This is a genomic window from Lysinibacillus sp. fkY74-1, assembly GCF_053165895.1.
Genome location: NZ_CP170173.1, coordinates 461370 through 519040, shown reverse-complemented (window position 1 = coordinate 519040; position 57671 = coordinate 461370). Strand labels below are relative to the sequence as shown.

General features: G+C 38.6%; 53 protein-coding genes and 1 riboswitch (1 of these 54 only partly in view). Of the genes, 12 read left to right on the top strand and 41 right to left on the bottom strand.

Going from position 1 to position 57671, the window contains the following annotated elements; genetic code table 11:
- The 7 genes from ACE1MS_RS02455 to ACE1MS_RS02425 all read right to left on the bottom strand — a co-directional run.
- On the bottom strand, window positions 1–771 hold the beginning of the coding sequence (locus ACE1MS_RS02455; protein ID WP_447402676.1) for a helix-turn-helix domain-containing protein. It extends 1128 nt beyond the left edge of the window; only the first 771 of its 1899 coding nucleotides appear in the window; it begins with the start codon at window positions 769–771; its stop codon lies off the left edge, out of view.
- Window positions 772–907: 136 nt separating this feature from the next.
- A complete protein-coding gene (rho, locus tag ACE1MS_RS02450) occupies window positions 908–2191 on the bottom strand; it encodes a transcription termination factor Rho (RefSeq protein WP_012292741.1) in 1284 nt (427 codons plus the stop codon).
- Between the two features lie 226 nt (window positions 2192–2417).
- Window positions 2418–3374 carry a class II fructose-bisphosphatase gene (gene glpX / locus ACE1MS_RS02445; RefSeq protein ID WP_008179010.1) on the bottom strand — a complete coding sequence of 319 codons (957 nt, stop codon included), beginning with the start codon at window positions 3372–3374 and terminating at the stop codon, window positions 2418–2420.
- Between the two features lie 94 nt (window positions 3375–3468).
- Entirely contained in the window at window positions 3469–4755 is a 1287-nt protein-coding gene (locus ACE1MS_RS02440; protein ID WP_036123013.1) for a UDP-N-acetylglucosamine 1-carboxyvinyltransferase, read from the bottom strand.
- Between the two features lie 63 nt (window positions 4756–4818).
- Window positions 4819–5469 carry a fructose-6-phosphate aldolase gene (gene fsa, locus ACE1MS_RS02435; RefSeq protein ID WP_447402675.1) on the bottom strand — a complete coding sequence of 217 codons (651 nt, stop codon included), beginning with the start codon at window positions 5467–5469 and terminating at the stop codon, window positions 4819–4821.
- A 150-nt stretch (window positions 5470–5619) separates the two neighbouring features.
- Window positions 5620–6474, bottom strand: coding sequence for a class II fructose-bisphosphate aldolase (locus tag ACE1MS_RS02430; RefSeq protein WP_012292737.1), 855 nt, complete (start codon window positions 6472–6474; stop codon window positions 5620–5622).
- A 718-nt stretch (window positions 6475–7192) separates the two neighbouring features.
- Entirely contained in the window at window positions 7193–7552 is a 360-nt protein-coding gene (locus ACE1MS_RS02425; RefSeq protein WP_012292736.1) for a response regulator, read from the bottom strand.
- A 155-nt stretch (window positions 7553–7707) separates the two neighbouring features.
- On the opposite strand from ACE1MS_RS02425, the gene ACE1MS_RS02420 reads away from it, so the two are divergent.
- Window positions 7708–8238, top strand: a complete 531-nt coding sequence (locus ACE1MS_RS02420) for a DUF2529 family protein (RefSeq protein WP_200990842.1) — start codon at window positions 7708–7710, stop codon at window positions 8236–8238.
- 50 nt (window positions 8239–8288) lie between these two features.
- On the opposite strand, the gene ACE1MS_RS02415 is transcribed toward ACE1MS_RS02420, so the two are convergent.
- The 22 genes from ACE1MS_RS02415 to speB all read right to left on the bottom strand — a co-directional run bounded on the left by ACE1MS_RS02415 (window position 8289) and on the right by speB (window position 34865).
- Window positions 8289–9881 (bottom strand): CTP synthase, encoded by a 1593-nt coding sequence (locus tag ACE1MS_RS02415; RefSeq protein WP_012292734.1) that lies wholly within the window; start codon window positions 9879–9881, stop codon window positions 8289–8291.
- Window positions 9882–10323: 442 nt separating this feature from the next.
- Entirely contained in the window at window positions 10324–10869 is a 546-nt protein-coding gene (gene rpoE, locus ACE1MS_RS02410) for a DNA-directed RNA polymerase subunit delta (protein ID WP_031418485.1), read from the bottom strand.
- Between the two features lie 152 nt (window positions 10870–11021).
- Window positions 11022–11180, bottom strand: a complete 159-nt coding sequence (locus ACE1MS_RS02405) for a hypothetical protein (protein ID WP_012292732.1) — start codon at window positions 11178–11180, stop codon at window positions 11022–11024.
- Window positions 11181–11326: 146 nt separating this feature from the next.
- Window positions 11327–14575 carry a fused isobutyryl-CoA mutase/GTPase IcmF gene (icmF, locus tag ACE1MS_RS02400; protein WP_447402674.1) on the bottom strand — a complete coding sequence of 1083 codons (3249 nt, stop codon included), beginning with the start codon at window positions 14573–14575 and terminating at the stop codon, window positions 11327–11329.
- Window positions 14576–14667: 92 nt separating this feature from the next.
- Entirely contained in the window at window positions 14668–15300 is a 633-nt protein-coding gene (locus ACE1MS_RS02395; protein ID WP_012292730.1) for a TetR/AcrR family transcriptional regulator, read from the bottom strand.
- Between the two features lie 3 nt (window positions 15301–15303).
- Window positions 15304–16440: an acyl-CoA dehydrogenase gene (locus tag ACE1MS_RS02390; protein WP_012292729.1), complete on the bottom strand. Its 1137-nt coding sequence runs from the start codon at window positions 16438–16440 to the stop codon at window positions 15304–15306.
- A gap of 154 nt (window positions 16441–16594) precedes the next feature.
- Window positions 16595–17731: an acyl-CoA dehydrogenase gene (locus tag ACE1MS_RS02385; protein ID WP_447402673.1), complete on the bottom strand. Its 1137-nt coding sequence runs from the start codon at window positions 17729–17731 to the stop codon at window positions 16595–16597.
- Window positions 17732–17790: 59 nt separating this feature from the next.
- Window positions 17791–18642, bottom strand: coding sequence for a 3-hydroxybutyryl-CoA dehydrogenase (locus tag ACE1MS_RS02380; RefSeq protein ID WP_012292727.1), 852 nt, complete (start codon window positions 18640–18642; stop codon window positions 17791–17793).
- Window positions 18642–19847 carry an acetyl-CoA C-acetyltransferase gene (locus ACE1MS_RS02375; RefSeq protein WP_031418481.1) on the bottom strand — a complete coding sequence of 402 codons (1206 nt, stop codon included), beginning with the start codon at window positions 19845–19847 and terminating at the stop codon, window positions 18642–18644. Before ACE1MS_RS02375 ends, ACE1MS_RS02380 begins: the two co-directional genes overlap by 1 nt.
- Before the next feature lie 197 nt (window positions 19848–20044).
- A complete protein-coding gene (locus ACE1MS_RS02370) occupies window positions 20045–22264 on the bottom strand; it encodes a heterodisulfide reductase-related iron-sulfur binding cluster (RefSeq protein WP_031418479.1) in 2220 nt (739 codons plus the stop codon).
- A 236-nt stretch (window positions 22265–22500) separates the two neighbouring features.
- Window positions 22501–23064 (bottom strand): cob(I)yrinic acid a,c-diamide adenosyltransferase, encoded by a 564-nt coding sequence (locus tag ACE1MS_RS02365; RefSeq protein WP_031418478.1) that lies wholly within the window; start codon window positions 23062–23064, stop codon window positions 22501–22503.
- Window positions 23065–23076: 12 nt separating this feature from the next.
- Window positions 23077–24537 (bottom strand): adenosylcobinamide amidohydrolase, encoded by a 1461-nt coding sequence (locus tag ACE1MS_RS02360; RefSeq protein ID WP_012292722.1) that lies wholly within the window; start codon window positions 24535–24537, stop codon window positions 23077–23079.
- Window positions 24534–25535: a FecCD family ABC transporter permease gene (locus ACE1MS_RS02355; RefSeq protein ID WP_031418476.1), complete on the bottom strand. Its 1002-nt coding sequence runs from the start codon at window positions 25533–25535 to the stop codon at window positions 24534–24536. The genes ACE1MS_RS02360 and ACE1MS_RS02355 overlap by 4 nt, the downstream gene beginning before the upstream one ends.
- Window positions 25532–26503, bottom strand: a complete 972-nt coding sequence (locus tag ACE1MS_RS02350; protein WP_031418474.1) for an ABC transporter substrate-binding protein — start codon at window positions 26501–26503, stop codon at window positions 25532–25534. The genes ACE1MS_RS02355 and ACE1MS_RS02350 overlap by 4 nt, the downstream gene beginning before the upstream one ends.
- A 144-nt stretch (window positions 26504–26647) precedes the next feature.
- Window positions 26648–26830: riboswitch (cobalamin riboswitch) on the bottom strand.
- Window positions 26831–26890: 60 nt separating this feature from the next.
- The gene (locus ACE1MS_RS02345) at window positions 26891–28558 is read right to left on the bottom strand and encodes an acyl-CoA dehydrogenase family protein (RefSeq protein WP_012292719.1); all 1668 of its coding nucleotides are present in this window, start codon (window positions 28556–28558) and stop codon (window positions 26891–26893) included.
- Between the two features lies 1 nt (window position 28559).
- A complete protein-coding gene (locus ACE1MS_RS02340; protein WP_289449498.1) occupies window positions 28560–30062 on the bottom strand; it encodes a class I adenylate-forming enzyme family protein in 1503 nt (500 codons plus the stop codon).
- Window positions 30055–30444, bottom strand: coding sequence for a MerR family transcriptional regulator (locus ACE1MS_RS02335; protein ID WP_031418470.1), 390 nt, complete (start codon window positions 30442–30444; stop codon window positions 30055–30057). The genes ACE1MS_RS02340 and ACE1MS_RS02335 overlap by 8 nt, the downstream gene beginning before the upstream one ends.
- 219 nt (window positions 30445–30663) lie before the next feature.
- Window positions 30664–32331: an arginine--tRNA ligase gene (argS, locus tag ACE1MS_RS02330; protein WP_031418468.1), complete on the bottom strand. Its 1668-nt coding sequence runs from the start codon at window positions 32329–32331 to the stop codon at window positions 30664–30666.
- Entirely contained in the window at window positions 32331–32762 is a 432-nt protein-coding gene (locus ACE1MS_RS02325; RefSeq protein WP_012292715.1) for a DUF1934 domain-containing protein, read from the bottom strand. Before ACE1MS_RS02325 ends, argS begins: the two co-directional genes overlap by 1 nt.
- Window positions 32763–32916: 154 nt before the next feature.
- Complete coding sequence (yidC, locus tag ACE1MS_RS02320) at window positions 32917–33549, bottom strand: membrane protein insertase YidC (protein WP_012292714.1); 633 nt, start codon at window positions 33547–33549, stop codon at window positions 32917–32919.
- A 24-nt stretch (window positions 33550–33573) separates the two neighbouring features.
- A complete protein-coding gene (locus ACE1MS_RS02315; protein WP_031418464.1) occupies window positions 33574–33849 on the bottom strand; it encodes a hypothetical protein in 276 nt (91 codons plus the stop codon).
- 143 nt (window positions 33850–33992) lie between these two features.
- On the bottom strand, window positions 33993–34865 hold the full coding sequence (gene speB, locus ACE1MS_RS02310) for an agmatinase (RefSeq protein WP_012292712.1): 873 nt from the start codon (window positions 34863–34865) through the stop codon (window positions 33993–33995).
- Window positions 34866–35184: 319 nt separating this feature from the next.
- Between speB and ACE1MS_RS02305 the strand changes: the two genes are divergently transcribed.
- Window positions 35185–37239 carry a transglycosylase domain-containing protein gene (locus ACE1MS_RS02305; protein ID WP_036218165.1) on the top strand — a complete coding sequence of 685 codons (2055 nt, stop codon included), beginning with the start codon at window positions 35185–35187 and terminating at the stop codon, window positions 37237–37239.
- A 356-nt stretch (window positions 37240–37595) separates the two neighbouring features.
- On the opposite strand, the gene ACE1MS_RS02300 is transcribed toward ACE1MS_RS02305, so the two are convergent.
- Window positions 37596–38114, bottom strand: coding sequence for a YwhD family protein (locus tag ACE1MS_RS02300; protein WP_012292710.1), 519 nt, complete (start codon window positions 38112–38114; stop codon window positions 37596–37598).
- Window positions 38115–38259: 145 nt separating this feature from the next.
- Between ACE1MS_RS02300 and ACE1MS_RS02295 the strand changes: the two genes are divergently transcribed.
- Together ACE1MS_RS02295 and ACE1MS_RS02290 are read left to right on the top strand one after the other, a co-directional pair.
- A complete protein-coding gene (locus ACE1MS_RS02295) occupies window positions 38260–38445 on the top strand; it encodes a 2-hydroxymuconate tautomerase (protein ID WP_012292709.1) in 186 nt (61 codons plus the stop codon).
- A gap of 87 nt (window positions 38446–38532) precedes the next feature.
- Window positions 38533–39195, top strand: coding sequence for a class A sortase (locus ACE1MS_RS02290; RefSeq protein WP_171821083.1), 663 nt, complete (start codon window positions 38533–38535; stop codon window positions 39193–39195).
- 43 nt (window positions 39196–39238) lie between these two features.
- Here ACE1MS_RS02290 and ACE1MS_RS02285 read toward each other — a convergent pair whose 3' ends face one another.
- The 3 genes from ACE1MS_RS02285 to ACE1MS_RS02275 all read right to left on the bottom strand — a co-directional run bounded on the left by ACE1MS_RS02285 (window position 39239) and on the right by ACE1MS_RS02275 (window position 46471).
- Window positions 39239–44404, bottom strand: a complete 5166-nt coding sequence (locus ACE1MS_RS02285; protein WP_447402672.1) for a collagen binding domain-containing protein — start codon at window positions 44402–44404, stop codon at window positions 39239–39241.
- A 373-nt stretch (window positions 44405–44777) separates the two neighbouring features.
- On the bottom strand, window positions 44778–46085 hold the full coding sequence (locus tag ACE1MS_RS02280) for an HD domain-containing protein (RefSeq protein ID WP_012292706.1): 1308 nt from the start codon (window positions 46083–46085) through the stop codon (window positions 44778–44780).
- 158 nt (window positions 46086–46243) lie between these two features.
- Entirely contained in the window at window positions 46244–46471 is a 228-nt protein-coding gene (locus ACE1MS_RS02275) for a DUF1450 domain-containing protein (RefSeq protein ID WP_008179127.1), read from the bottom strand.
- Window positions 46472–46708: 237 nt separating this feature from the next.
- Between ACE1MS_RS02275 and ACE1MS_RS02270 the strand changes: the two genes are divergently transcribed.
- Window positions 46709–47359 (top strand): RsfA family transcriptional regulator, encoded by a 651-nt coding sequence (locus ACE1MS_RS02270; RefSeq protein WP_025115432.1) that lies wholly within the window; start codon window positions 46709–46711, stop codon window positions 47357–47359.
- Between the two features lie 34 nt (window positions 47360–47393).
- Here the strand turns inward: ACE1MS_RS02270 and ACE1MS_RS02265 are convergent, their stop codons facing one another.
- Window positions 47394–48230 carry a lipoate--protein ligase family protein gene (locus tag ACE1MS_RS02265; RefSeq protein WP_012292704.1) on the bottom strand — a complete coding sequence of 279 codons (837 nt, stop codon included), beginning with the start codon at window positions 48228–48230 and terminating at the stop codon, window positions 47394–47396.
- A gap of 155 nt (window positions 48231–48385) precedes the next feature.
- On the opposite strand from ACE1MS_RS02265, the gene hemQ reads away from it, so the two are divergent.
- On the top strand, window positions 48386–49135 hold the full coding sequence (gene hemQ, locus ACE1MS_RS02260; protein ID WP_031418454.1) for a hydrogen peroxide-dependent heme synthase: 750 nt from the start codon (window positions 48386–48388) through the stop codon (window positions 49133–49135).
- A gap of 385 nt (window positions 49136–49520) precedes the next feature.
- On the opposite strand, the gene ACE1MS_RS02255 is transcribed toward hemQ, so the two are convergent.
- Window positions 49521–49691 (bottom strand): hypothetical protein, encoded by a 171-nt coding sequence (locus ACE1MS_RS02255; protein WP_012292701.1) that lies wholly within the window; start codon window positions 49689–49691, stop codon window positions 49521–49523.
- Window positions 49692–49939: 248 nt separating this feature from the next.
- Between ACE1MS_RS02255 and ACE1MS_RS02250 the strand changes: the two genes are divergently transcribed.
- Both ACE1MS_RS02250 and gerQ read left to right on the top strand, forming a co-directional pair.
- Window positions 49940–50365 carry a cell wall hydrolase gene (locus ACE1MS_RS02250; RefSeq protein WP_012292700.1) on the top strand — a complete coding sequence of 142 codons (426 nt, stop codon included), beginning with the start codon at window positions 49940–49942 and terminating at the stop codon, window positions 50363–50365.
- A gap of 22 nt (window positions 50366–50387) precedes the next feature.
- The gene (gene gerQ, locus ACE1MS_RS02245) at window positions 50388–50723 is read left to right on the top strand and encodes a spore coat protein GerQ (RefSeq protein ID WP_008176019.1); all 336 of its coding nucleotides are present in this window, start codon (window positions 50388–50390) and stop codon (window positions 50721–50723) included.
- A 75-nt stretch (window positions 50724–50798) separates the two neighbouring features.
- Here the strand turns inward: gerQ and ACE1MS_RS02240 are convergent, their stop codons facing one another.
- The 5 genes from ACE1MS_RS02240 to ACE1MS_RS02220 form a co-directional block, all read right to left on the bottom strand.
- The gene (locus tag ACE1MS_RS02240) at window positions 50799–51971 is read right to left on the bottom strand and encodes a M20 family metallopeptidase (protein ID WP_031418450.1); all 1173 of its coding nucleotides are present in this window, start codon (window positions 51969–51971) and stop codon (window positions 50799–50801) included.
- 155 nt (window positions 51972–52126) lie between these two features.
- Window positions 52127–52507: a DUF423 domain-containing protein gene (locus ACE1MS_RS02235; RefSeq protein WP_012292698.1), complete on the bottom strand. Its 381-nt coding sequence runs from the start codon at window positions 52505–52507 to the stop codon at window positions 52127–52129.
- A gap of 27 nt (window positions 52508–52534) precedes the next feature.
- The gene (locus ACE1MS_RS02230) at window positions 52535–52804 is read right to left on the bottom strand and encodes a YwdI family protein (RefSeq protein ID WP_012292697.1); all 270 of its coding nucleotides are present in this window, start codon (window positions 52802–52804) and stop codon (window positions 52535–52537) included.
- Window positions 52804–52980 (bottom strand): uracil-DNA glycosylase, encoded by a 177-nt coding sequence (locus ACE1MS_RS02225; protein ID WP_447402671.1) that lies wholly within the window; start codon window positions 52978–52980, stop codon window positions 52804–52806. The genes ACE1MS_RS02230 and ACE1MS_RS02225 overlap by 1 nt, the downstream gene beginning before the upstream one ends.
- Window positions 52981–53055: 75 nt before the next feature.
- Window positions 53056–53733, bottom strand: a complete 678-nt coding sequence (locus ACE1MS_RS02220) for a uracil-DNA glycosylase (RefSeq protein WP_031418449.1) — start codon at window positions 53731–53733, stop codon at window positions 53056–53058.
- Between the two features lie 174 nt (window positions 53734–53907).
- Between ACE1MS_RS02220 and thiD the strand changes: the two genes are divergently transcribed.
- From thiD to bshB2, 4 genes are all read left to right on the top strand, one after another.
- Window positions 53908–54738 (top strand): bifunctional hydroxymethylpyrimidine kinase/phosphomethylpyrimidine kinase, encoded by an 831-nt coding sequence (gene thiD / locus ACE1MS_RS02215; RefSeq protein WP_012292694.1) that lies wholly within the window; start codon window positions 53908–53910, stop codon window positions 54736–54738.
- Window positions 54739–55004: 266 nt separating this feature from the next.
- Window positions 55005–55286: a hypothetical protein gene (locus ACE1MS_RS02210; protein ID WP_031418447.1), complete on the top strand. Its 282-nt coding sequence runs from the start codon at window positions 55005–55007 to the stop codon at window positions 55284–55286.
- A 536-nt stretch (window positions 55287–55822) separates the two neighbouring features.
- The gene (locus ACE1MS_RS02205) at window positions 55823–56173 is read left to right on the top strand and encodes a YojF family protein (protein ID WP_336636588.1); all 351 of its coding nucleotides are present in this window, start codon (window positions 55823–55825) and stop codon (window positions 56171–56173) included.
- Between the two features lie 13 nt (window positions 56174–56186).
- A complete protein-coding gene (gene bshB2, locus ACE1MS_RS02200; RefSeq protein ID WP_012292692.1) occupies window positions 56187–56876 on the top strand; it encodes a bacillithiol biosynthesis deacetylase BshB2 in 690 nt (229 codons plus the stop codon).
- Window positions 56877–56923: 47 nt separating this feature from the next.
- Here bshB2 and ACE1MS_RS02195 read toward each other — a convergent pair whose 3' ends face one another.
- Complete coding sequence (locus ACE1MS_RS02195) at window positions 56924–57667, bottom strand: TerC family protein (protein WP_012292691.1); 744 nt, start codon at window positions 57665–57667, stop codon at window positions 56924–56926.
- Window positions 57668–57671 lie beyond the last annotated feature (4 nt).

The following is a 57671-nucleotide window of genomic DNA, read 5'->3' as shown; positions in this document are numbered from 1 at the left end:
AAAGGCACGACTAAAATAGTATTCATCTTCATAGCCAAGTGAAATAGCAATTTCCTTTATACCAAATTGATTTTCTAACAAATATTGTTTTGCCTGCTCAATTCTCAATTGCTGTAAATAAATTTGTGGTCCTACCCCATAGCGTGCTTTAAAAATTCGTAATAAATGCCGTGTACTAATATGGAGCGTATCTGCCAGTGATTGTATAGATAATGGTTGGTGAAGATGCTGATGAATATACAGCCGTGCTACTTCTGCCTTATCCATTTCATGTGGGTTGCCCTGCCCATCTGCTAATTCCTGAAACATACGATAAACAAATTCATACAAAGAAGCTTTGACTGAAAAATGATCTTGAATAGAGCCAGATATCCATCTGCTATACATATCTTGAAGAATGTTATGAATGGCTATTGGATTAGCAGGCACACAAGAGAAATTTATTTGAAAAGGTTGATATTGCATCTGTAAATGCTGCATAAAGGCATCTTTATAGATGACATCTCCTTCATAACGTATGAGGAAGTAGCTAACACTATGCTGTGCATTAATCTGCAAACACTGAGATTTACCAATGTGAAAAATACTGAAACGCTGTACATAATAAGGCTGCTCATCAATGACAATTTGCGCCTCGCCTGCTGTAATGATAAGAAACGAACTATTAGTTAATACCTTTGAAACTTGAACTTTTGATTTATTTATGTAGTTAATATGCTTCATTTGAACATAGGCATTTTGCCAAAGCAGCATATAAGCATCATAATTCATCCGAATCTCCTTCAAAAAGATATTTATTAATTTCATTATATTGATAATGATTATCAATTTCAATAAACATTTTTTCATTCAAACATATACAAAAAAAATCACCATTGACAATTATTTGTCAATGGTGATGGCAGTTCTATAATAAACCTTTACCTTTTGTTGCTTTTTTCATATCTTCGTTCAGTTTTTCAAAAAATTCTTCATTAGATTTTGTTGTACGAAGTTTTTTCAAGAAGCGTTCCGCAAAATCAGGCGCGTCTGAAAATGTTTTACGAATTGCCCATAGTTTTTCAAGTTGTTCAGGCTCAAGCAATAACTCTTCCTTACGTGTACCTGAACGGCGAATATCAAGCGCAGGGAAAATTCGGCGCTCTGCCAACTGGCGATCTAGATGAAGCTCTAAATTACCTGTCCCCTTAAATTCCTCGTAAATAACCTCATCCATACGTGAACCAGTATCTACTAAAGCAGTCGCTAATATCGTTAAGCTACCGCCTTCTTCAATATTTCGAGCCGATCCGAAGAAACGCTTAGGTCTATGGAAGGCAGCAGGGTCAATCCCCCCTGAAAGCGTGCGTCCACTTGGAGGAATAACTAGGTTAAATGCACGTGCCAAACGTGTGATAGAATCCATTAAAATAATGACATCACGTTTATGTTCCACTAAACGGCGTGCACGTTCTAAAACGATTTCTGCTACTTTGACATGATTCTCTGGAACTTCATCAAACGTTGAGCTAACAACATCTGCATTTACAGATCGCTCAATATCCGTTACTTCTTCAGGACGTTCATCTATCAGTAAGACAATTAACTCTGCTTCTGGATGATTTGTCGTAATAGCGTTTGCAATTTCTTTTAATAAAGATGTTTTCCCCGCTTTCGGCGGAGCTACGATTAATCCACGCTGACCAAAACCTACAGGCGCCACTAAATCCATAATACGTGTTGATAAATTACGCTGAGTTGTTTCCAGTTTAATTTGTCTGTTTGGATATAACGGTGTTAAAGCAGGGAAATGCACACGTTCCTTTGCAACTTCAGGATCCTCGCCATTGACGGCATCTACTTGTAATAAGCCGTAATAACGTTCATTTTCTTTAGGTGGTCGCACCTTCCCAGATACCTTGTCCCCATTACGAAGATCAAAGCGACGTATTTGAGATGCAGAAATATAAATATCTTCTTTACTTGGAGAGTAGTTTATTGGTCGAAGGAAGCCAAAGCCCTCTTGCGAAACAATTTCAAGTACGCCTTCCATAAAGAAATAGCCTTCTTGCTCTGAACGCGTTTTCAAAATAGCAAATATTAATTCTTTTTTCGTTAGCTTGCTATAATATGAAATTTTATATTGGCGTGCAAGAGCGTAAAGCTCTTTTAACGTCATGTTTTCTAATTGAGCGATTGTCAATGCAGACATATGCACAACTCCAGTCTTTTTCAAAATATAATACAATTATTGGGGTTATCATCGAAGATTTTTTACGAACGAATAGCTCTGTTCATAGTATACGGTTACCTCTATAGGTCAATAACAAATCCACCATATAATATAACATTGCCTTACAAACTACGGGATGGTTTATTTTAAGAAGAAGGTACCTAGCACAATAAATGTACTAGGTATATTTTAGAAGATAATATCATTAATATCTAGGTTTTTTCTCAAGTGCGTGACGACCTTCTACAAAGCGAACCGTACCAGACTTAGCACGCATAACTACCGAGTGCGTTAATGCGTAAGCACCTTTATATTGAACACCCTTTAAAAGCTCACAATCTGTCACAGCTGTTGCAGCAAAAATAGCGTCGTCACCTTTTACTAGATCGTCTAAATAAAGAACTTTATCCACATCTACACCCATTTTATGGCAGCGTTCTAATTGCTCCTCATCTTCGGGTACTAATTTTGCTTGGAAGTCTCCACCCAGGCATTTTAAGGCTACAGCCGAAATAACACCCTCTGGTGCGCCGCCTGTTCCAAACATAATATCAATACCTGTTTCATCAAAGGCAGTATTAATTGCTGCACCAACATCGCCATCTTGAATAAACTTAATACGTGCACCAGCCTCGCGAATTTCATCAACAATTGCTTGGTGACGTGGTCGATCTAATAGAGTAGCAACGACATCTGAAATATCTTTATTTTTTGCTTTTGCTACTTGTAATAAGTTATAAGTGACAGAAGCATTGATATCTACTTTACCAGCCGCTTCTGGCCCTACAGCAATTTTCTCCATGTACATATCTGGTGCATTTAACAGATTACCTTTATCTGCAATTGCAAGGACTGTCATGGCACCATTCGTACCTTTTGCTACAATATTTGTACCTTCTAATGGATCCACAGCAATATCTACTTTTGGACCACCACTTCGTAAGCCAAGTTCTTCACCAATATAAAGCATTGGTGCTTCATCCATTTCACCTTCACCAATTACTACTGTAGCATGCATTGGAATTGTATCGAACATTTTGCGCATCGCTGTTGTTGCTGCATCATCTGCCTCAATTTTTAAACCGCGTCCCATCCATTTCCCGGATGCAATTGCTGCTGCTTCTGTTACTCGTACTACTTCCATCGATAAACTACGTTCCATTGTTGCTTTGCCTCCCGTTATCGGCCGTTTTTCATACCGAAACATTCAAATTACCTCTATTGTAACATAATTGAGTGAAAACTTTTAGCTCTCATTATTCCTTTGTCTCAGCTACGCGTGCCAGGATTGTTTCACGTCGAATATCAGCGCCTAAATCACGTAATTTCTCAATAAGTGAGCTATAGCCACGTTCGATATGATAGATATCTTGCACTTCCGTTTCGCCTTCAGCTAATAGACCAGCTAAAACTAAAGCTGCACCTGCGCGTAGATCTGTAGCTGTTACTGTTGAGCCGTGTAGTCTACTTGGCCCTTTAATAATGGCCGTATTGCCTTCTACACGAGCATCAGCATTCATACGACGAAGCTCATCAATATGTTTAAATCGAGCTGTATAAATAGTATCTGTTACTTTTGAGGAACCGAATGCCTGTGACATTAACACAGCAAGTGGTTGCTGAATATCGGTTGGGAAACCAGGATACACCAATGTTTTTACATCAACAGCTTGCAAAGTGGAGAGGTCTGTTTTTGGTACATAAATACTTTCTTCACCAATTTCAATCTTCACACCCATTTCACGAAGCTTCGCTATAATTGCTTCTAAATGCAGTGGAATTACATTATCAATTGTAATACCATCACCTACGGCTGCAGCCATTATCATAAATGTCGCCGCTTCAATGCGATCTGGTATAATCGTATGCTCTGTACCATGTAGTTCTTCTACCCCTTCAATACGGATGACACTTGTACCTGCCCCTTTAATATTGGCCCCCATATTTGTTAGTAGTGTTGCTACATCAATAATTTCAGGTTCCTTCGCTGCATTTTCTATAACGGTACGACCCTTCGCAAGGACAGCAGCTAACATGATGTTAATCGTTGCACCGACACTTGCGACATCTAAATAAATTTTAGCCCCAATCAACTCATCTGCACGTAAATAAATTGCGCCATGTTCATTCGTAATTTTAGCGCCTAATGCTTCAAAGCCCTTTATATGTTGATCAATTGGTCGAGGACCCAAGAAACAGCCACCAGGTAAACCAATGACAGCTTTCTTGAAACGCCCTAGCATGGCCCCCATTAAATAATAAGAGGCACGTAACTTTTTAACATTGCCGTTTGGTAATGGTAATGCAATCATGTCTGTTGGATCGATTGTCATCTTCCCATCCTCAAACGATACTTCCCCACCAATTTCCTCTAATAAAGCCTTTAACGTCCATGCATCTGAAATTTCTGGTATCCCTCCAATAGTCACTGGAGAGTTCGCCAAAATTGATGCAGGAATTAAGGCGACTGCACTATTTTTTGCACCACTAACTTTAATTGTACCTTGTAGACGATTTTCGCCAGTAATTTTATAAACATCCATTTTGCGTTCTCCCTCATGATTGGAAAGTAGTATTTTTTGCAATTGGCTCACTGTATATTCTTATTATTCGCCTTTTCTCTTATTCCAATCCGCTAAAAATCCTTCAATTCCTTTTTCCGTTAATGGATGGTGGAAAAGTTGTTTTAAAACTTTAAATGGAGTTGTTGAAATATGCGCGCCAGCTAAAGCTGCAGCCGTAACGTGCTGAGGGTGACGAACAGAGGCAGCAATAATTTGTGTATCAATATTATGAATTGTAAACATGTCAGCAATTGTTTCAATTAGCTCTACACCATTTTGACCAATGTCATCTAAACGGCCGATAAATGGTGATACATATGTAGCACCTGCACGCGCAGCCATTAATGCTTGGTTTGCACTAAAAATTAATGTTACGTTTGTTTTAATTCCTTTGTTTGCAAAGAAACGACAAGCTTCTAATCCCGCTGGAGTCATTGGTAGTTTCACTGTAATGTTAGGAGCAATAGCAGCTAATTCCAAGCCCTCTTTAATCATTCCTTCTGCATCCAATGCAATAACTTCTCCGCTTACCGAGCCATCGACAATCTCAGCAATTTCACGAAGACGATCATGGAAAGAAACATTTTCTTCTTTAGCCACTAATGATGGGTTTGTTGTAACTCCTGATAAAATCCCCCATGCATGTGCCTCTTTAATCTCTTCAAAATTTGCTGTATCAATAAAAAATTTCATATTATTTCCTCCTGATCATTTTTCTTATATTATTAAATATTTTTCCAAAATTTCTTTATTTCAAAAACAAGAGAAGGTCGATTGAAAGCATCAACACTTCTCTTATTATGTGTATTTATCTATGCTTTTGTAACATATTAAATGCAAAAATTATGCTTTTTGTGCACTACCAAATTCGCGAATTTTACCAATAACCGTTGCTTTAATTGCTTCTCTTGCAGGACCAAGGAATTTACGAGGATCGTAAACAACTTTGTCATTGTCAAGAATCTCACGGATTGCTTTTGTTGCTTCAATTTGATTTTCAGTATTAACGTTAATTTTTGCTGTACCTAATGAAATAGAACGTTGGATATCTTTTGTTGGAATACCTGTACCACCATGTAATACTAACGGAAGATCTGCCAATTTAGAGATTTCTTCCATTTCCTTGAAGCCTAGATTTGGTTCTCCTTTGTAAGGACCATGTACTGAGCCAAGTGCTGGCGCTAAGCAGTCGATGTCTGTAAGCTCAACCATTTTACGGCATTCTTCAGGGTTAGCATAAATAATACCGCCGATTACGCCATCTTCATCTCCACCAACTGTTCCTAATTCCGCTTCTACAGAAACGCCTTTAGCATGTGCATATTCTACTACTTCTGAAGTAATTTTCACATTTTCCTCAAATGGATGGTGTGAAGCATCAATCATCACAGAAGTAAAGCCTGCATCAATTGCCTCTTTACATTTTGCAAAGCTAGAACCATGGTCAAGATGAATGGCTACTGGAACTGTAGTACCGTAGGATTCCATTAAACCCTTTACCATGTGAACAACAGAAATAAATCCGCCCATGTATTTCCCTGCACCTTCAGATACACCAAGAATCACTGGAGATTTTTCTTCTTCAGCTGCTTGTAAAATTGCTTGTGTCCACTCAAGGTTGTTAATGTTGAATTGACCAACAGCATAACCCTCTGCTTTTGCTTTAATTAACATCTCTTTCATAGATACTAATGCCATACTAAAAATCCTCCTCTTAGGACTATTCTTTCTACATAAATATGCTCCTCAATCATAGCAAAAATAATAGCCCCTGAAAAGCAGGGGCTATTATTTTCTACACGAAAGCGCAGTGCAACGTAGCGGCAGTGTCGACAAAGTGCAGTGCAACGTAACGACGGCGCTAGCCCCTGAAAAGCAGGGGCTATTATTTTCTACACGAAAGCGCAGTGCAACGTAGCGGCAGTGTCGACAAAGTGCAGTGCAACGTAACGACGGCGCTTGAACCTGAAAAGCAGGGGCTATTATTTTCTACACGAAAGCGCAGTGCAACGTAGCGGCAGTGTCGACAAAGTGCAGTGCAACGTAACGACGGCGCTTGAACCTGAAAAGCAGGGGCTATTATTTTCTACATTAAAGCGTAGTGCAACGTAGCGGCAGTGTCGACAAAGTGCAGTGCAACGTAACGACGGCGCTTGAACCTGAAAAGCAGGGGCTATTATTTTCTACACGAAAGCGTAGTATCACGAAGCAACAGTGTGCGACAATGTGTAGGTAACTAAACCACAGCGCTTGAACCTGAAAAGCAGGGCTATTATTTTCTACATGAAAGCGCAGTCCAACAAAGCGGCAGTGTACACCAATGTGTAGGCAACTAAACCACAGCGCTTGAACCTGAAAAAATCTCCCTCTTTTTTTAAGCATAAAGAAAACAGGCCGTGTACTCACTGCCTGTTCTTTATGCTTGTAACGCTTTGTTGACTTCATCACGTACTTCAAAAATATCAAAAGGCTTCGTAAAGTAACGAATCGCTCCTAGATTTAAAGCTTCTTGTACAACATCTAGCTCGCCATACGCTGTCATCATAAATACAGGAAGCTTTGGGAACTTTTCTTTTAAACGTCTTAAAATTTCGATACCATCCATTCCGGGTATCTTCATATCTAGTAATACGCAATCCATGTCTTGTTCATCTGCATACTTTAATGCCTCTAAGCCATTGGCTGCTAAATATGTAACATATCCTTCCTTTTTCAGCACTTCATTTAAAAGCAAACGAATTCCCTGCTGATCATCGACAATTAGTAATCGTTTCACATTTCATTCCGCCCTTTTTATATTTTATTCTTACACAAAAATATTCTTTATTATGTATAATTCTACTTTTTCAGCTTAATACCTTCTAGTATTATAAATTATCTGCTTTTGCTTTCTACCTTTTTCACCCCTATAATATGGGTAGAGGTGGGATCATGTCAAAAATTCTAACAACACAAGTAAGTGGATTATTACAAAGAATTACACAAAATGAAGAGGATGCTATCGAGGAGACTGCAAGGCTATTGGCACAAGCTGCAATTGGCGAAGGTAATGTCTATTTCGCTTGCTTTGGAGAAATGCAGACAGTGGAATTAAATGCTCTGCAAGCAGTGGAACCATTTAGTAAGTTAGCTCCTTGGACTTCTGATACAAACTTAACAGAAGCTGATCGAGTTTGCATTTTTACTCGTAGTGCACACGATGAAGAAGCACTAGCTTTAGCTCAGAAATTAAATACACAATTTATTCCCTTCGCTGCTGTTGCAAGTGAACCAGCCAGTGCAGAAAACCCTCTTATGGAATTAGCCTATACGTATGTTTCTACTCGTATAAAGGGTGGTTTATTGCCAAATGATTTAGGTCAACGGATAGTTGTACCACATGCACTTGCAGGGCTTTTTGTTTATGAGGCTGTCAAAATGGCCTATGATGATATGCTTGGTTTTGATGAGGAAGAATTGTAATAATTCAATTAAAAAGAGTTGTCTCATATTCCGAGACAACTCTTTTTTGTTTATTTAAATGTTGCGCCGATAAAGTCACGGAACAGAGGTTGTGGACGATTTGGTCGTGACACTAACTCTGGGTGGAATTGACATGCTACAAAGAAATTATTCTCTGGTAGCTCAATAATTTCAACTAGCTTACCATCAGGGCTTGTACCTGAGAAGACAAGACCAGCTGCTTCCATTGCTTCACGATATTCATTGTTAAATTCATAACGATGACGATGACGCTCATAAACAAGCTCTTTGCCATATGCTTCACTTGCCTTAGATCCGTCTTTTAATTTACATGGGTATAATCCTAAACGTAATGTTCCGCCAATGTCTACACTATCATTTTGATCTGGTAAGAAGTCGATAATTGGGTACTCTGTGTTTGCATCAAGCTCTGTAGAATGAGCACCTTTTAGGCCTAGTACATTACGTGCATATTCAATTGTTGCAAGCTGCATACCTAAGCAGATACCTAAGAAAGGTACATTATTTTCACGCGCAAATTGCGTTGCTAAAATTTTCCCTTCTACACCACGATCACCGAAGCCACCTGGTACTAAAATCGCATCAGCATCTTTTAATAGTGCAGCTACATTATCAGCATTGACATGCTCTGCATTAATCCAGTCAATTTCAATATCAGAATTATAAACATAGCCTGCATGCTTCAATGCTTCTACCACTGAAATATAAGCATCCTGTAGTTCTACATATTTCCCGACTAACGCTACTTTTCTTTTGTTTGGTAAGTTTTTCACTTTGTCTACCAGCTCACGCCATTCTTCCATATCAGCTTCTGGAGCTGTAATACCAAAATGGTCAAGAACGATATCATCAATATCTTGGGCATGTAGGTTTAATGGTACTTCATATAAATGCTCCGCATCACGTGATTCAATAATTTCATGTGGTTGAACATCACAGAATAAAGCTAATTTCTCTTTCATATCTTGTGGAACCTCTTGTTCAGTACGCACAACGATAATATTTGGTTGAATACCTAAAGAACGTAACTCTTTTACGGAATGCTGAGTTGGCTTTGTTTTTAGTTCACCAGCTGCTTTAATATAAGGAATCAATGTACAGTGGATATACATTACATTGTTATGACCTAAATTAGTTTTCATTTGACGGATAGCTTCAAGGAAAGGTAAGGATTCAATATCGCCTACTGTTCCACCTACTTCTGTAATAACAACGTCTGCATTTGTCTCGCGACCAGCACGTTGGATACGATCTTTAATTTCATTTGTAATGTGAGGAATAACTTGTACAGTACCACCGTTGTAATCACCACGACGTTCCTTCTGTAATACAGATTGATACACACGACCTGAAGTTACTGTAGAATGCTTTCCTAGGTTAATATCAATAAAACGTTCATAATGTCCTAAATCTAAGTCAGCCTCAGCACCATCATCTGTTACAAAAACCTCACCATGTTGATAAGGACTCATTGTACCTGGATCAATATTAATATATGGGTCAAATTTTTGAATCGTAACTTCTAAACCGCGGTTTTTTAATAAACGGCCTAGAGATGCTGCAACAATCCCTTTTCCAAGTGATGATACAACCCCACCTGTTACAAAAATATACTTCGTCATGAAAAAATTCCTCCTTTAGAATTGCTAGATAAGTTGTTTTGTTAGGGATTAGAACATCTGACAGTCAAACACCCTAAAAAAAGAAAAGCCGAGAATGTCTACAAATTTGTAGTCGATTCGAAGCTGTCATCGTTTCTATCTCTTTTCCACTTTCCTTTAAACCTTAAAACTTTAACATTTATTCAGTCACCGTTTACTATACATCATGAATACTTTAAAACATTTATATTCATATCCGCGCAAAAAGTATGGGAGAGCTAGTCTGAATAAAGTTAAAAACAAAAAAAACGCTCCTCCTGCAAGGTCTGCAGGGGGAGCGTATTATATACACGGTCTTTCTCCTTTTTTTAAGGAGCCCAAGTAAAAGATTAAACGTAACCGTGATAGAAGTCAAGAATTTTTACATCAAGCATAAAAGTAAGAAAATTCTAAGAGTGAGGTTTTAGATTTCTTCCTCTTCTTCTTCGAACTCCTCTTCTTCTTCATCAATAAACTCTTCATCGATTTCTTCAATATCTTCTAAATCTTCGTCTTCATCAAAATCAATATCTTCTTTATCTTCATCTTCTTCGTCTATCTCTTCTTCATCCACGAATTCTTCATAGTCCTCGTCGAAGTCGATATCTTCTTCATCCAAATCGATATCTTCTTCTAGATCATCATCTTCATCCGCAGAAGCTTTAGATTTTTTCTTTTGAGTTTTAACAGACGGTGCTGTTTCTTCCTCAATCTGCTCTACTTTAAACCATTCACGTAAGCCCCAGCCTGTTTCTTGGTTATATAAGAAGCGGCCATCTACATTAAGATCTGTGTAAAATTGTAGTAGGCGGGATTTAATTTCTTCATCACTGTAGCCTACAAGCTCTTGAATTATTTTTAACAAATCATTAAAAGTTACTGAGGCACGTTTTTCATTTAAAATTACATACGCTAAGTTAATTAACGACTCTTCTGTTAATTGTTCCTTTGTCATTTCACGAAAATTCAATTCGTGCACTTCCTTTCCCTCATCACAATGGACGTTTTAAAATTACATGGTGCTTTATTTTCCAAGCGCAGCAAAATGGCCACGCAAAAGGTACTTTCCATACAATAAGCATAATACCCATTATATACAAAGTTTTAGCCCCTTTGCTAGCTTCAATTACTGTTTTTTATATTACGCATTTTTTTAATGCCAAGATAAAACAAATAGACAGATAATAGTAGTAAAGGAATAGCGCCAATTTGCTTATTATACAGGAAAATGGCTCCCAATACTAAAGCTAATACAATTATGTAGTGAATAGCTGATTTCATCCTCTACCGCGCCTCCCCTTTTTTTTACATTTCTATTATAGCGAAAAAAAAAAGAAGTGCCTAATCCTAAGACTAGACACTAAAAAACTAGAGAAGCTTATACATTAAAAAAGTATTTGTAAACGTGTAAAATTGTTTATCTCTGTCTACATATTACGACGATATTGTCCACCAACTTCATATAAAGCTTTCGTAATTTGTCCCAAGCTAGCTACTTTGACAGTTTCCATTAATTCCGCGAAGATATTTCCATTATGAACAGCTACCTCTTGTAATCGTTTAATGGCCGCCTCGCTTTTAGCTTCATTGGCCTTCCAGAAAGCTTGTAAATTGTGAATTTGTGTTTCCTTCTCTTCCGTCGATGCACGAGCAATTTCCATATTATCAATATCAGCATCAGAAGCTGGGTTTGGGTTCAAGTAAGTATTAACCCCGATAATCGGTAACTCCCCTGAATGTTTTAACATTTCATAATGCATGGACTCCTCTTGGATTTTCCCTCGCTGATATTGCGTCTCCATGGCTCCTAACACGCCACCACGATCATTGATGCGATCAAATTCTTCGAGGACAGCCTCCTCTACAAGATCTGTCAGCTCTTCCACAATAAATGCACCTTGAAGTGGATTTTCGTTTTTCGCTAAACCATGCTCTTTCGTAATAATCATTTGAATAGCCATTGCACGACGTACAGATTCCTCAGTAGGTGTTGTAATCGCCTCATCATAGGCATTTGTATGCAGGGAGTTACAGTTATCCTGTAAGGCCATCAAAGCCTGTAATGTTGTACGAATATCATTAAAATCAATCTCCTGCGCATGTAGACTACGACCTGAAGTTTGAATGTGATATTTTAGCTTTTGGGCACGCTCATTTGCACCATATTTATCACGCATCACAATCGCCCAAATACGACGAGCTACACGTCCGATAACTGTATATTCCGGATCAAGTCCATTGGAGAAGAAGAACGATAAGTTAGGCGCGAAGTCATTAATATTCATGCCTCGGCTTAAATAATATTCTACATACGTGAAACCATTCGCTAAAGTAAAGGCTAATTGAGAAATAGGATTTGCTCCCGCCTCCGCAATATGATAACCAGAAATCGAAACGGAGTAGTAGTTGCGAACCTTATGGTCAATAAAGTATTGCTGAATATCCCCCATCATACGTAAGGCAAATTCTGTAGAAAAAATACATGTATTTTGACCTTGATCTTCTTTCAGGATGTCTGCTTGCACTGTTCCACGAACGACCTGTAGTGTTTTTTCACGTGTCTCTGTAAATTCTTCAACTGTCAAAGTACGCCCTAACTCTTGCTCACGTAATTTTATTTGCTGATCAATCGCTGTATTCATGAACATAGCCAAAATGATAGGTGCTGGACCATTGATTGTCATAGATACAGATGTAGATGGTGCACATAAATCAAAGCCTGCATACAGTTTTTTCATATCCTCTAACGTACAGATTGATACACCCGATTCTCCAACTTTACCATAAATATCTGGTCGATAATCCGGGTCCTCCCCGTACAATGTTACGGAATCAAATGCTGTAGATAAACGTTTCGCGTCATCGTCCTTCGATAAATAGTGGAAGCGTTTATTTGTACGCTCTGGTGTCCCTTCACCAGCAAATTGGCGCTTCGGATCTTCTCCCTCGCGTTTGAATTGGAAAACACCGGCCGTATAAGGAAATTCACCAGGCACATTTTCTTTATAAACCCAGCGCAAAATTTCACCGTAGTCTTCAAATTTTGGTAATACAACCTTTGGAATTTTCGTACCTGAAAGACTTGTTGTCTTCAATATTGTGCGAATCTCTTTATCACGAACTTTCGTCACAAATTCATCCCCAGCATACGCATCCTTTAAAGCTTGCCAATTGTCTAATATACGCTTGGATTCAGCCGTTAATTCGTCTCGGACACCTTCTGCTAAAGAATTAAGCGATGTGATAAGTGCATCATCCGGTGCTTTTTCCTTAACAGCAGCCATAGCCCCCTCTAATTGGAATAGACGACGAGCAAATGCTACCTGCTGCTCTGTTTTTTTATGATAGCCACGCACTGTATCAGTAAGCTCTCGTAAATAATAACGACGATCATTTGGAATAATTACATCTTGCTTTTGTGTTTTAGCAAATTGCTCATAGCTCGTTTCCCAATCGCTACCCACTTTTTGGTTAATGATTTGCACTAGCGCGGCAAATAATGCATTTGTTCCTTTATCATTAAATTGGCTAGCAATTGTACCGTAAACTGGCATATTATCAAGTGATTCATCCCAAAGTTCTCGCGAACGCTGATATTGTTTTTGTACTTGGCGTAGTGCGTCCTCTGAACCTTTACGCTCGAATTTATTAATAGCAATAACATCTGCAAAATCAATCATATCAATCTTCTCAAGCTGTGTTGGTGCACCGAACTCACTAGTCATCACATACATCGATAAATCGGTATATTTTGTAATCTCGGCATCACCCTGACCAATACCACTTGTTTCAACGATAATTAAATCATAACCTGCTACACGTACTACATCTATTACGTCCCCAATGGATGCGGTTAATTCCGTACGAGAGCCTCGTGTGGCTAAGCTACGCATATAGACACGGTTATTAAAGATGGCATTCATACGAATACGATCTCCAAGTAATGCCCCACCCGTTTTTTGCTTTGTTGGATCGACGGACAAAATTGCCACACGTTTTTCCGGGAATTCTTTTAAGAAGCGGCGGATTAGTTCATCCGTTAATGAAGATTTACCTGCTCCCCCTGTTCCGGTGATTCCCATAACAGGTGTTCCTTTTGAACGCTTCCGTGCTTCCTCCAGCATTTTTTTCGTGTCTTCATCGTCATTTGACTCGGCAGCTGTAATTAAATTAGCTAAAATTTCTGGAGTCTCTGTTGTTAAAGACTCTAATTTTTCTAAATAGCTACCAGTTGCAGTAGGAAAATCTGTTCCTTTAATTTGCTCATTAATCATTCCTTGAAGCCCTAAAACACGGCCATCCTCTGGCGAGAAAATTCCTGCAATGCCGTAAGAATGAAGCTCTTTTATTTCACGCGGTAGAATTACTCCACCCCCACCGCCATATATTTTTATATGTGGTGCCCCTTTTTCACGCAGTAAATCATACATATATTTAAAGTATTCCATATGCCCGCCTTGATAAGAAGAAATAGCAATACCTTGCGCATCCTCTTGTATCGCAGCATTTACGACTTCTTCAACTGATCGGTTATGACCTAAATGGATTACTTCTACACCGCTCGATTGCAAAATGCGTCGCATAATATTGACCGAAGCATCATGTCCATCAAAAAGACTCGATGCTGTCACAAAACGTACGTGATTTTTTGGACGATATACTTCTACCTTTGTCATATGAAATCCCCACTCTCTCCCCTTAATGAATAAAAAAAGCCGGCAATTGCAATGTCGCTTTATGCAATTACCGACAACCCCCTAACGAAATATTAAAACCCCTTTATGCCTGAAATGAACAATGTGATTTGCATGTCGATAAACTCATCAATTGAATGTTGGCGATGTAATGCCCATTTGCGGAATGCCCAACTTTGTCCAGACACCACTAAATTATTGGCTGCTAAATGAATCTGCTTGTCTGTCATTGATATGTCACCAGACTGTACACAGCGCTTTAGCAATCTTTCAAAAGTAGCAACCATTTCAAACTCTTTACTAAAGACATAACGTTGCGCTTCTTTTGATAATGATTTTGTTTCTTGATACATGATTGTGAGCTCATCAACCATGCTATCGATTTGAAGGAAGTATTCTCGGATCATTTCCTTCAGCTCTTCGATTGTTCCTGCTTTAATCTCGTAACTTGAAAGTCGTTCCATTGCATGATGATAGATACTATCACATACAAGGTAAAGAACATCCTCTTTTGTTCGAATGTACTCATATAAGGTACCGATACTAAAGCCTGCAGCTTTTGCGATTTCTCTCGTTGTGGCCCGATGGAAGCCTTTTTCTTTGAATAACTTAATAGCTCCCTGAATCATTTGCTCACGACGAATGGCGATTAAATTTTCATCTTTTACAGTTGACTGTACTTGGGGCCTTTTATCTTTTTCGGTCATCAATTATTTAGTTAACATACGCGAGATAACTAGTCGTTGAATCTCTTGCGTACCTTCATAAATTTGTGTGATTTTTGCATCACGCATAAAGCGTTCTACTGGATAATCTTTTGTATAACCATAACCACCAAATACTTGAACCGCCTCCGTCGTTACACTCATCGCCGTATCGCCAGCCATTAATTTCGCCATTGCAGATGCCTTACCATATGGTAGGTTATTAGATTCTAACCAAGCCGCTTGGTATGTAAGAAGTCGAGATGCCTCAATTTGAGTTGCCATATCCGCTAGCTTAAAGGACACACCTTGATTTGCCGTGATTGGTTTACCAAATTGGACACGTTCTTTTGCATAGTCAACTGCTGCATCAAGTGCTCCTTGTGCAATTCCTACAGCTTGAGCCGCAATTCCATTACGTCCACCATCCAGTGTCGTCATCGCAATCTTAAAGCCTTCCCCTTCAGCTCCTAGTAAATTTTCTTTCGGCACACGACAGTTGTCGAAAATAATTTCTGTCGTAGGAGATGAACGAATCCCTAATTTCTTCTCCTTCTTACCTACCGAAAAGCCTTCAAAACCAGCTTCAACAATAAATGCTGATGTACCGTTTTTGGCTTCAGGATCTGTTACTGCAAATACAATATATGTATCTGCTACTCCACCATTGGTAATGAAGATTTTTGAGCCGTTTAAAATATAATCATCACCATCACGCTTTGCGTAAGTTTTCATACCACCCGCATCAGAACCTGATCCTGGTTCTGTTAAACCGTAGGCACCAATATGCTTTCCTTCAGCCATTGGACGAAGATACTTTTGTTTCTGTTCTTCTGTACCGAACTTATAAAGCGGCCAGCCTGCCAGTGATGTATGGGCAGATAATGTTACGCCTGTTGATGCACACACGCGCGATAATTCTTCAACAGCAATGACATACGCAAGGTAATCAAATCCAGCTCCGCCATATTCCTCTGGCCACGGAATACCTGTTAATCCAAGCTCCGCCATTTTATCGAAAATGGCGCGGTCAAATTGTTCATTTTCATCACGTTCTGCTGCTGTTGGAGCCACTTCATTAATAGCGAAATCTCGAATCATTTCACGTAATTGCTCATGCTCTTCTGTTAACTGAAAGTTCATTGTCCATTTCCCCTTTTTATTAGACTCTGCTCTGAATAATGTTAAATTGGATTTAGCATTTTATTAAGCGGTTCTCTTTCTATATCGAACGATTCCCATCCTCTTTGGCACATTTGATTCATTTGTATTAGCTACAATTACCTTATACCAGGCTCTATTTCAGTAAATGTTTACTAATGACTAGTCTTTGAATTTCACTTGTTCCTTCATATATTTCAGTTACCTTGGCATCGCGGAAATATCGCTCTACTGGGTAATCTTCTGTATAACCATAGCCACCGAATACTTGAACAGCCTCTATCGCCGTTTGGACAGCTGTTCGTGATGCAAATAGTTTCGCCATTGAAGCTTCTGCACCACACGGTAAACCTTTTGCACGTAAATCTGCAGCACGGTAGACTAGTAGTTTGGATGATTCAACAGCTGTTGCCATGTCGGCAAGTTTAAAGCTAACGCCTTGTTGAGCAACAATTGGTTTACCAAATTGAACACGTTCTTTAGCATAAGCAGAAGCTGCCTCAAGTGCCGCTTCAGCTATCCCTAAAGCCTGTGCCGCAATACCAATGCGGCCCACATCTAAATTAGCCATCGCTATTTTGAAGCCTTCTCCCTCTTCCCCTAAGAGGTTGTCGGCAGGGATTCGGCAATTATCAAAGGTTAGTTGAACTGTACGAGAGCCATGCAAGCCCATTTTATGTTCGTCTTTTCCAATAATTAAGCCTGGTGTTCCCTTTTCCACAATAAAAGCAGAAATGCCTCTTGTTTTTTCTGCAGGATTCGTTGATGCGAATACAATATACACATCAGCCTCCCCACCATTAGTAATAAATACTTTGGAGCCATTAATGACATATTCATCACCATCACGTACTGCTTTTGATTGAAGAGAGCCTGCATCCGAACCAGCACCTGGTTCTGTTAAACAAAAAGCACCTAAATATTCCCCTGCTGCAAGTTTAGGTACATAGCGTTTCTTTTGCTCCTCATTCCCAAAGTAAATGATTGGATTTGTTCCAACTGAGGTATGCACCGATAAAATAACGCCCATTACAGCGCTTACCTTTGATAATTCATGAATCGCAATAATATACGACGTAAAATCCATGCCAGAGCCTCCAAGCTCTTCTGGCGTTGTGATACCCATTAAACCAAGCTCACCCATTTGCTGAAGTAACTCACGTGGAAACTCCCCAGCTTCCATTCGCTCTACCCATGGTTGAATTTTTTCTTGAGCAAAATTACGAACCATATCGCGAATCATAATTTGCTCATCTGTAAATTGCAAATGCATCTATTATGTCACCCCTCTAAGTTGTCCTGTAGCAATTCGATAACCCCATCCCCATAGGATTATTCGTAAATATAAAAGCCTCTTCCAGATTTCTTTCCTAGCCAACCAGCTGCTACATATTTACGAAGCAGTGGACAAGGTCGATATTTACTATCTCCTAGGCCCTCATGTAAAATCTCCATAATGGAGAGACAAGTATCTAAACCAATGAAATCCGCCAATGTTAGCGGTCCCATTGGATGGTTCATTCCAAGCTTCATGACATCGTCAATCGCTTCTTTCGATGCTACCCCTTCGTATAAAGCATAAATAGCTTCATTAATCATCGGAAGTAAAATTCGGTTTGAAATGAATCCTGGAAAGTCATTCACTTCAACTGGCGTCTTCGATAACTTGACTGTCATCTCTTCCACCGCTTTGTATACTTCATCGGTTGTGGCTAAACCACGGATAATTTCTACAAGCTTCATGACAGGTACAGGATTCATAAAGTGCATGCCAATAACTTGCTCTGGTCGATTTGTTACAGCGGCAATTTCTGTAATAGGTAGTGAAGAAGTATTGGTAGCTAATATAGCATGTGCCTGCGCAATACGATCGAGTTGTTTAAAAATAGATTGCTTCACTTCCATATTTTCTACAGCTGCCTCAATGACAATATCTACATCACTAGCATCCTGTAAATCTAGTGACATCGTAATGCGACCCAGAATTGCCGTCTTTTCATCCTCTGTTTTACGACCCTTTTCAACATCACGTGATAGGTTTTTAACAATAACGCCTAGTCCACGCTCGTAAAACTCTTGTTTAATATCGTTCAATTTCACGTCAAAGCCTGCTTGTGCACAAACCTGTGCAATGCCAGAGCCCATTTGCCCTGCACCAATGACCATTACTTTTTGAATTCCCATCAGTTCAGTCCCCCTGTTTTCGGTACTTCAATCATGATTGCATCGCCTTGTCCACCACCTGAACAAATAGCCGCAATGCCGATACCACCGCCCCGACGCTTCAATTCCTGTGCAAGCGTTAAAATGATACGTGCTCCAGAAGCCCCGATTGGATGTCCTAAAGCAACGGCACCACCATTAACATTCACCTTTTCTGCATCTAGATCCGCTAACTGCTTACTCACTAAAGCTACTGCTGCAAAGGCTTCATTGATTTCAAACAAATCAATATCCGCTAATGACTTATTCGTCTTTTTCAATAGCTTATTAATGACCAGACCTGGTGTTTGAGGGAAATTTTCTGGCTCAATCGCTAGCTCTTCATGACCTATAATTATTGCCAATGGTTCTCTACCTTCGCGTATGGCACGTTCCTCGTTCATCATGACGAGTGCACATGCTCCGTCATTTACACCAGGTGCATTACCTGCAGTAATGGTACCATCCTTATCAAAGGCTGGTTTAAGCTTTGCCAGTATTTCTAAAGAAGTACCTGGTCTTGGTGCCTCATCTTTAATCACAACAAGTGGCTCACCTTTTCGTTGAGGAATTTCAACAGGAACGATCTCTTCTGCAAAATATCCTTTGTCCATCGCTGCTAGTGCACGTTCATGGCTTCGAACTGACCAAGCGTCCTGTTCCTCACGACTTAGAGAGAATTCTTTTGCTGTCGAGTTACCATAGCTGCCCATATGTGGTCTTGCTGGGTCGAAAGCACATGTTAGCCCATCATAAAGCATCCCATCGACCATCGTTGAATCACCCATTCGTAAGCCCGTTCGACCATTTAACAGATAATACGGTGCATTAGACATGGACTCCATTCCACCAGCTACAATCACTTCTTCGTCCCCTAAGCGAATCAGTTGATCTGCTAATGTCACTGCACGCATCCCAGACGCACAGACTTTATTAATAGTTTCTGTTTTTACCCCTATTGGTAAATTTGCTTTTATTGCCGCTTGTCGAGAAGGAATTTGCCCCTGTCCCCCTTGTAAAACCGAGCCTAAAATTACCTCATCGACTTCATCAAGTCTCACATTGGATTTCTCTAATGCACCCTTAATTGCAGTGGCTCCTAAATCACTTGCATGTACTGCTGATAAAGAACCACCAAATTTACCAAATGCCGTTCTTGCTCCTGCTAATATTACTGCTCTATTCAAGTAAAACACCCCTTTTGTTTTACGTTCTCGATGAAGTAGTGAAGCATTTTATTGACTGAACGCTCGCTCGACTTCTATCGATGAAAAATGGGAGTTTTTATTTCAACTCCCATTTCCATTTAATCTTATTCTACAAAACAATTTTTTATTGTGCAATTTATATTTTTCAGATAACTAAAATATTTCTACAATAGCAATCATTTTTCTGCGCTTATTTCAGTATTTTCATTTTGATTTGTATTTTCAACTGTCATCACAACTTCTTCCATTGTGTCTTCTACTTCCTCAGTAGTGTTGTCGGCAGTCTTTACTTTTTCCCCAAACACTGAACGCTCCAATAACTCTGCTACGTCGAATGTGCCAATCGAGTCTTCCACTTCTTTAGCCTTTGTACCATCCTCCAGCATTGTTAAGCAGTAAGGACAGCCAGATGAAATAACTGATGCATTGGTTGCTAAAGCCTGTTCTGTACGGGCTACGTTAATACGATTGCCGACATGCTCCTCCATCCACATAAGACCTCCACCTGCACCACAGCACATCGCTGTTTCTCGATTACGTTCCATTTCGACTAACTTCACTCCAGGAATGCCACGCAAAATTTCTCGTGGTGCATCATAGACATCATTGTAACGACCTAAATAACATGAATCATGGAAAACAATTGTTTCATGCACCTCGTGATTTAATGCTAGACGATTCTCTTCAATCAGCTGATTTAATAATTCAGTATGATGATATACTTCGCCTTTCCAACCAAAATCTTGGTATTCATTTTTAAAGATATTGTATGCATGAGGGTCGATTGTAACAATTTTTTTCACGTCATTTTTAACAAACTCATCGATATTGGCGGTAGCTAACTCTTGGAATAGGAATTCATTTCCTAAACGACGAGGCGTATCACCAGAGTTCTTCTCTTTATTTCCTAAAATTGCGAACTTCACACCAGCTTCGTTTAATAGACGACAGAATGCTAATGCAATTTTTTGAGAGCGGTTATCAAATGCTCCCATTGACCCAACCCATAATAGGTATTCCATTTCCTCGCCAGACTTTTTCAATTCTTTTACTGTAGGGATATGGATAGTTGGATCTAGATCACGCCAATTTTCTTTTTCTTTACGGTTTAGTCCCCAAGGATTTCCCTGTCTCTCGATATTCGTCATCGCACGTTGCGCATCAGGATTTACTTTTCCCTCTGTCATTGTTAAATAACGACGTAAATCAATAATTTTATCGACATGCTCGTTCATTACTGGACATTGATCTTCACAGTTACGACAAGTCGTACAAGCCCAAATCTCTTCCTCTGTAATCACATCACCAATTAAAGCTGGGCTGTAGATATCTTCAATCACTGCACCTTCAGCACCAGCTGCCATCGCAAGCTGATTTCCCTTTGTATTGGCAAAGAATTGATAAGGCACCCAAGGCTTTTGCTTAGTTACAACAGCACCTGTAAATGTTAAATGATCTCGTAATTTCACGATTAAATCCATAGGAGACAGCATTTTTCCTGTCCCTGTTGCTGGACACATGTTTGTACAACGTCCACATTCTACACAAGAATACAAATCTAGCATTTGTTTTTGTGTGAAGTCCTGTATGCGTCCCACCCCAATAGAAGGCATATCCTCTTCACTTTCAGCATTTTCTAATGCTTCGAAATCAATGGGTGCTAAAGTTCCTGTTCGATCTAAACGATTCATATAAACATTTAGCGGACTTACAATTAAATGGAAATGCTTAGACTGTGGTACATACACAAGGAATGTTAAAAGAATTAATAAATGTGCCCACCACATGACATAAAATACACCAGCGGCTACTGACGCAGGTAGGAAACCAAAAATAGCAGCAATACTAGAAGCGACTGGCTCCGTATAAGTTAATCCCTCTCCATGCCAAATTAGTCCCATACCATTCGCAATTAACGTCGATACCATTAAGCCACCAATGAAAATTAATACAAGACCGTTTTTCCAGCCACGTTTTAAACGTACTAGCTTTTCAACATAGCGGCGGTAAAATGCCCAGACAACCGCTACCAAAATCATTAAAACCACAAGTTCTTGGAAGAATGTAAAGACTCCATAGAAAATACCTAGTGGTAAATGTGAGCCTGGTGCTAATCCTTTCCAAATTAAATCAATTGCCCCTAGCTGTACCATTAAAAATCCATAGAAGAACATAACATGGATTAAACCACTCTTTGGATCTTTTAATAGCTTATTTTGGCCAAATACGTTGACCATAATATAGCGAAGACGCTCTTTTACACTTTCATCAAACTCAACCTTTTTCCCCAACTGCACATACTTATAGCGTGTTTTCAACAGATAGAAGAACAATCCTACTGCATAAAGTACAACCACGACTGTTAAGACAATGTTAGCAATTAATAATGGACTCATGGTTGATCCCCCCTTGTTTGTCGTAATTTTTCTCTCTTTGTGATAAATTTGCTAGCTCATACGAAAATGTTCATCATTTCGATATTATATTCCTATTCTAATAAATGAGTGAGCATTCAGTCAACATAAAACGGAAATATTTCTGATAATTTTATATTCTTACATTTTACAAGAAAAAAAGCCACCCTGAATTTTTTCAAAGTAGCATTTTTTTACTTTCTGTAGAAAACTATATTTTAGTTTTTAAAGACGTTACCACTGCGAATATATTCAACATCCGCAACCTGTAATCGAGCATTTACAACACGTGCAGCCGCAAATAAATAATCTGATAATCGATTTAAATATTTTTGTACAACTTTGGGCACATCTTCAACTTCTTTCATAAGTGTTACCATTTCACGCTCTGCTCGACGAGCAACCGTACGTGCAATGTGTAAAGTCGCAGCTGCTGGGGCCCCTCCTGGTAAAATAAAACGTTGTAATGGTGGCGCTTCATCTGATAGTGCATCAATACGAGCCTCTAGCACTTCAATTGGTTGCTCTGTAAGCTTATAATGTCGTTCTTTCATCACGTTTGCCAGATCACCACCAGCATCGAACAGCTCATGTTGAATGGTTTCTAGGTCTGTTAAAATATCTTTGAAAAGTGCTTGGTCTAATTCACTTACTGCTTTACCAATAAAAGAATTTAATTCATCAATCGCCCCATACGTTTCAACACGCAAACTGTCTTTATCAACGCGTCCTCCGATAAGACTTGTTTTACCCGTATCCCCTGTTTTTGTGTAAAGCTTCATTTCGCTCATCTCCTAAAATTCATTTTTATAATTTCTGATAGCCTGAACTGTAGTTTCAAAAACACCCTTTGCAATCATTTTACCAACCTCCGTAATGGGGCCACCATATAACATTTCTTTTCCTTTTTGAGTTGCAGCAATTAAAAGACTATCTGTAGCAGTACCAGTAGCAATAGTTCCACTACGCTCATCACGAATATTTTCTGATTGCAGAGCCTTCGTTTTCGCCTCCGTAGCTGTCATCATAGCTTGAAAAAATGCTTCCTCTGATAAACAGCCATTTATAATTACCCATGTGTTAATAGTACCAATATATGGCTGATCTTGCCTTTCATGCACACGGGATACATCTACTGCATTGCCTACACCAGCAGTAACAGCTACTATTACACTGCCAAATGGTGCAGCCCATTCATTGATCGCCACAAGGGCTGTTGGCACTGCCGTCAGCATGACAACTGTATTCGTGGGTGAAAAATGACCTTTTTGCAAAAATTCATTAACTTCTCTTTTTACATCACTGATCACATAGTCACCAGGTACAGAGCGGTTTAACAAGCAATTATGCCATCCTATACCGGGGTTATGGACAGCAGATGATACCGTTTTTAAAGGAATCTCTGATTGAAGTTGTATAAATTGTTCCGTTATTTTAAAATGTTCTTTTTTTATTACAGCTCGCTGTTGATGGTCGCTTGCAGCAGGCATCATTGTAATTTGTGGTTTAGGAATTTCTGGATGGGCATAAGTAGCTACTCGTGCTTGGTAAATTTCTTCTATTTGTGAAGCAATTAATACTTCATGTGGTGCCCCAAAAGCTCTCATTTGTCCACTCTCCATGAGCAATAATTCATCACAATAGAGAGAGGCTAAATTCATATCGTGTAATACCATCACTACTGTTAATCCACACTCGACTGCTTCCTTCCGAACCATATCTAAAATTTGACGTTGATGGGCAATGTCTAAATGATTTGTCGGCTCATCTAGCAGTAAAATTTCCGCAGTTTGAGCAAGGGCCTGTGCAACAAAAACTCTTTGCTGTTCGCCTCCCGATAAAAATTCCATAGGTGTATGCTCATAACGTTTTATACCTGTTTGCAGCATTGCATGTTGAACCGCTTGTTCATCTTGCTCAGACCAACTTGAAAAAAAGCCCGTTTGATGTGGATAACGTCCAAGCGAAATAGTCTCTCTTACACTGTTTGAGAAAGCATTCGCATGAAGCTGTGGTAAAACAGCCATTTTTTTTGCTAAAGCACGGGCATTGTAGGACAGAATGTTTTGTCCATCAATAGAAATTGTGCCCTCAACAGCTGGTAGAATACCACTCATTACCTTTAATAATGTGGATTTCCCACTACCATTTGGCCCTAATATGCCAAGAATTTTTCCTTTCTCAACCGTAAAGCTTATATCCTTGACGATTGGTACGTCTTCATAACCACCTGATAGATGTTCAACAAAAATCACGCCCGCACCCCCTTGCTTCTCCGTTGTTTATAAAAAATATAGGAAAAAACAGGCGCTCCAATAAATGCAGTAATGACACCAATGGGCAGTTCCCTTGGCAGGATGATTGTTCTTGCGACTAAATCACAAATTATAAGTAATGTTGCACCATTAAAAAATGATAATGGCAGTAAATGACGGTGATCAGAACCCCAAATCATTCTTGTCATATGTGGTACAACCAACCCTACAAAGCCAATTGTGCCTGAAACAGCTACCGCTGCTCCAGTCAGCATAGAACCACCTACTAAAATCAAATACTTACTACGTTTTACATTGACACCTAAATGCTTCGCTCTTTCTTCCCCATATAATAAAACATTAAGCTCACGTCTCTGCGTCCACAGCATAAGGGAACCCACAATAACGAATGGGATAATCATTTGAACATACGGCCAACCACGCATAGATACAGAACCCAGTAGCCAGCCGATTACTTGGCGTAGCTCCTCTCCCGATAAGGCAATCATTAACGAGATTAACGACCCTAAAAATGAACTAAAGATAACGCCCGTTAAAATAAGGGTTTCCATCTTTAGCGAACGGTCTACTATTCTAGCAAAGCTCATAACTACAACCATTGTAATGATTGCGCCTATCATGCTAAAGGTAGGTAAGGCATACAAGCCTACAACAGGTATCGAAATATTAAAAAAAATTGTCATGACTGCACCGACAGAAGCACCGGATGAAATACCTAATGTATATGGATCTGCTAGCGGATTTTTTAGCAAGCCCTGGAAAGCTGCTCCCGCAATAGCGAGAGCAGCCCCTACTAGCCCTGCTAAAAGCACACGAGGCAAGCGAATTTTCCAAAAGATATTGGCAGCCGTTTCATCAACTGACTGATTCCACAGCACTTCTATCGGAATATGAACAGAGCCTATAGCTACGCCACACCAAATGCTAATGATAAAAAGCGTACATGTTAATACATAGGCTGTTACTACTTTTTTCACTTAAATACCTCAGGGTAGATGGCTTTTGCTAACTCCTCAAGACCATCCGCTAAACGCGGTCCTTGACGGCTTGTTGTGCTTTCATCTACTTGCACAATGGCATTATTTTTCACTGCATTTATTGTATCGAAACCAGCACGCTTTGGTATTTTTGTTAAAATATCAGGTACATAGCTATATGTCACCACGATGACATCTGGATTTTTTGTGATAATTTGTTCTGCACTAATTTCATACCAATTATCACCATCTGCTGCTACATTTTTTGCATGAATCATCTCCAGCATTGCGTTCATAAATGTGCCTTGACCAGCTGTATAAATATTAGGTTCATCAGAGGCCTCTACAAAAACATTCTTAGGTTCAACGTCTTTCACTTTCTCCTGTACTGCTTCTACTTTCGCCTTCATGTCAGCAATGATGTTTTCAGCCTCTGGTAATTTCCCTGTGGCACGACCAAGCTGTTCAATCGTTGTATAGGTTTCATTAAAATTCTGGGCATTTTTTACAACAAATACTTTCACGCCCGCCGATTCAAGCTGTGCAATGGCTGATTCTGAAAGAGACATGCTAGATTCATGTGCAAAAACGATGTCTGGCTTTAAGGCAATAATTTGTTCAATATTGTATTCCATGCCACCAACCTTATCCTTTTCAGCTACCTCTGGTGGATAATCGTCATTGTCTGTAACCCCGACTATTTCATCCTTTAAACCTAGGCCAAATAATATCTCTGTATTACTTGGAATAAGTGACACTATTTTCTCAGGAGGGGCCTCTAGAGTCATCTCCTTTCCAATAGCATCCGTTATAGTTATTGGAAATGTTGCTTCTTCCACCTTAGATGTTTCTTGTTGTGTTTGCTCCTCTGTAGCTGCGGACTTATCATTTTTCGCCTCTTGTCCACAAGCTGCTAGCAACCCTATCGTTAAAAATGCCGATACTCCTATTTTCCAAAATTTCTTCATGTGAATCCTCCTTCGTAGATTTGTGCGTTCATGTGTTAGAAGTGTTCTTCCATCAAAATAAGACCCCTCATCTTCGAATGATGAGGGGTCAAAATCGCACCAAAAAACTGATACAAAATCCACCATCCTATCCTCGTAGGCTGTCATGTCTATGCTATAAAGGCAGGTCTCCTGGCTTGTGCTCATTACGTTTTTTCAAGCCTTCCCGAAATTTTTAGTGGCATTATTTGAAAAAACTCACACTTACAGTGGCGGGACCGCATCGGAATTACACCGATTTCCCTTTTCACTTTACATAAGTAAAGAACCTTTATAATATTCAGTTGAATTATATTATACATGAAATTAAAAGAAGTCGCCTCTATATCAAGGCGACTCCAAAGGCTGTTAGACAATTTCATCAAAATACTGTACGGTTTTCATCGAAGCACCAATCGGTCGTAATGACCAAGTTTGCTCTAAATAAACATCCGCAAGTTTTTCATATTTCCCACCAAATTTTTGTGCCCATTCAACTGCGATGACACTTTCATATAAATGAGCCATTTTTTGGGCAACATCCTTTGCTTCAAACGTTTTTGTAGCTTCATCGAGAGCACTAAAAATTTGTAATGTTGCCGATAGTTTAGTTAATTGCTCTTGAACGATTTTCACTAATGAATGGTCTGTTAATACTTCTAATCGCTCGCTCATCTCTTGAACAAACAATTCATGTGCTCTGTATTTATCCACTAAGCGAATAAGCTCCAACGCTAGTATATTAGCCGTACCCTCCCATACAGTCAACACTTGCGCATCCCTTAGTAAGCGTGGTGTTACAAAGTCTTCAATATAGCCATTCCCGCCATGTAGCTCAATTGCTTCACTTGCATAATGAACTGCCTGCTCTGCCGTTTCCTTTTTCATAATGGCAATATATAAACGATTCATTATGATGTCTTGTTCTGTCCCCTGACCACTTGTCACTTTGTCGTATAATTGAATAAGATCAAAAATCGTGGCTACTTCAACATGCAGCTTAGCAGCATATTTACCCAATGTATCCTGAATCATAGGGTACTGTGTTAAAGGTTTACCAAAGGCATATCGATTTGACACATAATGCTTCGCCTCCAAGAAGCCACGGCGCATAATACCAATGGATGCCACTGCATTACAAATTCTTGATAAATTAAGCGCCTCCAACATATAATAAATCCCTTTATTTGGATCACCAACTACATAGGCGAGTGCTCCATCAAACTCTACCTCACCAGATGGAACGGCTTTCACACCTAATTTATCTTTTAGTCGTCGAATACGAAGATGGTTAACCGATCCATCTTCATTTCGCCATGGAACTGCAAATAGAGTTAATCCTTTAGAGCCTGCTTGTGCACCATCTATTCGTGCCAACACCATTGCAACCCCACACATTCCAGCATTAGACGCGAAATACTTTTCACCATAGAGGCGGTACTCATTCCCTACAAGTTTTGCTTCTACTACATTTGCACCAACATCTGAGCCTCCTTGACGTTCTGTTAAAAATGTCGCCCCCTCATATAGCTCTAAATCGCCTGTTGCACAAACATGTGGTAAGAAACGCTGCTTAACTTCTTCCTCTGCATAATGGTCTAATAAATAGGCAGTGGCCATCGTTAATGTCACAGGGCAATAAAAACCGGGCTCTGCATGTGACAGTAAATAACCTTGCGCAAAGCTATAGACATAATTCCCCTTGTGACCTAGTTGGGGAATATCCTTATGCACATAACCAACAATACCCGTATTATATGTCTCTTCAATTGTTTTTTTGTAGCCGTCATTGACCCACACCTCTGAGACCTCTTCACCATAGGCATTATACCTTTGAAGGCGAGGCTCCCCTTGTCGATCGGTATGTTTCGCCCTCACGTCTATAGCATCAGCACATAGCTCACCAAAGTCCGTCAATTCTCGATGCGCATAAGATGAAAATTCTTTATCCAACATCATTTCCAACACTTTCTGAAGCGTTTCATCACCTGTAAAGAAATTGCTTGTACGTGCTATTTCCTGTTGTAAAACTTTCATGCTATCTCACCTCTTGTCCTTTCAAAGATTGCTTTAAAATTTTGCCTGAGGCATTCCGTGGTAGCGCTTCCACTTTTTCAAAAATACGTGGTAATTTATACTTAGCAAGCCGCCCCTCTAAAAAATCTTTTAGAGCATCTTCATCAATATCCTGTTTAGCCGAATAAACAGCCTTCACTGTCTCACCCCATTGTGGATGTGGAACACCAATTACTGCCGCTTCAAATATCCCCTCAAAGCTTAAAAGGCAATCTTCTATTTCTTTCGGGTAAATATTGACTCCACCAGAAATAATCACATCTTTCTTTCGATCAACAATCCAAATAAAACCGTCTTCATCCATACGAGCGAGATCCCCTGTTTTTAACCAGCCGCCTATAAATGCCGCATTGGTTGCCACTTCATCTCTGTAGTAACCGAGCATATTACCCTCACCAAATAAAACGATTTCCCCTACTTCTCCTGCTGGTACATCTTCGCCATGGTCGTTAACAATACGTATCTCTGTACCTAAAGGTGCACGTTGACCAATACTCCCAGCCTTTTCTTCATGCTCCTTACCAAAAAGCAATGATCCACTTGGCCCCGCCTCTGTTAATCCATAAACACATGTTAAATTAGTTGTGCGGAATGACTGTTGAATAAAACGAACTTCGTTTTCGGATAACGGTGCTCCTCCATATACCCACCATTTCATAGAGGACAAATCAGCTGATTGCAATCTTGGCATCTGTGCTGTTAATAAATAAGCAACAGGTGCTCCAAAAAAATGGGTCGTTTTTTCCTGTTCAATGGAATCCATCAATAAGTCTGGCGTGAAAGTTGGTGTTAATACATTTGTAGAACCTACAAGTACACCTGCCATTAAGAATAAATGTAATGGTGCGGAATGGGTTAATGGCATCATCAGCAATATACGGCTTTCAGGCTTGACCTCCATTTCAACTGCAATCATTTGCGCAACCGTTAAAATATTTCGATAGCTAAACAATACGCCCTTCGGTTTCCCAGTTGTACCTGATGTGTACAAAATAGTCGAAGCATCATCCTCGTTTAACTGACATTCAATCGTATGAGCACTGGCACTTTGAATCATTGTTTCATACTGAAGCCAGCCCGCTACTTGCTGCCCTGTTTTAATTTTCAACGGGATTACGGCAATATGCTGGACTGCCGCAAAAATAGCTTCATGAGCAATAATTGCTTTTGCCTCAGCATGCTGTGCCACATACTCTACTTCTTGTAATGTAAACTTAGCATTGACCGGAACGACAATAGCACCCATTCGCTGAATAGCAAAATAGCTCACGACAAACTCTACAACGTTAGGCATAAAAATCAGAACTTTATCTCCCTGCCTTACACCCTGTTCTAATAAAGCATGACTAAAACGGGTCACTTGCTCATCTAAATCATGATAGGTCACTCTTCTACCATGACAAATAACAGCTTCCCTTTTTGGATACTTACGGGCATTACGTGCTAATAAATCGGAACTATTCATCGTGCATCTCTCCCCTTAAAGTCGTTAATTTTTCATTAAACATGCCATGCATTTGTTGTAATTCATTTCTCATTTGCGTAAGCTCAGCTATTTTACTATCAATCTCTTGAATTTTTTGCTCTCCGTATTCAACGGTTCGCTCCAATTGCTGAATCCCAGAGCGATCAAAGTCAAAAAGTAACACCATCTCCTTGATTTCCTCCAGTGAAAAGCCGTAACGCTTTCCTCTTAAAATAAGCTTGAGCTTCGCTAATTCTTTTTTCGAAAAGGTTCGTTGATTCGTAGATGAACGTTGAGGACAAAGAAGACCAAGCTCCTCATAATAACGAATTGTGCGTGTGGACACATCGAACTCCTGAGCCACCTCCTGAATCGTCTTCATAATCGTCTCCCCCCTCCTATATGGCATCAGTATACCATTGACGTTAACGTTAACTTCAACAAAATTTTCGCAATTAACAGAAAAATATAGTTCGAAGCAGAAATTTCAGGGTTAGCCGAAACTTTTGTATATCTATCTGCCATTTTTTAATGGTGTTAACCACTTTTATCCATTAAAAAAGCCCCTAACATTTTACCTGTTAGGAGCCAAAATTGATTATTACATTTTTTCTGGTGCTGATACGCCGATTAAACGAAGTGCATTGGCAATTGTTGTACGAACAGCCGTAATTAATGCTAAGCGAGCTTCTGTTAGCTCTTTGTTTGAAGCATCTAATACTTTTTCTGCATTATAGAAGCTATGGAAAGCAGCAGCCGTTTCTTGAATATAGTTTGCGATACGATGTGGTGTACGGTGTTTCGCCGCGTCAGCAACCACTTGTGGGAAATCGCCTATCTTTTTCAGTAAATCAATTTCTTTCTCAGCTGTTAACAGGGTAAGGTTTTCACTTGTAGCAGCAAAACCTTGTTCATTGGCTGAACGTAAGATTGATGAAATACGTGCATGTGCATATTGTGCATAATACACTGGATTTTCATTGGATTGCGATACAGCAAGGTCAAGGTCAAAGTCCATATGAGAATCGCCTGCTGTTTTTACGAAGAAGTAACGAACAGCATCTAAACCAACCTCTTCCACAAGCTCACGCATTGTTACTGCATTTCCTGTACGTTTAGACATTTTGAATTTCTCACCATTTTTATAAAGCTGAACCATCTGAATTACTTCTACTTCCAATGTATCGCGATCATAGCCCAGTGCTTGAATGGCAGCTTTCATACGTGGAATATAGCCGTGATGATCAGCTCCCCAAATATTGATTAATTTATCAAAGCCACGGACAATTTTATCTTCATGATAAGCAATATCTGGCGTTAAATATGTGAATGAACCATCGTTTTTAATTAATACACGGTCTTTATCATCACCAAAAGTTGTTGAGCGGAACCAAGTGGCACCATCCTCTTCAAACACATGACCATTTGCTTTTAATTTATCTAATGCCACTTCAATTTTCCCGTTTTCATAAAGAGACGTTTCAGAATACCAGACATCAAAGTTCACACGGAAGTTTGCTAGGTCTGTTTTTAATTTGTCTAATTCTAACGCTAAACCATGCTGACGGAAGAATGCAAAACGTTCTTCATCTGATTTTGCTAGGATTGCATCACCATGCTCCTTTGCTAGCTTGCCAGCAATTTCTATAATGTCTGGGCCATGATAACCGTCTTCTGGCATTTCAGCATCCAATCCTAGTGCCTGCTTATAACGAGCTTCTAATGAGTAAGCCAGATTATTAATTTGGTTCCCTGCATCATTAATATAGTACTCGCGAGAGACACTGTAGCCAGCCATATCTAATACATTACATAATGAATCTCCAACAGAGGCACCCCGTGCATGTCCTAAATGAAGATCTCCTGTAGGGTTAGCCGAAACAAACTCTATTTGAATCTTCTCCCCTGCGCCGGCATTTGAACGACCATAGTCATTACCTTGCTCAAGCACTTGTGTAACTACCCCTGTCAGGAAATCTTTACGGACTGTAATATTCATAAAACCAGGACCGGCAATATCAATTTTTTCAATATCTGTTCCCGCAGTATCTAGGTTTTCTAAAATAGCTTCTGCAATAGCACGAGGTGGCTTCTTCGCTAGCTTTGTTAACTGCATAGCAATGTTTGTTGCATAATCACCATTTGCTTTATCCTTTGGTGTTTCCAGGTGAATCATTAATTCTGTGTCGGCCTCCACTAAGCCAGCCTTTTTAACGGCTTGAGCCAACGCTGCTTTTATAGCCTGTTGTACTTGTTCTACTGCGTTCATCATTGTACCTCCGTAAATGTAATATCTAATGTATAATTGCCAACGGATTGCCCACCCATTAGTAAATCGTACTGTACATGGAAATCTCCGCTTTCTGCCCTGTTCGTAAACGACATTTTCTTCGTATCGATAACGAGTGGCATGGAGCCAAACTCACCTTCATAATGCCCTTTTTGTTGTTCAATTATGTTCAGTGGTAACCGCATACTGACCGCTCCAGCACGCATAATAAGTGCCTTCTCATGGCCTAACTTCATAGTCGTGCGGATGGTTTTATCCTCCTGCACTTCATCATATTTCAAATACAAGCTTCCTGCTTTTTCAAGTAGCTGCCCTTTGAGCCACATTTCATAACTTTCGGATTCTCCATCACTTGGACGAATCGTAGAAATGAGCTTAATGTTTACTTGCGATCTTACTTCGTTCGCCATAACGGACGCTCCCTTTTTAATCTTTTACTATAACCTTTTTATTATAGGATGAATACCAATGTTTTTTCAAGATAGAAGTCAATCAGGGCGAAACTACTAAGGATATTCATGCAATAAAAAATCCTCCCTTCTAAAGAGAGAGGATTTTCGCAATTTATCTATACCATTTTTTTATAATCAATTGCTGAATCATTAATAATAAAGCACTCACAGTCCAATATATAGGAATAATCGCTGGATTAAACAAACTAAAAATTAGAATCATGATAGGATTGATGAACACCAGCACCTTCACATTCATTGGTTGGTTTTTATCTAACGAGAGCCAACTTTGCATGAAATAGATGACACAAGCAATTATTGAAATCCCGATATCCACTGTGCCCAAATTCATCCAAAGAAAATTTTCACTGGCAATCACTGTATCTAGCTTAATCGCATAGTACAGTGAAAATAACACAGGCAATTGAATGATGATTGGTAAACAACCTAATAATGAGCTTTTCAATGAATCTGAAGTTAATTCTTGTATTTTTTGTTGAACCGTTATTTTTTCTGACTCATCATTACTATTCTTCAATTTAGCAGTAAGTACATCTAATTCAGGTTTAATAACTGTCATTAATTCCTTTGAATGCTTTTGGTGCTTGGCCGATTTAATAAAAAGCGGCATAAGTATGACTCTCACCGCAATCGTGATGCTAATGACACCAATTGCATAGCTTCCTGTAAAAGAATGAATGAAATGAATGAAATAAATGATTGGTTGCGTTAAAAAAGTAAACAATGATTCTCCTCCTAGTTTTAAAGTTTAAATAAAACTAGGAGACATACTTTCTTCCTCATTGTTTTCTGACGTTCTTATACATAGAACGAACCACGTTAGCAAAGGTGGAGTCCAAGTATTAGTGATGTCATAATCTACTTCAATCTCTTCATCTTGTATTTCTTGAACCATTAATTTATTGGCGAAATATAGCTGTAAATTAACACAGAAAACGGTTAAAACGAACGAAGCTAATAGCCAAAAATATTCCATTGTGCTCATAAAGATAAATAAATCATTCATGAGAAGAGACCAAATCACAATACTCCTCCTTCCCTTTTTATATATAAAAATTATATTCGTATTGTGAATATTGAGTCAAATAATACCTTTTTCTTATTAAATCGACTAATTAAAAAGTGGGGCTAGCCATAGCTACCCCCATCTAATTGTGTTTATTTAAATTATTTTACCCAGCCTAAAATCATTTCACGCAATAACTTAGAAGCTGTGTTAGCTGTCATTTCAGATGTATCATAAATTGGTGCTACTTCCACTAGATCAAAGCCTACAACATTTACACCGCTTGCTGCAATGGCATGAATGGAAGCTAGTAATTCTTTCGCCGTAATACCACCGCAATCAACTGTACCAGTGCCCGGTGCATGGGCTGGATCTAACACGTCGATATCGATCGTTACGTAAACATTACGACCCGCCAACGTTGGTAGAACTTCCTTTAACGGCTCCAATACTTCAAACTTAGAAATATGCATACCGTTTTCCTTCGCCCAATCAAATTCCTCTTTCATCCCTGAACGAATACCAAATGAATAAACATTTTTTGGCCCGATATGTTCGGCAATTTTGCGAATCGGTGTAGAGTGAGAAAGTGGTTCTCCCTCATACTCCACCCGTAAATCTGTGTGAGCATCAAAGTGAATGATAGCTAGGTCATCATATTTTGCAGATACTGCTTTCATGACAGGCCAAGACACTAAGTGTTCGCCCCCCATACCAACAGGGATTTTCCCATCAGCTAATAACTTTTCAATAAATTTTTCAATTTCATCTAATGAACGTTGTGCATTTCCAAATGGCAATGGAATATCGCCTGCATCGAAATACTTTACTTCTTCAAGCTCACGATCTAAATATGGGCTGTACTCTTCAAGTCCGATTGATACCTCACGGATACGTTGTGGGCCGAATCGTGAACCTGGACGATAACTTACTGTCCAATCCATTGGCATACCATAAATGACTGCCTGAGCATCCTTATATGTAGGATGACTTTTTATAAATACATTTCCTGAATACGCTTCATCAAATCTCATTGCTAGACCTCCGTTATAAATAAAATATTATTTTGAAAAACAACTTATCTTAAAGTCCATTATTAAGGCTTACAGGATTGTAATGAAACCTGTATCCTTTTATCCTCGTATACATTATTGGAACGTCTAGCAAAATTCGATTAAAATCTACAAAGCGTGATTTTCTTGTCGAATGCCAGCGTTTCAAGTAGTACAAAAAAAGTATAGATGTTTTTGAATAAAGTGCAATAGTTTTTAGGTAGAATTTCGATTAAAGATGAATGTTCGAACACATACTAACATTAAGTTCGAAGTTGTGAGAAAACGAGGTGAGAGTCGGATGAAACGAAAAAGCTATCATCGAAAGCAAAAGCGTGTAAAGCGCACACGGAAATCACTTACTTATTTTGTCGCCTTTGCAACTGCAATTGTCGTAGCATTTGTAGCACTACGCATCTATGTTCAAGTGGCTGGTGCACCGCCTTTAACCGTACCTAAAGCCTCCATTTTCTTAGATGAAAATGAGAACCAAATTGGAGACCACTTTACAAATCAACGACGTTATTGGGTTGGCCTCGAAGAGATGTCACCTTATTTAAAAGAAGCAGTAGTAGCTGTTGAAGATAAAGATTTTTATAAACATGGTGGCTTTGACTATTCACGTATTGCTGGTGCGATTTTAGTGGATATTAAAGCTGGAGGAAAGGTACAAGGAGCGAGTACAATTACCCAGCAATATGCACGTAACCTCTATCTTTCTCATGAGAAATCTTGGACACGTAAATTAAATGAAGCTCTGTATGCTTATAGATTAGAAGTTTTTTATGATAAAGACGAAATTTTAGAGGGTTATTTAAATACAGTCTATTACGGTCATGGGATGTATGGTGTTGAAGCAGCCAGTCGATTTTACTTTGGAAAGTCTGCTCGTGATTTAACGCTTGCAGAGGCAGCAATGTTAACAGGTGTACCAAAGGGTCCAAGTATCTATTCGCCAATCGCTAATTTGGACAAGGCTACAAATCGCCAACATGTTATTTTAAAGCTTATGGCAGATCAAGGAGCCATTTCACAAGAAGAAAAAACTCGTGCAGAAAATGAACAACTTGTTTTGAAAAATGATAGTTGGGTAGCAACCAAATCTGTTGCCCCCTATTTCCTAGATGTTGCTTGGCAAGAAGCGAGTGAAATTTTAAAATCAAAAAACCTGGATATTAGTGAGGGTGGCTGGACGATTCAAACGACCTTGAATCTTGAACATCAAAAAGCAGCCGAAGAAGCAGTGGCAAAAAACATGCCTGCTAATGACCTTCAAACAGCCTTTGTTAGCATGGAATCTAAAACAGGTGCTGTCACGGCATTAGTAGGTGGACGTGACTATGCAGTAAGTTCCTTTAACCGTGTGACACAGGCTAAACGTCAACCAGGTTCTACTATTAAGCCTATTTTATATGCGGCTGCTTTAGAAAACGGATACACTCCACTTACTTTTTTAGATGTGGGTGAAACAACATTTACTTATGATAACGGACGAGGAACATATGCCCCTAAAAATGTGAATGGGCAGTTTGCTGATCATGATATGACTATGGCACAAGCTATTGCAATTTCAGATAATATTTATGCTGTGAAGACATTAGAGGACATTGGCTTCAAGGAATTTCACGATATGGCGAACCGTTTTAATGTTGGAATTGGTGCAAAGGATAATTTATCAATAGCACTTGGCACAATCGAAACAACGTTATATGAAATGACAAATGCCTACAATGTTTTAGCATCACAAGGGCAGCAAACAACTCCGACGGCAATTGTATCCATAAAAAATGCTAATGGAGATGTGATTTATGAAAACAAGGGTGTTACGAAAAAGTCGGAGACCGCTATTTCCAAAGAGAATGCATTTATCTTAACGGAAATGATGACAGGTATTTTTGACCCTGTATTCAGCGATTACTCACCTGCAACAGGTATAAGCATTCGCTCACGTATGACCCATACTTATGCAGCAAAATCAGGGTCTACCAATAGCGACCAGTGGCTCATTGGTTTTACACCAAGTCTAACTGCTGGAGTCTGGAATGGCTATGACCAAGGGAAAAATCTAACGACAAAAGAAGATACTGCAGCGACAAAGCAAATTTGGATAGACTTTATGGAGGCTGTAAATAAAGGAACAAAAAATGAAGACTTCAAAAAGCCAAAAGGTGTTGAAGGTGTTGTCATTGATATCGAAACAGGTAAATTAGCGACCGATGCTTGTCCTAAACAACGCCTTGTATATATGGAATCTAAGGATGTACCAACTGAAAAATGTACAAACTTCGACATTCTTGACAGTAATACATGGGGAGAATTTTGGAATATGCTTCCATTCTCGATCTTTAAGGACTAAGAAAAACCAGCATTAATCAGGAAACCTTTTTAAACCTAATACGTTTTTAGCTATGAAGGCTCTCGACAAAGTAACAGATATACGAAAAATAAGAAAAGCTTTCTCTTCCCCGGAGACGTGTCCGTGGGAACAGAAAGCTTTTCTTTTTATGGTTTGCGAAGTATGAGCATCATGGGGCATTTGGCTTGGGTTTGGGTTGTTCAAATGCCGCATAGCGCTCATCACTTTCGCGAAACCAAGTGTCCTAGCTTACTAAAATGTAAGCTCTGCCTCAAGTTTACTTTGTTTCAAACTCACTTTCAACCTAATATCGAAAACGATTGCAAAATGTCACAGTTTGTTCAATCATTAAAGGTCTATTCGACAAATAAGTCTTGACGCAATTGCTCGCTACTTCGCTCCCACAGGTCTGGATTAAGTTGTTCTAGGAAAGTAGCTAACACTTTTTTAGACGGTATATCCATATGCTCTACGATAATATGACGCTTCATGGATTTATCCATTTTATTCACATGATCAGCCAAAATTTTATAGCCACGGCGTTTTTCACGGTTCACTACCATTTCACAAGCTGTTATACCAGCATAGTAAGGTCCATCCTCTTTATGATCGATTGTCACCCATACTAGCCAATATGGCTTTCCACCCTCTGAATCAGCACGATCCGTTGTAAATTTAATTCCGCGTTCCACATCGCTACGCGCATGCATAGCACCAATCTCAACAGATGCTGTACCCTCTTCGATATCTATAATGACTGGCGATACATTTTCTAATGAAAGCGAGCCAATCCCAAACCCCTTATGTCCATCGGTTGGATCATTTTTTATAATAGTAAAGCCCATTTTTTGTTTTGGTTTTTCTTCGTTTGCCATACTTAAATACCCTCCATTCTGCTATTATATAAGGAAGCATATAGCCACAATTAACCTGGCACGTATGCCTCAATGCAAGTAAGAAGTTTATACTACTTTCTTATAAACTAACTATACAACATTATTCTATAAAGGAGGCAATATTATGCCATACGTAACAGTTAAAATGCTTGAAGGTCGTACAGAGGAACAAAAACGTGCCCTTGTAAAAGAAGTTACAGAAGCCGTTTCTCGCACAGTGAATGCACCTGCAGAAAATGTAACAGTTTTTATTGAAGAAATGTCTAAAAACCATTACGGCGTTGCAGGCGTTCGTTTAAGTGATAAATAAATTGAACTTGGGTAGAGCCATCTAATGCTCTACCCATTTTTAAACTTTTCAGTATTACATAATTATGGCTAGGATGTGATGTGATTAATGAAAATGAATAAACTTAAACTGACCTTACTCCTATGCGTGCTTATCATCGGCCTGTTACTAATATTTATCACACCTATTCAAAATAAGATGATCGCACGGATGAGTGACAAATTAAATGCAGTTGAATACAGCACAGACGATATCAAAAAGAACAACCAGCTTGATGCAGATTTTGAGTTCGAAGCTGTGCAATCACTGTCCATCGCCGAGGTTCTCCAAGCCCAAATAAAGGCTAGTAAAATGCCCGTTATTGGCAGTATCGCCGTACCTAGTGTCCATATGCAACTTCCCATTTTGAAGGGGGTAGGCAATGCTGTTCTTGCTATTGGAGCAGGTACAATGAAGCCTAATCAACAACTCGGTCAAGGGAACTATGCTTTGGCAGGTCATTATTTTGAAGAGAAAGATATTTTATTCAGTCCCCTCTATCAAGCGCAAATTGGCGATATCATTTATGTTACAGACATGAGTAATGTCTACGAGTATAAATTAACGACTAAAAAAATTATTGCAGCAACCGATGTTTTCATCTTGGACGATATCCCCAACCAGACGACGTTAACCTTGATTACTTGTGCAGAAAAAGGCTCCAAACGACTGGCCTTACAGGCAGATTTTGTGCAAAGCTATTCTTTAGAAAATGCCAAAGGAACCTTTTAAATCATACAAAAAGCGCCATCACTATAAGATGGCGCTTTTTTGATTATATCTCTGTTGTACGGCGACGCAAGAACCATATTGACCCAGCTACAAGCAGTAAACCAACAAATACAAGAGCTGTTTGATTGGCTCCATCTGTTTGCGGTAATTTACCTTGTGCTCTCAACTGTGCTTCTAAGCGCTCTGCATCCGCTTTAATTTTATTGATATCAATAGCTTGAGCTACCTCAGTTTGCTCATCTTTTGATAGCTTACTATATTTATTCAGGAAATCTTTATAAGCATCTAACGTATTTTTAGTTACGTTTGATGGATTATACGGTGGTAATTGTTTCCCTTGATCAATAACATTTTGTGCTGAAGTGCCACCATTACCAGGAGCTGTAGGTTTGTTTGTATCTGGTTTGGGATTGCTTGGCTCAACCGGCTTCTCTAAATCTGGATTTGGTTTATTTGGACCGATTGGTTTCCCCGGATCCGGGTTTGGTTTGTTTGGATTAACCGGCTTCTCTGGATCTGGATTTGGCTTATTTGGCTCAACCGGCTTCTCTGGATTTGGCTTGTTTGGGTCAACCGGTTGCCCTGGCTCTGATGTTGGATGATCCGGATCAGTTGTAGGATTTGTTACAGGTGGTGTAGGCTGAATTTTAGCCTCACAAGTATTACCTACCTCGACTGTCCCAATGATTGTACTTCCATTCTCTTTCACAATATATTTACCAGGCTTTATGAATGAATTACTTATTGTAATTTGACCTATATTATTTGTTATAAATTCTTTAGTACCACTTTCTTCTACCACTTCACCATTTTCATCTGTAAATGTTACTTTAACACCTTCACGAGGCTGACCATACATATTGTTAATGGTTAATGTGAAAATTGGACAAGCTGGAGCAATAGGCAGTTCTACTTTACAAATTTGTTTATAAGAAACTACAATTTCACCTAAATACACTTTGTTGTCATAAACATTATACTTACCTGCCGGTACATCTTTAGAAACAAATGTCATGCTACCATCAGCTTCAATCACTGTTGAAATAACGTTACCTTGTTTATCTTTAATAACAACGTCTTTTCCAGCCTTAATTAGGACATTATTTTTATCCTTTAACTCTACTGTAAAGCGCTCGCAGGCTGGTTTTTGCTGAACTTCAGCATGGCAATCAATATTGCTGGAGAATTCCCCAATTTTATTTCCATCCTTATCAAATACACTATAAACACCTGGCTCTAAATCTTTTATCTCAACTTTCCCATCTTTTGTTTCTTCAGTAGCTACCGTTTTGCCATCTATATCTTTAATAGTTACTTTCGTTTTATCTTCTATTAATTCTCCATCAACATCTTTGACCGTTAAATCGAATGTTTCACATTTTGGTGCTTGTATAATTGTAAATTCATAACCACAGCTTTTCTTGTATGTCAGTGTAACTGTACCTAAAAATTGGTTACCCTCATATATTGTGTATTCACCTGGTTTTACACTATTAGTAGGATCATTTGAATGAACAATAAACCTACCTCCTGCGTCAGGAGATACCTTTGTCACTACTGTAGTACCTTGCTTTAATGTTAATTCTAAAATATTTGTACGAATATTACCTTGACCATCTCTCACAACAATTGTGTAGTTTTCACATTTCGGCACTGGTTGAACTACAGCTTTACATCCACCATCATATTTCACTGTTACCTTTCCTAATTCACCTTCAACTGAATGAGATATAGTATACTCACCAGCAGTAAAATGATTAGGTAATGTCACTTTGCCATTTGTTACGTTGTATGGTGCTGTTTCTGTACCATTGGGATCCTTTAATGTAACTGTCCCTGTAGTAATTGAATGACCATCCATATCCTTAATTGCTATTTCGAATTGTGTACAACTACCACCCACTATTGGTGTCGTATTGACAAGTTGTGTTATTAAGTCTGGCTGCTTATTTAGTGTCGTGTTTTCATCTAACTTAAATTTAAAATCAGACATTTTAGTATAACCAGTTGGTGCTGCTACTTCACGGATGAGATAGTCATTGTACGGCACATTTTCAAATGTGAATTCCCCATTTGCATCTGTAGTAGCTGTTTGTATGATATATTCATTTGGTTTTGCGGTTTTTTTAATTAGTTGGAATTCAACATCCGCTAAATTTTCTTTAAATTGACCTGTAGCTGAGTCGATACCAATCTTTTTGAATTTCGCACTGCCTCGTGTTGACGAAAAATCTGATTCAGAGCTACTAAAGCTAAATTTACCCTTAAAGTCACTCTCAGTTTTTTGATTAGCCTTTGTTTGCCCCGTATAATGCAATGTTGCTGTATTTTCTAATGCATCACCCATTTGACCAAAGCCTATTGTTTTATACTGTACTTGATACCCTTTTCGATTTAAATCAGGGAATTCGAGGCTAAAGCCTCCTTGAGTATCAAACTTGACAGTTACCCCTAATTGTAAAGGTGTTTGCCAGGTAGATGCATTTTGAATACCAGTTTTAGATACTGTATATGGTGCTAATAGAATACTACTTTCCAATAACATTAAATTATTACCTGGTAAATCTGTTAAGATGACATTTTGACCTAAATCAGAATGAGATTTATTCACATCTAATGTCCAAGTGATTGTTTCTTTACTTGCGTTTTGTTGTGGTTTATTTTTTGTCACTAAATTGTTCGCTACATTCTCATCAATTTTTACTGGCGTTGATTCCAGCGTAAATTCTTGCGTACCCTTTGTTTTGAATGTGGCATCATTCGTATATACATTCCCTCTTTCAGTAGCCGTATCAGAACCAATACCTAAAATGTGATCGTCATCCATTGTGTTATAACGAACCACATATGCTTGGTAGTTTATGTCTCCTGATAAGGAATCACTGAATGTTAATGTAAAGCCTTTATCTGTTTCAGCTGAAATTGTGTAATTGTTCGGGTCAATCGGTGTAGTACCAATAGTTCCGCCTGTATCACTACCACCTAAATTAGTTAAAGGTAATACTTCAATTGTTCCCGGTAAATACTTATGTCCCTCACCAACTGTATCAATTAAAATAGCTCCATTAATATCCTTTTTATTGATATTCACTTTTACATCCCATGTAAATTGCTGTGTGGAGTAGTCAAACGATCCCGATTTACTGCCATTATTAACAGTAGTTGATTGTGGAATATAGCTCGCAGAAGCTGATTTTTCATATACTTTACCGCCACTTGTCCACTCTGTAGCGGCTGTATTTCCGTACCCTTGCTTTTGTACAGTACCCTCATCACCAATTGCGAAGCTCGTTTGATAAGTGATAGTTGATGTACTACCTGCTGGTACGTTAATACCTGAAATTGTAAAGCCTTTTTTCTTATCTCCACCAATTAGAGTATAAGTAGTTGCTATACCATTAAGCTTTACAGTGTTGTCTATTAACTCATGCACCCCATCTGCAGCACCAGCTGTAAATGTATCTGTTAGTGTTAGGTTGTTAATTGATTTAGTTGGATTATCAGATACAATGTTGACCGTCCATGTAATTACTTTTTTATCAAAATCAACGGTATATGATTTTTTTAATAGGTTTTCAGTAAGTACATAGTTTATATTCTTCTCTTTACCTGAACCGCTTGTCACACTATTATTAAACAGCCCTGCTTCATTTTCATAAAAATCCTGTTTAGTATAGTTCGCATCATACACAATTGTATAGGCATCTGAAATATCGTTATCAAAGGTTAATGTGAAGCTTTTAACATTTCCAGCTGCAGGAGTAATAGTAAATCCATTTGTTACTCTATTAGCTTCCGAAACTGTTGTCGCCACATGGCCAGCTGCATCGTTCATTTTATAAACCTTAATGCTTGATGCATCGATTTCGTGAGGACCTTTAATTGTATCTATAACATATGCATCAGATTGATCGATACTTAACAAATTATGATTGTAATCAATATGCCACTTTGTTTCATAGTTTGTATTTTTATCTAACTTTTTATCTAGCGCTTTACCATACGTAATGGTGTGTGTTGCCATATTAGAAGATTCTATTTGTCCATTGTTAGTAAATTGTACCCTGTTATTAAAATTAACTGCACCATCACGTTTATCCGCCTCTAATGTTACAGACGTTTTATACGTAATTTTATATGCATACTTACCAGTCAGCGTACTTTCAATATCGCTCCAACTACCATTTGTCAGAACATTTTTTTCTGTACTTGTTCTCACTCCATTAAGACCAACCTCATATTGATAAACATTCACGGAATTAGCCATAATTTCATGTGATGTTGGCTCGTCTGTTAAAGTTGGATTACTTAATAATTTACCAGCTTCATTAATCCATACCTGCCATTCCATCTCATGATTACCACTTATTGTTGGTGTAGGAGTCCCTATTTTCTCCTTACTTACCTTTTTGTTGCTCGTTGAAGGTAAGAAAGTAAATTTAACTTTAATGATCTCACTACCACCTGTGGCTGCCGGAATTTCCAGATCTTGCTCAATGTCGTCTGAAAGGTTATTAAAACCAGCATTAAATATGATGGTTAATTCCTCTGGTTGAGAGCTTCCTGAGCCGGGCTCCATTCCACTTAACTCTACACGAACTTTATTATCCGTAGTTACATAATTATATGTGATACCGTTTACTGTCTTGCTACCGGTGAATGCCCCATCAAAATCAATTAACGACTGCGGCAATTGGAATTCAAACCAACTCCCGTCTCCCCAAGCTTCTGCTTGACTATCTTGCATTGGCACGGAAAATTTAACCGTGAAGTTAGCAGTTGTATTAGGATCTAATTCTGGACCAAATTCACCTGCTCCAACTGTTTTTTCACCAATTTTCATTACAAATGATAATAGTGAAGCTGGAATTTCTTGAGCAGCCAATGGTGTATGATTCACTGGCAATGTTTTAGCGGGTTCATCATCCACTTTTTCTTCTTCAGGAGCTTGGCCCTCAGGTGCTTGCTCCGTATTTTCATTTTCTTGCGGTGTTGTAGAAAGCTCTTCCTCACCTATGTTATCTTCTGACAACTCTGTGTCATTGCTCACAGGTGTAGATGGATTTTTTTCCATTTCATCAACCGAACCATTGTCATTCACGACTGGTGGTGTCGAAATGTCTTCAGAAGCAAATACTGACAGTGGGCTGAGTAGTGTTTGGAACACTAACAACATGGTCAGCATAGCAATGTTCATTTTTTTTCTCATGACACTCCTCTTTTCTTAATAGATAGAGAGCTTGATTGTTTGCTGCGACGATAGCTTCCTTTCATTTTCAGATAAAGCCTGCCACAAACAATGGTTTCTCTCCTCCCTGAAATTAACTTGTCATTCTTGTGAATAAAAGCCAAATTGTATCCTAACATAGGACATAAGAATTAACAAATTATAAACTCCCCTTCATTTTATTTTAGAAGCATTACTTTTGTGACGCATATAAAAATAAACATCACCACCTTTTATCATTTTTGATACATTATAACTACAAGCGCTGAACAAATTCTAAACAATCATCTAAACATACAAAAAAAGCAGTAAACATCGCTCCTTTGAACGTGTTTACTGCTTTCTATTTCATATTTTATTTTCCGTCTTTTCCTAACAAGGTTAATATTCTCCGTTTAACGGTCGCGTGCGTAGAATCATCTTCTAAAAAATCTAAAGGAAAATATATTTTATGGTCCCTCTTCATCCGTCCTGAAATAGAATCAACAATAATTGATTCACGTGAAAGCTCACGTAGCTCACCATTTTTCATTTCTAAGAAAATCGGCACGCGTACTTCCTCTTCACCAGGTCTGTAAAAATCATAGGGCAAATCAGCCGTTGTATCATGAACAAGATAGTAGTCTGGGTTCAAGTTTGCCTCTTTGAAAAGTTCCTGTAGTTTTTGATATTTATCAAGCTCGACACCAGGATCTAAATCAATGTATTGGAATAGCTTGCGATTAACAAAGCGGCGACTTAAATCACTTAGAATCGTATCTTCCTCTTGCATCCATAGTTGAAAATATGTAAAAAGAATACTCTCATCTAAGGCAAGGTAATCTTCGAGCGTAATTGCATTACGGAAAAATGCTAGGAAGTGAGTAGGTTCATGCTTAAATGTATAACCTTCCAAACTTAATTGTTTTACTCGTTTTAAAATTTTATTTAAAATAACCTCTGCACTACGTGACACAGGATGGAAGTAAATTTGCAAGTACATTTGATAGCGGCTCATAATATAATCCTCTACTGCATGCATACCTGTTGCTTTTATGACCACTTGGTTTTTGCGAGGACGCATCACTCTTAAAATCCGTTCCATATCAAAGTGACCATAACTAACTCCAGTAAAATAAGCATCACGTTGTAGGTAATCCATACGATCCGCATCAATTTGGCTTGAAATTAAGCTAATAACTTGTTTGTTTGGATATGTCTTTCCTATTACTTGAGATACCTTTTCAGGAAAATCAGCTGCCACTTTTTTCAGCACAGCATTTACTTCTGTATCACCCAATAAAATTTGTCTTGTATAATATTCATGATCCAGTTCAAAGACATTTTCAAAGGCATGTGAGAATGGCCCATGTCCTAAATCGTGTAAGAGCGCCGCACATAGCACTAAAAGTCGTTCACCTTCATCCCAATCAGCACGGCCAACAAAGATATCATCCACTATACGACGTACAATTTCATATACACCAAGTGAATGACTAAAGCGGCTGTGTTCTGCCCCATGAAAGACTAAAAATGTGGTACCAAGCTGACGAATTCTACGTAAACGCTGAAATTCTCTTGTACCTACTAAATCCCATATCACCTGATCCCTTACATGCACATAACGGTGAACAGGGTCTTTAAATACCTTTTCTTCTTGTAATTTAGCGTTTGCATATGTCATTTGTATAGCACCCCCATTTTGTTATAGTTCTATTATATGCGATAAATCTAGGACTAGCATACTTATTCACATTTTTCTATAGATACTTACAACCTTTTTATTTCTATTGCTATAAATGAACAAAAAGCTTTCTCCAACAAGTAGAGACAGCTTTTTGTTTACTTATTCTTTAATTTTGTTAAAACCTTTTCCATTAGTTCTTCTTCGGTTAATGCAGCAACAGGGCGGCTATTTACAAAGGTAAATGTTTTTTTGCGTCCTGGACCACAATAAGAATGACAGCCAATTTCGATGGTTGCATCAGGATCGATTTCCTTTAATTTTGGAATTAACGTTTTTAAGTTAACGGCCTGACATTCATCGCAAACTTTAAATTCGTTTGCCATTTTGTCAACAACCCTTTCTATATAGTATTTTTCAAACAAAAAATCGCTCGCTCTATGGAACGCATGACCTTCACATATTTAAGTATGCAGCATACGTACAAACCTACAACGGGTATTGTATCGTACTTTTCCCCTTCTATTCAAGCATAATTCCTTTTACATAGATGAATAAAAGGTTAAAAGATTGGTCATGCTAGTCTTAAATAACAAGTACCAAAAAAGGTGGAGGTTTTTAATATGAGTAAAATAAGACAAGATGCTTGGCTAGAAGAAAATGATGAATTGTTAGCAGAGGCGGTAATTCGTCACGTAACGGAGGGGAGTACACAGCTAAATGCCTTTGAAGAAGCTGGTGATGCGTTAAATCGTACTGCTGCAGCCTGTGGTTTCCGTTGGAATGCTGTTGTTCGTAAAGAATATGAAGAACAATTAGCTGAAGCTAAAAAAGAAAGAAAAGAAAGAATGCGAGTGTTAGGAGCTCCTGCAAGACGTCGCACTTCTAGTATGTTTACAGTGAATAGTAGTGCTGCAGAAGGAAAATCAATTCCGCTATCTGCTCTTTCTCTTGATATTGTTATAGCTTATTTACTGCGTTTACAGCATTCTGGTGAAGTAGGCAATGAATCTTCAAAATGGAGACAGCTTGTCCATGTAACATCTGAGAAAAATAAAAAACTAGAGAAAACTATTACAAAGCTAGAAGAAGAAAATCGAGCAATTCGCAAAGATTATGAACAATTCGTTCAAATTATGAATCGTGCTAGACGACTTGTTACGTTAGATGAAGAGGAAGAACGTGTTGCACCTGTTTTTAAAATGGAGAAAAACGGAAATCTAGTAGTAAGTAGTTCTAATTTCCAGCCTGAAAATGGCGATGCGCTTAATTAGCAGCATCGCCTTTTTTATGTTTGTTAATATCAGTCTATTCATGTCGTTCTAGCATTTTAGCATTTCGCTCAAAAACACGCTTTAAATAGAAACCATATAACGTTAATTCTTCGTCATGAAAAGATTCTGGATGTACTTCACCAGCTAAGCGATGAAGTAATTGCTGTAGACGAATAACGACTCCCTCTACAGTTAAGTGTAGATCGACAAGCTCCGATAATGATGCCATGACTTCGGGAACTATTTGTGGATAATTAAATTTCGTCTCTTCCTGTTGTAAGCTTTCCTCATAAAAATCACGAATGAGTGCAGCACGCTGTGAGCCGCTACCTTCTATACATAAATAGATTTGCACAGCTACACCTTGGCGTAAACGTCTTTGTGAAATTCCCGCAAACTTTTTCCCTTCAATACTTAGATCATACGAACCTGGGCAATATGAGCCTACAATTTCATAGGCTTCAATCTTCTCTGCCACCTCTGGAAACAAACCTTTAACGAGGTCAACCATCACATCATAGCCATCATTTATACTTAATGAATCCATTTGTTCAGATAATACAATAGAAATGTTTAAAATTCCTTCATCAAGGACAACGGCTAATCCACCAGAGTTCCGAACGATAGGTTGATAACCTCTTGATTCTAGTAAATCCATTCCCTGCTGTACATATGGTAAACGATGATCTTGGATACCAAGCACAACGGATGCCTCATGGACCCACGTCCGAATAGTTGGGGGTGATACTAATTGTCCAACTAGTTGACACAGCGTATCATCAGTGGCAAAGGATTCTAACGGAGATCGCTGCTTTGCACTAATTGATTGATCATAATAACGCCAAATTGGCTGCTGTAAAATACTTTTCATATTGGTGCTCCTCTAATTCCATCTCTACTCTTTAGCATACATCATCTATAGTTGGTGTCAAATTCGTGAAAAACATTCATGAACTTAGGGAATTTGCACAAACTATGATAAACTAATTTTGAATGGTATTCACTTATAAAGGAGTGTTTTCAATAATGAATGAAGCAGCAATTACGTTAGATGGATGGTACGCTTTACATGATTTTCGCTCAATTGATTGGGCTTCATGGAAGCTCGTTTCTGCTGAAGAACGTCAAGCAGCAGTAGAAGAATTTCTTGCTTATTTAGAGAAATTAAATGAAGCAGATATTGCTAAAACAGGTGCTCATGCCTTCTATGCAATCGTTGGTCAAAAGGCTGACTTTATGATTATGACATTGCGTGAAACGATGGATGAGCTACAAGAGCTTGAAGCAGAATTTAATAAATTAGCCATTGCTGATTTTACAATTCCTACATATTCTTATGTATCTGTTGTTGAGCTTTCAAACTATTTAGCTGGCGAATCAAATGAAGACCCATACCAAAATCCACATGTACGTGCACGTCTATACCCTGAGCTTCCTCGCTCTAAATATGTATGCTTCTATCCTATGGATAAACGCCGTCAAGGAAATGATAACTGGTACATGCTATCAATGGATGAGCGCAAATCATTAATGCGTTCTCACGGCATGATTGGTCGCGGTTATGCAGGTAAAGTAAAGCAAATTATTACAGGCTCTGTTGGCTTTGATGATCACGAATGGGGCGTAACATTATTTGCTGATGACGTTTTACAATTTAAAAAATTAGTGTATGAAATGCGCTTTGATGAAGTTTCTGCTCGCTACGGTGAGTTTGGCGCATTCTTCGTCGGAAACCTACTTGATAACGATAAATTAGTTACATTCTTAACGGTTTAATAATTACAATTAAAAATGTTAAAATGCGAGTCCCCAGTGAGGACTCGCATTTTAAATTTCATTTTCCTCCGCATTTTCGGATTCAAATATTAATATGATAGTATGAATAAAAAATCCGGTAAGTATCATCAGAAAAACCAAATACCAATTATAGGGTTGATGGTAGTATTCTGCTATCCCGACTGCCATAAAGGCACTAATAATTATTGCTACAAACATACTAAAAATACGCATTGTAACGCTCCTTCATGAATGCAAAAATAAATTCAACATTAGTATGTCTCGGAACAACGTTACTATACGGGCCAAGCTAAATTAGCTATAAAAATAAGAAAATGTCACCCCTCTGCGATGACACTTCCTTAATCCATGAATTTATTTTTTCTTAAGAGCTTTCATCCTTTACTTTTAAAATTAAGATGACCATTTGTATAAAAAAACCTGTCACAATAATTAAAATAAATAGATACCAATGGAGCGGCTGTCCATAAAACGCTCCTAGTAAAAAGGCTAGGACCGCGCTTAGTAATATACCAAACCATACCCCAATTTCCATAAATAGAATCACCTCACATGTATGGACTACACATGCAAATTACTGATTTCCTATTCCCCTATTTATATCTTTTTCTATTTACCCAATTTTTCATAAAAAGTATCTAACATGAATGGCTTTCAGATTATTTTTTACGGACTTGTCGTTATTACTACTGTATGCATAGTACCTTTGTTGTGTGAATTTCTTTCTTCAGAAAATTGAACATGTCTACAATACCATCATGCATATACTGACAGCGAGGAGGTATGAAAATCGCTGTTATTAAGACGAATGATGCCCAGACAGCCCTGCTAGCAAGGCTTATGCGTGCCGAGGCAGAAGGCGAAGGTGAGTTAGGCATGCTGATGGTTGGGAATGTTGGCGTTAATCGTGTAAGGGGGGATTGTTTAGATTTTGGTAATATTCGAACAATTGAACAGATGGTTTATCAACGTCCAGGTGGCTTTGAAGCAACTCAAAAAAGTTATTTTTATCAACGAGCACGTGATCAAGATATCCGGTTAGCCAAAAGAGTAATTCAAGGTGAGAGATTCCATCCAGCTAACCGTTCCTTGTGGTTTTTCATGCCTGCGGGTGATTGTCCTGCACAATGGTATGGCCAATGGAATACAGGCAGATACAAATCTCATTGCTTCTTCTCGCCAACTGAAGAAGATTGTCCTCAAATTTAAAAAGAAAGTAGGTTGATTATTGATGATGCCTTATTATTGGACACCAACAACGCAACAACAAATGACTCCTCCTCCAGTCACAATCCCGACCGGACGACCGCCTGGCCGTGAAGAGTCCTATATAGAAAATATTTTACGGTTGAATCGCGGAAAACCAGCTACCTTCCATTTTTCTTTTGAGCATGCAGTGGAACAAGGAAAAAACACAAAAACTGTACGTGGTGTGGTAGAAGCTGCTGGACGAGATCATGTTATCATTCGTGAACTTAAATCCAATCACCGCTTCTTATTCCCAATGATTTACTTTGATTTCGCTGAATATGATGAAGAAATGGCCTATTTTAACCAAAATCCATAAGAGCAATCATGTGTCTTAAAAATCCGCAATACTCTCACTGACAACCGTCGATGAGAGTATGCGGATTTTTATTTTTTAATCTTTTAAATATTCCAATGTAGCTTTACCTAAAGTTTTAGCAGCTATAAGCATTGCGCGTTCGTCAAAATCAAAGCGTGCGTGATGATGTGGATAAGCCGTTTCCCATTCTGGACTTTTCGCACCTGTGAAGAAGAATGTACCAGGTACTTTTTCTAAATAATAAGCAAAATCCTCTCCAACCATAAATGGTGGACAAGTTTTCACTTGCTCTACGCCTGGGACAGTTGACGCTAGCTGTGCCACAAACTCAGTTTCCTTCTGATGATTATAAACAGGTGGATAACCCCTAGTATAACGATATTCATAACTTGCACCAAAGGCTAGACAAGTAGCGTTTAGAACTGCTTCTAGTTCCTGCTCCATCTGTGTACGCACATCTTCCTCAAAGGTGCGAATTGTTCCTGCCAATTTAACACGATCAGCAATAACATTAAACGGATTAATCGCCTCGAAATGACCAATTGTTAAAACAGCTGACTTTAATGGATCAATACGTCGCGAGATAAGTTGTTGTGCGCTGATTACAAACTGTGAAGCAAGAGTAACCGCATCAATGGAGTGATGTGGTTCGGCACCATGTCCACCCTTCCCTTGAATGGCAATTTCTACTTTGTCCGCAGCTGCCATAATAGCGCCATCTTTCACTAAAATTTCCCCTATTGGAGTGGGAGCCCATAGATGAGTACCAAAAATAACATCTACACCATCTAAGCACCCATCCTCTATCATCGGCTTTGCCCCACCTGGCGCCACCTCTTCAGCGTGCTGATGAATAAATATAATATTGCCTGTAATTTCAGATTTCATATGATTGAGTGCTTTAGCTAATCCTAGTAATGTTGCTGTATGACCATCATGTCCACAAGCATGCATTTTACCAGCAACCTTTGATTTAAAGGGTATATCATTTTCTTCTTGGATCGCTAATGCATCAAAATCAGCGCGTAACGCCACAGTTTTTCCTGGCCTTGCACCGCGTAGCAGCGCTACTACACCTCTTCCACCTACCCCTTCACGTACCTCATGACCCAATTTTTTATGATAGGCAGCTATATAGGCTGGTGTCTCCACTTCTTCAAAGGATAGTTCAGGATACTCGTGCAAATGACGACGAATCCCTACCATTTCTTCATAATTTTCATCTAATAATGTAAATAGCTTTTCCATCCTACACAACCTCTCTTTTTGTATTTTCGAAATATTGCAAGTAATAGTAGTAGTGTACTATAAATTCTTACAAAAAGAATAGGATTTAAATCGTATTCTTACAAAATAAAGAAAAAACTCTCCTACAAATCATGTAAGAGAGTCATAATTTAAAATTAACGAGCATGTTTTAAAGCCGATAAAATAATAAGTATCCACCCAATTAAAAATAGAACACCACCGATTGGTGTAATTGCGCCCAATACTTTTATACCACTAATCGCTAGTACATATAAGCTACCTGAAAAGAAGACAATCCCAAGGTTAAAGAAAATTCCTGCCAAATTTAATTGCTTCACTTCACCAAATAATTTGGAACTCATTAATAATCCGATTACCAACAAACCAGTAGCATGGAACATTTGATATTGAACAGCCGTCTCCCAAATACCTCGACTATAATCATCTAAAATTTCTTTTAAAGCATGTGCACCAAAGGCACCAAAGGCTACTGCTAATAGGCCGTGAAGAGCCCCTGTCACGATAAATTTTTTCATTGCTCGTTACCCTACCTTTAATATTGTTTAAAAATCAAAAATTGAATCACCATTTGCTCCATCTTCTTCAACTTTGGATGTAGATAAACTTGGTAGCTTCATCTCTGATCCAAGCATTTGTGGTAAATGCTTAGAAGGTGGCGTGATAGATGGCGTATTACCAGGAGAATCTAACACCACATCACATAATGCACGAATGGCTGTAAGAGCTTCGCGGATCTGCTGATCATTCCCTGCATTTTTTGCACCAGATAATTGTTTTTCAAGTTGTTGTATAACGGCTTGATAAGGAATCATTACATTCTCCTACTTTCTACTTTTGGTACAAATTTTAAACATTCCATACCTGAGGATTGTTTCACGACAACGGATGGAATTTGCTTTGTTTTAAAGCCATATGCGACACAGGCACGTGGAGTTTGAGGGTCCCAGGTTACTTTAAAAAATTGACATTGAAAACAATTCGCCTTCATCGTTGTCCCTCTCTTTCTTCTATTCTAACTGTATCACGATTTATGTAGTGTATAAAGTAAACGATTTGTGCCAATCTATGCTAAACACCAATCTATTGGTCGTTTATCCCATTCCACTAATTGTTGGTTAATCTTTGAATAAGGTTTACTACCAAAAAATCCTCGATAAGCACTTAACGGGCTAGGATGTGGTGCTTCTAATATGACATGGGGCGTTGCATGTTTACAAATTAATTGTTTTTTTCGCTGCGCTGGTTTACCCCATAGTACAAAAATAAGTGGCTCCTCTCTTGCGGCTAGTTTATCGATAACCGCATCAGTGAACTGCTCCCAGCCTTGATCTTTATGGGAATTCGCCTGTCCTGCTCGTACAGTAAGCACTGTATTCAAAAGCATGACACCTTGTTCTGCCCACTTCGTCAAGGTCCCATCTTGAGGAATAGGACAGCCTAGATCATCTTGTAGTTCTTGTAACATATTTCGTAAGCTAGGTGGATGCGGGATACCTGGCTTGACTGAAAAGCTTAAGCCATGTGCTTGATTAGGACCATGGTATGGGTCTTGTCCTAAAATAATGACCTTCACATCTTGATAAGCTGTTGTATAAAATGCATTCATCACATCCTGCATGGGCGGATAAATAGTTTGCGTTGAATATTCATTAGCAATAAATTGACGTAGCGCATGATAGTATGGTTTTTCTAACTCGTCTGCAAGTATTTCTTGCCAATCATTCGGGAATACTTGTTTCATTGTCCTTTAAGCCCCTTTCTTTTCTTACAACGGTACAAAAAACCAACCTTGAATTCAAGCCTCAGTTCAAACTGACCATTTAAAATTATCTAATTCTGACTATTTTTATAGAATCAGAATAAGACTATACTAAATGGTAATTTTAACACTCTCAACAATAAAGGAGATCTTTTCATGACTCTAAAAAAAACATTAACAATTGCTGGTTCAGATACATCCGGTGGCGCAGGTATGCAAGCCGATCTTAAAACATTTCAAGAGCACGGTACGTACGGTATGGTGGCATTAACAGTTGTTGTAACAATGGACCCGAATGGTTGGACACACAATGTTACACCATTACCAACTGAACTTTTACAAAAACAAATCGATACTGCTCTTTCAACAGGAATTGATGCTATCAAAACTGGCATGCTATCTACGGAAGAAATTATTCGTCTAGCTGGAGAAGCTATTGCAACATCAGGTACTACAAATGTTGTCATTGATCCCGTTATGATTTGTAAAGGTGACGATGAAGTTCTAAATCCTGGCAATACAGATGCAATGATACAACATCTTTTACCATTAGCAGCAGTCACAACTCCAAATCTTTTTGAAGCTGGTCAATTGGCTGGTACAGGTACTCCAAAAACGATTGATGAAATGAAAACAGCCGCACGAAAAATCCATGAACTAGGAGCTAAAGCTGTAGTCATTAAAGGCGGGAAAGCATTAGCCACTGAAAAAGCAACAGATCTATTCTTCGATGGACAAACATTCTATTTATTAGAATCTGAAAAAGTCGCTTCTACAAATAACCATGGGGCAGGCTGTACTTTTGCTGCTTCTGTTACTGCAAATCTGGCAAATGGACGGTCTGTTATGGATTCTGTTATTGAAGCAAAAGAGTTTGTATCCGCAGCCATTGCACATGGTTGGGCTCTTAACGATTACGTTGGTCCTGTCATGCATGGTGCAAAATCCCGCTTTGGTGCTCCACAAGTAACAGTGACTGAAATATAACCATGTGAACGGGATGTCTCAAAGATAGAGACATCCCTTTTTACACAAGGGAGGTTTCTAAGTCACCTCAGCCATACTCACATCCAGTAACTCGCTGAAAATATTACCTAACACTATGAGAAAAAAACGTAATTATTTAAATACCACTACTACAAAACAAATAATGCGTTATTTTCTAGAGTTTTTGCTGACTAAAGATAAAAAATCGGACAAGATACGTTAGGACTTCATCCCCCATATATTAGCTTTAGATGGGAGGGAAAAAAATGAAAAAACATAAGGCAGAGAACTTAACTGAAGAATCAGGTTTATTAGCTGGAGAAATAACCTCTTCAAAAGTAGAAGTACTAGCTTCCATTGTCTTAACACTCGGCTACTCATTGTCCACCCTCGCCACAATAATGGCACTTCAGGAGGAAGAAGAACTAGCACAAGAAAAAAAGACCGAAAATCAAGATCAAAATCTATATATGAGACAAATGTTTAAACAGTTGCAAAATGTCAATAATCGTTTAGAAACGATCGAAAGAAAGCTTAATCGGTTCTAACCAATACATAGCCTATCCGTAATTTTAATAAAAAACCGCGAATCTCCGTCATAAAGAGAAACGCGGTTTTTATTATACTATGATAATGAGCTTCATTCTTCTCCCTATTCTACAGCACAATCTGAGATGCTGAAGGAACGTCATCTATTGTACCAAGATAGAATTCGTTTTTACCTAGTTTTGCCATCCTTTAGCATTTTGTGCTGTCTACACACGATTTAGGAAGAAGCTATGGTTGCAATATCTTTCAGGTGTGAAACCGTATACAAAACGACACATTTTGTACATATTTTTTCACACCCCTTATATTGATACATTACAATAATTTTTTCAAGAATATTGCTTGGAAACTTGTCATAGATTAATAGTTAATGATTCATCTTGCCCTGATTTAGAATTAGATTAATCTAGATGAAATTATGTGGGAGGGATGTAAGTTACACAAATCATTAATTTGTACGTATGAAGCAATCAATTTCCCTTTGCTAATTTTTTTTACTATACTTAAAGGAGAAATGATCGAGAGGAGTGTTAAGATGCAAGAAGTACAAGTAGAGACGTTGCAAGAAGTACTAAATTCTTTTGCCAACAAAGACGTTTATATTCATCTTGAGACGACAAACGGATCTTATGCAGCACATTATGATGAAAAGTTCTTTAATGCAGGTGCCTTTATACGCAACGCAAAAATTAATTATGAACTTGCTAAAGTTGTAGACAAGACACCTCATCGTGTTGGATTAAAATTACCTCATGGCTGGGTTTATGCACAAGGTATTACTCATTATGAATTAGATGATTTAGGCCGTTTATTAATGGCTGGATTAGATTACTCTGGAAAATTGGCGATTGCGCTTGAAATAAGTGAAACGCCATTTACTTACTAAGGGGGACGACTCTTTGAATTTACAACCACAACGTCATATTTTAATTGTGTACCCTCACCCAGATGATGAGGCTTTTTCAGTTGCTGGCACGATTGCCTACTATACAAAAAAAATGAATACACCTGTTACATATGCCTGCTTAACATTAGGTGAAATGGGCCGTAATTTAGGTAATCCTCCCTTTGCAACGCGCGAATCATTACCAGAAATACGTCGTAAAGAATTAATTGCAGCCGTTGAAGCAATGGGTATTCAAGATTTACGTATGATGGGTCTTCGTGATAAAACAATCGAATTTGAAGACGATGAGAAGATGGTGAAGCTGGTAGAAGGTTTAATTGAAGAGCTAATGCCTTCATTAATTATTACGTTCCTACCTGGTTTTGCAGTACATCCAGATCATGAAGCAACCGCACGTGCTGTCGTTGAAGCTGTACGTCGCATGCCTAAGGCTGCACGTCCGCAAGTATTTGGCTGTGCCTTCGCAAACGATACTATTGAAAAAAATGGCGAACCTCATGTGGTCTATGATATTCGCGAAATGCGAATGGATAAATTACAAGCTTTACAGGCACACGCATCACAAACTGGTTGGATGATGCAAGAAACAGAAAAACGCATTGATGATGGTGAACCGATGAGCGAGAGCTGGCTAAATGTTGAAAGATTCTACATTATTGATCCTGATAAATATGTAAAATAAATAAAAGGTTCTGTCCTCTTATGATTGGAGAACAGAGCCTCATTTTATTAGGTAGATTTTACTTTATTTACTTTATGCACGATAAACGTGATGGAAAAGGCAATCAATAAAAACAGGAAGAAAAAATAATGAGGTATATGAAGATTAACAACACTTACTAACATTTTTAACCCTATTACCCCAATAATGATGAAAGCAGTTGCTTCTAGCTCAGGTACTTTTTCGATCATAATTAAAAATACACCCGCTATTGTTCTCATCATTAAGATTCCTAACATACCTCCAATTAAAAGCACCCATACTTGATCTGAAACAGCAAAGGCAGCAAATATTGAATCAATAGAAAAAGCAATATCCATCAGCTCTACGGAAATAACTGTTGCCCAAAAGGTCCCAAAGAAACGAACCATCAAGCCTGATTTTTTTACCACCTTCACACTATCCTCATTTCCAATTTGAAGAAAATGAGCGATACAAAGCCATCCTAAATACAACGCTCCTAACACTTTAATAAACCAAAACTCTACAAGATAAACCCCTATTCCAATAAATAAAAATCTAAAAAAGTAGGCTCCTAGCATCCCATACATTAAAGCTCGTTTTCGTTGCTTATCCGGCAAATGTTTGACAAGTACTGCTAATACAAGTGCATTATCTGCTGATAGCAATCCTTCAATAATAATTAAGGAAAATATTAGTCCCCAGGATACAGGGTCCACTAATACTTCCTTCCACATTGCCCAATCAAAAAACTGACTATATGTAGATAGAATTCCTTGAATGATTTCCACTGCT

Bases quoted from the DNA above. Each gene is read 5' to 3' on its own strand.
- rho (WP_012292741.1), bottom strand. From the start codon at position 2,191: ATGTCTGCATTGACAATCGCTCAATTAGAAAACATGACGTTAAAAGAG.
- glpX (WP_008179010.1), bottom strand. From the start codon at position 3,374: ATGGAACGTAGTTTATCGATGGAAGTAGTACGAGTAACAGAAGCAGCA.
- ACE1MS_RS02440 (WP_036123013.1), bottom strand. From the start codon at position 4,755: ATGGATGTTTATAAAATTACTGGCGAAAATCGTCTACAAGGTACAATT.
- fsa (WP_447402675.1), bottom strand. From the start codon at position 5,469: ATGAAATTTTTTATTGATACAGCAAATTTTGAAGAGATTAAAGAGGCA.
- ACE1MS_RS02430 (WP_012292737.1), bottom strand. From the start codon at position 6,474: ATGGCATTAGTATCTATGAAAGAGATGTTAATTAAAGCAAAAGCAGAG.
- ACE1MS_RS02420 (WP_200990842.1), top strand. From the start codon at position 7,708: ATGTCAAAAATTCTAACAACACAAGTAAGTGGATTATTACAAAGAATT.
- ACE1MS_RS02415 (WP_012292734.1), bottom strand. From the start codon at position 9,881: ATGACGAAGTATATTTTTGTAACAGGTGGGGTTGTATCATCACTTGGA.
- ACE1MS_RS02405 (WP_012292732.1), bottom strand. From the start codon at position 11,180: ATGAAATCAGCTATTCACTACATAATTGTATTAGCTTTAGTATTGGGA.
- icmF (WP_447402674.1), bottom strand. From the start codon at position 14,575: ATGACAAAGGTAGAAGTATATCGTCCAAAAAATCACGTACGTTTTGTG.
- ACE1MS_RS02395 (WP_012292730.1), bottom strand. From the start codon at position 15,300: ATGACCGAAAAAGATAAAAGGCCCCAAGTACAGTCAACTGTAAAAGAT.
- ACE1MS_RS02390 (WP_012292729.1), bottom strand. From the start codon at position 16,440: ATGAACTTTCAGTTAACAGAAGAGCATGAGCAATTACGTGAAATGATT.
- ACE1MS_RS02385 (WP_447402673.1), bottom strand. From the start codon at position 17,731: ATGCATTTGCAATTTACAGATGAGCAAATTATGATTCGCGATATGGTT.
- ACE1MS_RS02380 (WP_012292727.1), bottom strand. From the start codon at position 18,642: ATGGGAATTCAAAAAGTAATGGTCATTGGTGCAGGGCAAATGGGCTCT.
- ACE1MS_RS02370 (WP_031418479.1), bottom strand. From the start codon at position 22,264: ATGAGTCCATTATTAATTGCTAACATTGTCTTAACAGTCGTGGTTGTA.
- ACE1MS_RS02365 (WP_031418478.1), bottom strand. From the start codon at position 23,064: ATGAAGCTTTACACAAAAACAGGGGATACGGGTAAAACAAGTCTTATC.
- ACE1MS_RS02350 (WP_031418474.1), bottom strand. From the start codon at position 26,503: ATGAAGAAATTTTGGAAAATAGGAGTATCGGCATTTTTAACGATAGGG.
- ACE1MS_RS02345 (WP_012292719.1), bottom strand. From the start codon at position 28,558: ATGAAAGTTTTACAACAGGAAATAGCACGTACAAGCAATTTCTTTACA.
- ACE1MS_RS02340 (WP_289449498.1), bottom strand. From the start codon at position 30,062: ATGAATAGTTCCGATTTATTAGCACGTAATGCCCGTAAGTATCCAAAA.
- ACE1MS_RS02335 (WP_031418470.1), bottom strand. From the start codon at position 30,444: ATGAAGACGATTCAGGAGGTGGCTCAGGAGTTCGATGTGTCCACACGC.
- argS (WP_031418468.1), bottom strand. From the start codon at position 32,331: ATGAACGCAGTAGAACAAGTACAACAGGCTATAAAAGCAGCGTTGGCT.
- ACE1MS_RS02325 (WP_012292715.1), bottom strand. From the start codon at position 32,762: ATGGCGAACGAAGTAAGATCGCAAGTAAACATTAAGCTCATTTCTACG.
- speB (WP_012292712.1), bottom strand. From the start codon at position 34,865: ATGAGATTTGATGAAGCGTATTCAGGAAATGTATTTATAAAAAGTCAT.
- ACE1MS_RS02305 (WP_036218165.1), top strand. From the start codon at position 35,185: ATGAAACGAAAAAGCTATCATCGAAAGCAAAAGCGTGTAAAGCGCACA.
- ACE1MS_RS02300 (WP_012292710.1), bottom strand. From the start codon at position 38,114: ATGGCAAACGAAGAAAAACCAAAACAAAAAATGGGCTTTACTATTATA.
- ACE1MS_RS02295 (WP_012292709.1), top strand. From the start codon at position 38,260: ATGCCATACGTAACAGTTAAAATGCTTGAAGGTCGTACAGAGGAACAA.
- ACE1MS_RS02290 (WP_171821083.1), top strand. From the start codon at position 38,533: ATGAAAATGAATAAACTTAAACTGACCTTACTCCTATGCGTGCTTATC.
- ACE1MS_RS02285 (WP_447402672.1), bottom strand. From the start codon at position 44,404: ATGAGAAAAAAAATGAACATTGCTATGCTGACCATGTTGTTAGTGTTC.
- ACE1MS_RS02280 (WP_012292706.1), bottom strand. From the start codon at position 46,085: ATGACATATGCAAACGCTAAATTACAAGAAGAAAAGGTATTTAAAGAC.
- ACE1MS_RS02275 (WP_008179127.1), bottom strand. From the start codon at position 46,471: ATGGCAAACGAATTTAAAGTTTGCGATGAATGTCAGGCCGTTAACTTA.
- ACE1MS_RS02270 (WP_025115432.1), top strand. From the start codon at position 46,709: ATGAGTAAAATAAGACAAGATGCTTGGCTAGAAGAAAATGATGAATTG.
- ACE1MS_RS02265 (WP_012292704.1), bottom strand. From the start codon at position 48,230: ATGAAAAGTATTTTACAGCAGCCAATTTGGCGTTATTATGATCAATCA.
- hemQ (WP_031418454.1), top strand. From the start codon at position 48,386: ATGAATGAAGCAGCAATTACGTTAGATGGATGGTACGCTTTACATGAT.
- ACE1MS_RS02255 (WP_012292701.1), bottom strand. From the start codon at position 49,691: ATGGAAATTGGGGTATGGTTTGGTATATTACTAAGCGCGGTCCTAGCC.
- ACE1MS_RS02250 (WP_012292700.1), top strand. From the start codon at position 49,940: ATGAAAATCGCTGTTATTAAGACGAATGATGCCCAGACAGCCCTGCTA.
- gerQ (WP_008176019.1), top strand. From the start codon at position 50,388: ATGATGCCTTATTATTGGACACCAACAACGCAACAACAAATGACTCCT.
- ACE1MS_RS02240 (WP_031418450.1), bottom strand. From the start codon at position 51,971: ATGGAAAAGCTATTTACATTATTAGATGAAAATTATGAAGAAATGGTA.
- ACE1MS_RS02235 (WP_012292698.1), bottom strand. From the start codon at position 52,507: ATGAAAAAATTTATCGTGACAGGGGCTCTTCACGGCCTATTAGCAGTA.
- ACE1MS_RS02230 (WP_012292697.1), bottom strand. From the start codon at position 52,804: ATGATTCCTTATCAAGCCGTTATACAACAACTTGAAAAACAATTATCT.
- ACE1MS_RS02225 (WP_447402671.1), bottom strand. From the start codon at position 52,980: ATGAAGGCGAATTGTTTTCAATGTCAATTTTTTAAAGTAACCTGGGAC.
- ACE1MS_RS02220 (WP_031418449.1), bottom strand. From the start codon at position 53,733: ATGAAACAAGTATTCCCGAATGATTGGCAAGAAATACTTGCAGACGAG.
- thiD (WP_012292694.1), top strand. From the start codon at position 53,908: ATGACTCTAAAAAAAACATTAACAATTGCTGGTTCAGATACATCCGGT.
- ACE1MS_RS02210 (WP_031418447.1), top strand. From the start codon at position 55,005: ATGAAAAAACATAAGGCAGAGAACTTAACTGAAGAATCAGGTTTATTA.
- ACE1MS_RS02205 (WP_336636588.1), top strand. From the start codon at position 55,823: ATGCAAGAAGTACAAGTAGAGACGTTGCAAGAAGTACTAAATTCTTTT.